This is a genomic window from Amycolatopsis sp. 505 (genome assembly GCF_031625235.1).
Lineage (GTDB): Bacteria > Actinomycetota > Actinomycetes > Mycobacteriales > Pseudonocardiaceae > Amycolatopsis.
In genome coordinates this window covers 422,194-479,043 of sequence record NZ_JACKQP010000005.1, presented here as the reverse complement: position 1 = coordinate 479,043, position 56,850 = coordinate 422,194, and the positions used below count along the sequence as shown (strand labels likewise).

Below are 56,850 nucleotides of genomic sequence, written 5' to 3'. Positions count from 1 at the left end.
CCGAGCCCAGGAACCGGACGATCGCCGCGATCTCCTCGGGCTCGGCGGGGCGGCGCAGCGGGACCTCGGCCGTCACGCGGCGGTAGCCCTCGTCGTGGCCGCCGGTGAAGCCCGCCGCCGCGGCGAACTGGGCCATCTCGCCGTCCGCCATCGGCGTGCGGACCCAGCCCGGGCACACCGCGTTCGCCCGCACCCCGCGCGGCCCGAAGTCGCGGGCGATCGAGCGGGTCAGGCCGATGAGCGCGTGCTTCGCCACCGTGTAGCCGGCGACGTTCGGCCCGGCGAACAGCCCGGCCAGCGACGACACCACGACCACCTGCCCGCCCGTCTCGACCAGCGACGGCAGCGCGGCCCGGCAGAACACGAACGCGCTGGAGAGGTTCGAGCGCAGAGCCAGCTCCCACTCGTCGTCGCCGGTGTCGACCACCGACGACAGGCCGTGGCCGCCGGCGTTGGCCACCACGACGTCCAGCCGCCCGTATTGGCCGACGATCTCGGCGACCGCGGCTTCGGCGTCCGCCCGCACGCTCGCGTCGCCGGTGACGACGTGCGCGCCGGTTTCCGCGGCCACCTTTTCGAGGGGCTCGCGACGCCGTCCCAGCACGACCACGCGCGCGCCTTCGCCCGCGTACCGGCGGGCCACCGCCGCGCCGATGCCGGTGCCACCGCCGGTGATCGCGACGACCTTGCCTGATGAGTCCACTGTGGATCCTTTCTCATGCGGGGAACGCGGAACGCGCCGACATCCCGAAGTCGGCCAGCAGGGCCTGGCCGTTGACCGGCCGCGAAGCCGGGGACGCGAGGAACAGCACCTGCCGGGCGACGTCTTCGGCCGCCTGCACCGGGAACGCCGGGTCGTCCAGGACGGCGCCGAGGTCGGCGCGCGCCATCGGGGTGTCCACCACCGACGGGCAGACGCAGTTGACCCGGATGCCCGGCACCTCGACGGCCAGCGCGCGGGTCATCGCGACCACCGCGCCCTTGGACGCGCAGTAGGGCACCATGCCCGGCGCCGCCGTGAACGCCGAGTCACTGCCGAGCAGGACCACCGCGCCGCCGTCGGCCAGCCACGGCAGCGCGTGCTTGACCAGCAGGAACTGCCCGGTGACGTTCACCGCGAGCACCCGGGCGACGTCGGCGGCCGTGGTCGCGGACAGCGGGGTACCGACCGGGCCGGAGATCCCGGCGCAGCCGACCACGGCGTCGAGGCCGCCGAAGCCACGGGCCACGGCGTCGACCGCGGCGGCCAGCGCGGGTTCGTCGGTGACGTCCGCCTGGACGATGTCGGGGCCGGGCTCGCGGTCGACGACGCCGACGCGCGCACCCTCGGCGCGGAACGCCCGGGCGCAGGCCAGCCCGATGCCGGACGCCCCGCCGGTCACCAGGACCGCCTTCCCGGCGAGATCTGTTCGCATGCGCCCATCCTCACCGCGGGCGCCCGCCGGGCGGTTGGCCGCGAGCGCAGCGTTGTTGTCCCGCGCCGCAAGGTCGATGGCGCGCGCGGCGACCGGGGCCGAGACTCATCGGGGTGAGCACGCCGCACCCCCTCGACCCGCTGACCGCCGCCGAGCTGTCCGCCGGCCGCGCGATCCTCGCCGCGGCCGGGCTGGCCGGCGCCACCATCCGGGTCCCGCAGGTCCTGCCCGTCGAACCCGCCAAGGCGGAGGTGCGCGCGGGCGGGGGTGACCGCCGGATCCGGTACACGCTCCTCGACACCACCACCGGCCGCGCCGGCGAGGCCGTCGTCTCGGTGACCGAGGGCGAGCTGGTGTCCTGGGACGACTGGGCCGAGGCCGACGGGCAGCCGTCGTACCTGTTCGAGGAGTACGCGCTGGCCGAGCAGCTGACGAAGGCGTCGGCGGAGTGGCAGGCCGCGATGGCCCGGCGCGGCCTCGCCGACCGGATCGGGCACGCCTTCTGCGCGCCGCTCGCGCCCGGCTACTTCGGGCGCGAGGACGAGGCCGGCCGCGTCATGCGGTCCCTGACCTTCCTGCGGGAAGACGCCGACGACAGCCCGTGGGCGCACCCGGTCGAAGGCCTGGTCGTGCACCTGAACCTCACCGAACAGCGCGTTCTGCGCGTCGAGGACGAGGGGGACGTCCCGGTGCCCGCCGAGAGCGGGCGGTACACCGGCGTCCCGGCGCGGACGACGCTCAAGCCGGTCGAGATCACCCAGCCCGCCGGGCCGAGCTTCACCGTCGAGGGCTCCGAGGTGCGCTGGGAGGGCTGGCGGCTGCGCGTCGGGTTCAACGCCCGCGAAGGGCTGACGCTGCACCAGGTGAGCTTCCAGGACCGGCCGGTCCTGTACCGGGCCTCCGTCCCGGAGATGGTGGTCCCGTACGGGGACGTCGCGCCCGGCCGGTTCTGGATCAGCTACTTCGACGCCGGCGAGTACCAGTTCGGCAAGAACGGCAACGACCTGCGCCTGGGCTGTGACTGCGTCGGCGTCATCCACTACTTCCCGGCCTGGGTGGCCGACGACCGCGGCGAGCCGGTCGAGATCCCGCGCGCGGTCTGCCTGCACGAGGAGGACGACGGGATCCTCTGGAAGCACACCGACCTGGCCGGGCGGCCCGAGGTCCGGCGGTCGCGGCGGCTGGTGGTGTCGTCGATCTCCACCATCGGCAACTACGACTACGGCCACTACTGGTACTTCCACCTCGACGGCTCGATCGAGTTCGAGGCGAAGGCGACCGGCATCGTCTTCTGCGGCGCCGGGACACCGGGTGCGGACCAGCCGCACGCCACCGAGCTGGCGCCCGGCCTGTTCGCGCCGGTCCACCAGCACCTGTTCTGCGCGCGCCTCGACGTCGAAGTCGACGGCGACCGCACCAGCCTGCACGAAGTCGACGTCGAAGGTGTGCCGACCGGCCCGCGCAACCCGTACGGCAACGCGTTCACCTGGAAGACCACGCCGCTGCGGACCGAACGCGAGGCGATGCGCCGGGCCGACCCGGCCCGCGCCCGCGTCTGGGAGGTCCGCAGCGCGACGCGGGTCAACCGGCTCGGCAAGCCGACCGCCTACCAGCTGGTGCCGCGGCCCTCGGCGACGCTGATGGCGCAGCCGGAGGCGACCGTGCACGCCCGCGCCACCTTCGCCACGCAGCACCTGTGGGCGACGCCGTACCGCGAGGACGAGCGGTTCCCGGCCGGCGACCGCCCCAACGCCCACCCCGGCGGCGCGGGGCTCCCGGCGTGGACGGCCGCCGACCGCGACCTCGTCGACACCGACCTCGTGCTGTGGCACGTGTTCGGCCCGACCCACGTGCCCCGCCCCGAGGACTGGCCGGTGATGCCGGTCGACCGCTCCGGGTTCCTGTTCCGGCCGTCCGGGTTCCTCGACCGCAACCCCGCGCTCGACCTGCCGGCCGGCGACCACTGCGCACATTGAGGACACGATGACGCTCTCCGACACCTCCACCTGGCTGCCGCTCGACGGCCTCGCCCCCGGCTTCGACGCCCACAAGGCGCCGGCCGTCGACGACCTGCACGGCCGCTCCTTCGTGCTGCGCGACGACGACGGACCGGTCTTCACCTGGCGCGGCACCGACGAGACGTTCCTCGTCGACGACGACCTCTACTACGTCCAGCACCACCCGTCGCCGGACGCGCGCGAGGCGGTGTCGCTCTTCCTGGACCTGCGGAACGGCCGCGCGCTGGTGGTCACCACGACGATCGGCGACCACGGCACCCCGCGCGTCACCCAGGAGTTCCGGCCCGCGACCATCGACGGCTTCGACGTCCGCGGTGAGCCGATGGCGCCGAGCACCGCCCTGATCGGGCGTCGGGTGCTGTGGGTGTACAGCCCCGAACACGCCTACGAGCACGTCTACCTCAGCCCGCATTGGTACACGTGGCAGTGCCTGGCCGGGCCCGAGCGCGGGCTCGCCGACACCGACGAGAACACCGTCTACCAGCTGCGGCCCGGCATCCACGTCTTCACCTGGCGCGAGAAGGTCATCCCGTGCGCGTCGGTCACCGTCGCGGATCACCGCAACGCCCGCGCCTTGCGCTCCCACGGTGTCCTCTTCGGACTCGACGCCACCGGGCAGCGGCCGACGCATTTCACCTTCGGCGCGCACGGGCACCTGCTGAGCGCCACCGTCCACCCGGCCGAGTTCGATCCCGCGGAGCGCTGACGATGGCCGCCGACCTGGTGCTGACGAACGCCGTCGTGTACACATTGGACACCGCGCGGCCCTGGGCGCCCTCGCTGGCCGTCACCGGCGGCAAGGTGGCCGACGACGGCATCGGCCCGGACACCGAGGTGCTCGACCTCGGCGGCGCGTTCGTCATGCCGGGGCTCGTCGACGTGCACAACCACCACGCGATGGCCGGACGGGCGGAGCTGTTCGAACTCACCTTCGGCGCGGACGCCGGGGTCGAGGACATCCTGGCCGCCGTCCGCGCGCGGGCCGCGTCCCTGGGACCGGACGAATGGCTCACCGGCGGTGCCTGGGCGTCCACTTTGGTCGCGGAGCTGTCGGTTCCGGCGGCCCGGCGGGCGCTGGACGAGGCCGCGGGCGGGCGCCCGGTGTCGCTGTCGGACGACAGCCGGCACAACCGCTGGGTGAGCAGCCGGGCCCTGGAGCTGGCCGGGATCACCGCGGCGACGCCGGACCCGCCCGGCGGGGTCGTCGTCCGCGACGGCGGCGAGCCCAGCGGGCTGCTGCTGGAGGCCGCCGGCGTGCTGGTCGAGCGCGTGATCGCCGGGCTGACCCCGCAGCAGCACCGGCGGGCGTCCCGGCGGGCGGTCGAGGTGCTGCACGGCTTCGGCGTCACCGCGTTCCAGGACGCCGGGGTCTCGACCGACATCCTGGGCGCGCTCCGTTCGCTGGACTCCGCCGGCGAGCTCGACGCCTGGGTGGTGTCGTCGTTGCTGGTCAACGACCCGATCTTCGGCTTCGACCCGGTCGGGGCGCCCCTGCTGGAGCTCGCCGGCGAGTACCGCACCGAGCACCACCGGCCGGACTTCGTGAAGATCTTCCTCGACGGCGTGCCGCCGACCCGCACGGCGGCGTTCCTGGAGCCGTACCTGCCCGACGACACCCACGGCAGCTGCTTCCACGGCGCCACGACGATGCCCCCGGCCGAACTGACCGAGTGGCTCCTCACGGCGGCAGCTGCGGGCTTCTCGGCGAAGGTCCACTGCACGGGCGACGCATCGGTGCGGCAGTTCCTGGACGCGGTCGAGAAGGTGCGCGCGGCCGGGTATGCCGACACGCGGTTCCAGGTGGCGCACGGGCAGTTCGTGCACCCGGACGACCTGCCGCGGTTCGCCGCGCTGGGCGTGGCGGCGGACATCTCGCCGTTCCTGTGGGTGCCGGGGGTCATCCCGGAGGCGATCGCGGAGGTGCTGCCGGCCGCCCGGGCGTCGCGGATGCAGCCGAACCGGACGTTGCTGGACACCGGTGCCCTGGTGGCGGGCGGCTCGGACTGGCCGGTGAGCGAGTCGCCGAACGCCTGGGAAGGCATCGCGGGCCTGGTGACGCGCGCGGACCCGCACGGACGGCGGCCCGGGGCGCTCTGGCCGGAGCAGGCGATCACCCTGGCCGAGGCGATCGAGGTGTTCACCCTGGGCGGCGCGCGGGCGTGTGGCCTGGACGACGTGACGGGCGCGCTGACACCCGGGCGGTCGGCGGACTTCGTGGTGTTGGACCGCAATCCCTTCCGGACGGCGGAGGTCGCGGAGACGCAGGTCGTGGAGACGTGGTTCGCGGGACGGCGCGTCTTCCGGCGCTGACCCCGGAGCTGTCCTCGCGCGCACTTTCTCCTACACTGGTAGAGAAACCAGTGCGGGAGGTGCCGGGTGCCCAAGATCATCGACCACGACCAGCGGCGCAGCGACATCGTCGACGTCACCTGGGACCTGATCGTGCGGGGCGGGATCGAAGCCGCCACCATGCGCGAGATCGCCGCCGCCGCCGGGTTCGCCAATGGGGCCCTCAAGCTCTACTTCCCCAGCAAGGAAGACATCATCGCGGCCACCTACGAGCGGGCCCTCGACATGATGCGCCAATACGTCGAGCTCGACGGTCTGCGGGGGCTCGCCGCGCTGCGCGAGATCTGCGTTTCGTCCATGCCGATCGACGAAGAGCGGATCACCGCCGGGCGGGTGCTGCTCATCTTCTGGCAGATGTCGCTGGGCAACCGGCGGATGCACGACAAGTACCTCGAGCACGTCCGCGAATGGCGCGGGCTGCTGCACCGCTTCGTCGCCGAGGGCCGCGAAGACGGCGACATCGTCACCGAGACCCCCGACGAGCAGATCGTCGACGAGATCGTCCTGCTCAACGCCGGCGCCAACGTGATGAGCCTGGTGGCGGGTGAGTTCTCCACGATCGACCTCCAGCACCGGCACCTGGAGTCCCTCCTGGACCGCCTCACCCGCCCCTGACCTCAGGTGAAGATCCCCCGCAGGTACGCGGCCACTTCCGCGTGCGACCGGGCGGACGCGGGCAAGCCGGTGTACAGCCCGTAGAAACCGTGGATCTGCCCGGCGTACCGGTGCAGGTCCACCGCGACCCCGGCCTCCGCCAGCCGGCGGGCGAACGCCTCCCCCTCGTCACGCAGGACGTCGTACTCCGCCGTCAGCACCAGCGCCGGTGGCAGGCCCGTGAGGTCACCGGCACGCGACGGCAGCACGTAGGGGTCGTCGAACGAAGGCGGGGCGTACTGGGCGAAGAAGAACCGCATCGCGTCGGCCGTCATGCCGTACCCCGTCGCGAAGTCCACATAGGACGCATGGCCGTCGTCGGGGTGGCCGAACACCGGGCAGATCAGCACCTGCGCCGCGATCGCCGGGCCACCCCGGTCCTTCGCCATAATCGAGACCACTGTGGACAGGTTGCCGCCGGCGCTCTCGCCGCCGACCGCGATCCGCGACGGCGAAACCGCCGGGCCCGCGCCGCCCGCCGCCAGCCATTCCAGCACCGCGTAACAGTCCGCGGGCGCCGCCGGGTACGGGTCCTCCGGGGCGAGGCGGTATTCGACGGCCGCGACCGCGACCGACGCCGCCGCGCACACCGCGCGGGAGGCGACTTCGTTCTCGTCGATCGAGCCGATCGTCCAGCCGCCGCCGTGGATCCACACGAACACCGGCACCGGGCCGGGCGCGTCCGGCAGGTACAGCCGGACGCGCAGGTCGCCGCCCGGGCCGGGCACCGGCACCTCGGTCACCGAAGCCACCGGCGCCACCGGGCCGGGCTCCGGCCGCGACGCCGCGAACGCCGCCCGCAGCTCGGCGGCCGTCATCGGGCGGGCAGGCGCGTCGGGGCTGCGGGCCAGCAGCTCCCGCACCGCGGGGTCGAGACCCATGGTCACACCGCCTCCGCGACGAGCACCCGCGGCGAACCCGGCAGCGCGAGCCGGTCCACCGGCCGCCACCCGGCCCCGGCCAGCCAGCCCCGGACGTCCCGCTCGGGGTACACGACCGTGCCGTCGATGACCAGGTACTCCCCCGCGTGCAGCGCGTCCAGCGCCCGCGGCGAGTCGTCCTCGTCCAGGAAGAAGTCCAGCAGCAGCAGCCGGGCGCCCGGTGCCGCCGCGGCCCGCGCGTGCCGCAGGATGGCCCGGTTCTCGTCGACGGAGAACCGGTGGACCACGTGGTTGACCATGACCAGGTCGAACTCGCCCTCGGGTTCGGCGTCCGGGGTCGCCGCGCCGACGACGGTCGTCCGGCCGGCGAACTCCGCGACGGCCGCGGTGACCGAGTCCACCGACCGCGGGTCGTAGACGAAGGTCGCCCGGAGGACGTCGTTGGCGCGGAGGGCCTGGAGCGCGAACTCGGCGGAAAGACCGCCCAGGTCCAGGAGGTTTTTGTACCCGCCGAAGTCAAAGTTCCGCGCCAGCATCCGCGCGTGTAGGGCGTTATACACCATGACCCCGCCGAGGAACGTCGTCCAGCGGTCGCCGGCGAGGTCGAGCTCGCCGGGCTCGCCGGTGTCGGTGGTGTGCGCGAACTGCAGCCAGTGCGCGTAGCTGATCGTCTCGAGGAAGGTCAGGAACGGCGCGAGGTCCAGACCTTCTCCGCCGAGGTACTCGGTGGTGTCGGGCGTGAGCGCGTAGCGACCGTCCACGCGGGACAGCAGGCCGTGCGCGGCGAGGGCGTCGCCGAGGATCCGGACGATCTTCTCCGGCTTGCCGGTGCGCTCGGCCAGTTCGGCCGGGCCGAGCGGGCCGGCCGCCAGCGCCGGGAACAGGCCGATCCGGTTGGCGGCGAACAGCTGCTGGGCGGCCATGTAGCCGATGGCGGTTTCCACGATCCGGTCGGGCGCGGCTGGGGTGGGCGTCACGTCGTCCTCCTTGTGTTCGACCCGGACACTCTACATGCGTAGATAAAAGAGTCCAGGGACGAATTTCTCCCGCGCAGCAACAAAAAGCCGTGATGTTTCAACTTCCTACACTCGTAGAATAAAACCATTGACACGGCCCCAGGCCAGTGTCAACATGCGTAGAACTACCCCTGCCGGTGCCCGGCAGTCCGGCCCGCCCGCTCGCGGCGGGCGCGAGGAAGGGGAATCCATGACGCTGCTCGAAATCCGGGAGCTCACCGTCGGCGTCGTCACCGACGACACCGAACGCGAACTCGTGCGGGAGCTCTCCCTGGACCTCGGGCAAGGGCGGACGCTCTGCGTGGTCGGCGAGTCCGGCAGCGGCAAGACCGTGACCGCCCTGTCGATCATCCGCCTGCTCGAATTCGTCGCCCCCGTGCGCACCCGCGGCGAAATCGCCTTCGACGGCGTGGACGTGACGAAACTGCCCGCCGACGCGATGCGTGCCTACCGCGGGCCGCGGATCGGCATGATCTTCCAGGAGGCCCTGGACTCACTGAACCCGAGCCGCCGCGTCGGCCACCAGCTGACCGAGGCCTACCGCGAACCCGGGTCGCTGCCCGGCCAGGCCGCCCGCCGCGGCAGCCCGCTGCGCAAGCGGGCCGAAGCCAAGGCGAAGCGGCTGCTGACCGAGGTCGGCCTCACCGACACCGACCGGATCCTGCGGCTGTACCCGCACCAGATGTCCGGCGGCATGCAGCAGCGCGTGATGATCGCGCTGGCCCTGATGGCCGACCCGGACCTGCTCATCGCCGACGAGCCGACCACCGCGCTCGACGTCACCACGCAGGCGGAGATCCTCACGCTCTTCGACCGCGTGCGCCGCGACCACGGCACCGCCTGCGTGTTCATCACCCACGACATGGGCGTCGCCGCGCAGGTCGCCGACCGGATCGCGGTGATGTACCGCGGCCGTCTGGTCGAAGCGGGCTCGCGCGACGAGGTCCTGATGCGGCCGAAGCACCCGTACACCCGGGCGCTGCTCGGGTGCGTGCCGCAGCTCGGCGTCGACCGCCGCGGCGGGTTCCCGGTCATCTCTTCCACGATGACCCTCGAGACGCCGGCCGCGCAACCCCAGCCGGACCACGTCCACCGGGGATCTCCGCTGACGATCAGCCGAGCGTCCAAAGTGTACGGACGAAGAGGACACCGGGTCGAAGCGGTGCGGGAGGTCTCCCTGGAAATCCCGCCCGGGGAGTTCTTCGGCCTGGTCGGCGAGTCCGGCTCCGGCAAGTCGACCCTCGGCCGGTTGGTGACGGCGCTCGAACCGCCGACTTCGGGAACCGTCACCTTCGGTTCCCATGGGATCGACTCCGCCGGGCTCACCGGGGGCGAACGGGCGTTCCGCCGCCGCGTCCAGCTCATCTTCCAGGACCCGCAGAGCTCGCTGGACCCCCGCCACACCGCCGCGCGGATCATCGCCGAGCCGCTGAAGGAACTGACCCCGCTGCGCGGCGCCGAGCTGGACCGCCGGGTCGCCGACCTGATCGACGAGGTCGGGCTGCCGAAGGACACCGCCGGGAAGCTGCCGTCGCAGCTGTCCGGCGGGCAACGGCAGCGCGTCTCCATCGCGCGGGCGATCGCCGCCGGGCCCGAGCTGATCGTCGCCGACGAGCCGACCTCGGCCCTGGACGTCTCGGTGCAGGGCCAGGTGATGAACCTGCTGCTGGACCTGCGCCGCACCCGCACGCTGAGCCTGCTGTTCATCACCCACAACCTCAGCCTCGTGCTGTCAGTGGCCGACCGCGTCGGCGTGATGTACCGCGGCGAGCTGATCGAAACCGGGACACCCGACGAAATCCGTCTCTCCCCCGAGCACGACTACACCCGTCGGCTGCTCGCCGCCAACCCCGACCTGCCCGCCCTCCCCCACACAGGATCGACGCGCCCATGAAGAGAACTCCCCTGCTCGCCGCCCTCGCCGCCGCGGCCACCCTGCTCGCCGGCTGCACGGGCAGCGCCGGAACGACCCCGGCCGCCGACGGGCCACCGGTCCGCGGCGGCAACCTCACCGTCGCCGTCCCCACCGATCCGCAGTCGCTCGACATGGTCGCCAACCCCGGCCAGGTGACCGCGCAGATCGGCAACATGATGTACGAGAAGCTGTTCGAGGTCGATCAGCACTTCGTCGCCCGGCCGATGCTCGTCGACACCTACACGATCAGCCCCGACCGCCTCGCCTACACCTTCAAGCTGCGCCAGGGTGTGACGTTCCAGGACGGCAACCCGCTGACCGCCAACGACGTCGTCGCGAGCCTGCAGCGCTGGCAGAAGAGCCACCGCACCGGGCAGCTGGTCACGCCGGACATCGCCGCCATCACCGCGCCCGACCAGGCGACGGTGGCCATCGACCTCAAGCGGCCGCGCTACCCGCTGATCGACGAGCTCGCCGGCGCGGGCACCGAGATCTACGAGGCGAAGAACCTCTCCGGCCTGCCCGCCACCGGGTTCGGCCAGGACAAGGCGATCGGCACCGGCCCGTACAAGCTGAAGAGCTGGGACATCGGCCAGCAGCTGGTGCTCCAGCGCTACGACGGCTACCGGTCGCGGTCCGAAGAGGACTGGGGCGGCCAGGCCGGCGCCAAGCACGCCTACCTCGACACCGTCACCTACAAGGTCGTCGGCGACCAGGACGCGCTGATCAACGGCCTGCAGACGGGCCAGTGGGACCACGCGATGCCGGCCAACGACCAGTACGAGCAGCTCAAGGCCAATCCGAACCTGGTGGTGCACAACCTGCCCGGCGGCAACGAGAACGTCGTCATCCCGAACTTCAACCCCGGTTCCAAGTTCGCCGACCCCCGGGCCCGCCAGGCACTGAACCTGCTGCTCGACAAGCCCGCCATCAACGCGGCGACCGGCGGCAGCAAGGACCTGACCATCGAGACGGGTGCGTTCGCCTCGCCGGACAACAAGGCGTCCTACTCGACCGCCGGTGAGTCCGTCTACCGGGAACACGACCCGGCCCGCGCGGAGCAGCTGCTCGCCGACGCCGGCGTCACCACCGGGGCGACGATCCACATCGTCACCACGAACTCCTACCCCGAGTTCGGCAAGTGGGCCGTGCTCATCCAGGACGCGCTCGGCAAGATCGGGCTGCAGACCAAGATCGACACCTTCGACTTCGCCACCATGCTCGGCACCCTCACCAAGGACCCGGGCGGCTGGGACATCACGACGCTGTTCTTCGACTCGTCGCTGACCTCGCCCGCCCAGATGCCCGCGCTGACCCTCGGCACGCTGAACGGCTCGTCGTCGCCGGAGCTCGACGGGCTGCTGGCCGAGTTCAACGCCTCGGCCACGCCCGAGCAGGCCAAGGCCGTGATCGACAAGCTCCAGGCGTTCACCTGGAAGCAGCTGTCGGTGATCACGCTGAGCCAGTCGAAGCTCTGGGCGGCCTACACTCCGCGGCTCAAGGGCTACGGCGACTTCTACCGGGTGTTCTGGAACTCCTGGCTGGCCGCATGACCGGGGTGCTGCTGCGCCGGCTGCGCGACCTGGTGATCATCCTGGTCATCGTCGGCACCATGATGTTCTTCGTCATCCGGCTGATCCCGGGCGACCCGGCCCAGGCCATCCTCGGCCCGACCGCGCGCCCGGCCGACGTTGCCGCGCTGCGCACGAGCCTGGGCCTCGACGGCTCGCTCTGGCAGCAGTACCTGAGCTGGGCCGGGCACGTGCTGCACGGCGACTTCGGCACGTCGATCACCTACCACCAGCCGGTCCTCGACGTCGTCGCCGCGCACATCGTGCCGACGCTGACATTGGCCGTGCTCTCGACGATCGTCAGCTTCGTCCTCTCGGTGGCGATCACGGCGTGGCAGGCGGTGTCGCCGCGCAACCCGGTGGCCCGCACGCTCGACCGGCTGTCCTCGCTCGGGATGGCGATGCCGGACTTCTGGATCTCGCTGGTGCTGGTGCTGGTGTTCTCGGTGACGCTGCGGTGGTTCCCGTCCAGCGGCTACCACGACCTGCTCACCGACCCGGTGGCCGCGGTGCCGGCCCTGGTGCTGCCGGTGACCGTGCTCGTCATCGGGCAGACGGCGCTGTTCGTGCTCACCCTGCGCGAGAGCGTGCTCGGCGAGCTGCCGCTCGCCTACCTGCGGACCGCCCGCGTCAAGGGCCTGCCGGAGCGGCGGGTCATGCTGAAGCACGTCCTGCCGAACGCGCTGATGCCGCTGGTGACGCAGCTGGGCAGCAACTTCGCCATGCTCGTCGGCGGCATCGTGATCATCGAGTCGATCTTCGTGGTGCCCGGCCTCGGGCACCTGCTGATGGGGGCGGTGTCCACCCGCGACTTCCCGCTCATCCAGGGCGTGACGTTGTTCGTCGCGGTGCTGTTCGTGGTGGTCAACCTGCTGGTCGACCTCTCGTACGCGCTGCTCGACCCGAAGGTGCGTGTCGCATGAGCCTCGCCGTCGCCGAACCGGCCACCTCGGTGGACGGTCCCCCGCCGGGGCGCGCGTCCCGGGCGTTCCGGCGCAACCGGACCCTCGTCGTGTGCTCGCTCCTGCTCGGCCTGATCGTGCTGGCCGTGGTCGTGCTGCCGTTCTTCCTGCCGAGTGTCAGCGCGACCGACCCGGTGCACCGCCTGCTGCCGCCTTCGGGCGCGCACCCGCTCGGCACCGACTCGTTCGGCCGGGACGTGCTGGCCCGGCTGGTGTCCGGCGGCCGCGCGTCGCTGGGGTTGTCGGCGCTGATCACGGTGTGCGCGGCCTTCTCGGGAATGCTGATCGGCCTGGTGAGCGGCTTCTACCGGGCCGCCGACGCGGTGCTGATGCGGCTGATGGACGCGTGGATGTCGTTCCCCGCGATCATCCTGGCGATGGCACTGGCCATCGCGCTGGGCGCGAGCATCTGGACCGAGCTGATCGCGCTGACGGTGATCTTCACGCCGTTCACCGCCCGGGTGATCCGCAGCCGCGTGCTCGGCATCGCCGGGCGGCAGTACATCGGCGCCGCCCGCGTGTCCGGGATGAGCCGCGGCAAGATCCTGCTGGTGCACGTGTTCCCCAACGTGCTGCCGCTGGCGCTGGTCCAGGTGGTGATCCTGGCGGCGGCCGCGATGCTCGTCGACGGCGCCATGAGCTTCCTCGGCCTCGGCATCGCCCCGCCCACGCCGACCTGGGGCAACATGATCGCCGAGGGCCGGTCGTACCTGGTCACCGCGCCGTGGCTGGTCGTCGTGCCCGGCGTGACGATCATGGCCTGCGTGCTGCTGCTCAACCTCGCCGGCTCCGCGCTGCGGATCGCCGTCGACACCCGTGCCCGGACGCTCGGCGAGCTGCAGCGCCTGCGCCGGGCTTCGTGAGAAAGGACCTCCTTGACGCTCACCTCCCTTGCCGTCCGCCGGTTCACCCCGGACGGGCCGGCCGCCGGGGCGCCGGTGCTGCTGCTGCACGGGTTCGCCTCCGACGGGCCCACCGACTGGATCAGCACGGGCTGGCCGTCGGCGCTCACCGCCGCGGGCCGTCCGGTGCTGGTGCCCGACCTGCCCGGCCACGGCTCCAGCCCGGCGCTCGCCGACGTAACGCCGAAGGCGATCGCCGGGGAACTCGCTCTCGTGGCCGGCGAAGTGTCCGAAGTGGACGTCGTCGGCTACTCGCTCGGCGCGCGGCTGGCGTGGGAGCTGCCCGCGGTGCTGCCGGTCCGGCGGCTGGTGCTGGGCGGGCTCAGCCCGCACGAGCCGTTCGGCGCGGTCGACGTCGAGGCCGCACTGGCCTTCGCCGGCGGCGGGCGGCTGCCGGCCGACCCGCTGACGGCGGCGATCGCCCGGATGATCACCGCGCCCGGCCGCGACCCGGCCGCCCTCGCCCGGTGCATCGAAGGCCTCCGGCGGGAGCCGTTCGCACCGCGGGCCGGCACGGTCACCGTGCCCACCCGGTTCGTCGCGGGCCGGGACGACCCGGTCAGCCAGGGCATCGAGACGCTGGTCCCGCTGGTGCCGGGCAGCGACCTCGTCCAGGTACCCGGCGACCACGGCGGCGCCCTGCGCGGCGCCCCCTTCCGCACCGCGGCCCTCACCTTCCTCACCACCTGATCGGCCTCAGGGGCGGCGCCTTCCGGGAAAGCGCCGCCCCTGAGCCGTCACCAGGAACCGTCGGGGGCGACCGCGTGGTCGAGGCGGAGGTGGTCGAGGGCCGCGCGGATCTCGGGCCCGTGCTCGCGGGCCAGGAGCAGCGCGCCGAGGTTGTCGGTCAGCTGTTCGGTGCGGGTCACTCCGAACAGGACGTTCGCCACCGGCTCGTACGCCAGGCAGAAGGCCAGCGCGAGCTGGGCGCGGGTGGCGCCGAAGTCCGCCGCGACGCGCCCGATTTCCGCCGACGCGGCCACGATGTCCGCCCGGATCCCGCCGACGTCCGCGCCGATCTTGCGGGCCGGTGTGGCGTTCCCCAGCAGGACACCGCCTTCGAAGACGTCGGACGCCTGCAGCGCCAGCCGCCCGCTCGCGAAGTGCTTGCGGTAGGGCTCGCCTTCGGCCATCGAGCGGCGCGCGATCGAGTACTTGAGCTGGGCGAATTCCGGCCCCGGGAGACCTTCGCGATCCGCGAACTCCAGTGCTGCGTCCAGGTCCGCGGCGAGCCAGTTGTTGACGCCCCAGCCGCCGATCCGCCCGGCCCGGATCTGCTCCGCGACCTCGGCGACGACCCGCGGGACGTCCAGCCGCTCCCGGTAGTCGCCCACCACGACCAGGTCCGCGTACTCCGTGCCGATCCGGCCCAGCGACGTCTCGAGCTGGCCGGCGAAGCCGCTGCGCGGGTAGTCCCAGAGCCAGAGTTTTCCGCACAGCACGTAGTCCTCACGCGCGATCCCGGCCTTCCGCACGACCTCGCCGAAGAGGATGTCCGTGCGCGAGTTCTCCGCGTGCGGGCCGAAGTCGTAGTGGGCGACGTCGAACAGCGTGACGCCGGCGTCGACGGCCGTCCGGAGCAGCCGGACGGCGTCGTCGAACGCCATCCGGTCCCAGGTGTTCCACGAGCCGAGGCCGAAGGCCGATCTTCCGAGCACGGGTTTTCCTTTCGCCGCAGCACATCTTTCATCTACGATTGTAGAATGAAAACACGGGTTGTGGTGGTCACGGGCGGCGCGAGCGGAATCGGCCGCGGGGTCGCCGAAGGATTTCTCGCCGCGGGCGACCGGGTGGTCCTGGCCGATGTGGACGCCCGGGCCGCGCACGACGCCGGTCGCGAAATCGGCGCCGAGCACGTCGAACTCGACATCGCGGATCCCGCGTCGGTCGAGGCGGCGGCCGCCCTGGTGGCGGACCGGTTCGGGCCGGTGGACGTGCTGGTCAACAACGCCGGGCTGGCCGGCGGCGGCGGTCCGCTGACCGGCCTGGACGTCGAGGTCTTCGACCGCTGCCTGCGGGTCAACTTCCGCGGCACGTTCCTGATGACCCGCGCGGTGGGCGCGCACATGGCCGCGGCCGGGACGCGCGGGGCGATCGTGAACATCTCCTCGATCGGTGCCCGGCAGCCGACGCCCGGGCTCGGCCACTACGAAGCCACCAAAGCCGCGGTCGACGCGCTGACCCGGTCCGCGGCGCTGGAACTGGCGCCGCACGGGATCCGCGTCAACGCGGTCGCGCCGGGACCGGTGCTGACGCCGATGACGGCGGGGTTCGCCGCAGACCCCGCCGCCCGCGCGGCTTGGGAGGCCCGGATCCCGCTGGGCCGCATCGCCGCCGTCGGCGACGTCGTCCCGGCCGTGGTGTTCCTGGCCTCGCCCGCCGCCGGGCACATCACCGGGGTGAGCCTGGCGGTGGACGGCGGCCAGCTGCTCACCTGACTATCCTTTGTGGACGATCCGGCCGCCGGTCACGGTGAGTTCGACGGCGACCGACGGCAGGTCCGCCAAGGCGACCGCCATCGGGTTCGCGGCCAGGACGCAGAAGTCGGCCACCTTGCCCGGCTCCAGGGATCCCTTCCACGCCGCGGATCCGTCCTGTGCCGCGGCTTCGCTCGTGTAGCAGCGAAGCAGCCGTTCGGTGAGCTCGGGCGTGGCACCTCGCGCACCCAGCAGCTCGCCCGCCGCCGCGAGGTGGACGCGCCAGTCGGGGGTGACGACCGGCGCGTCGCTGCTCAGCGTGAGCTGCACTCCGGCGTCGAGGACGTCCTGCAGCGGCCACGCCTTCGCGGCGACGTCCTCGCCGAGCGCCGTGGCGACCATCGGCCGCATCGCGGTGGCGATCGCGGGTTGCGTGGTCAGCCCGACACGATGGGCCGCCATCCGCCGCAGTTGCGCCGGGGTGACCAGGTCGCCGTGCACGAGGTGGTCACCGGCCCGCAGGTGCTCGAGAGCGGTCTCGATGCTGCGTTCGCCGGTGGCGTGGACGCCGACGACGAGCCCGGCTTCATGAGCCAGCGAGATCATCGCCGCCAGGTTGGCCGCGCGCCGGTCGTCGTCCGGGCCGTCGACGAGCAGGGTGCCGTGCGTGCCGTCGGCGTAGCAGTGGTGGGTCCAGGCCGTGCGCATCGGCGGGATGCCGTCCGCGAAGATCTTGACACCGGTGACGGCCAGCCACTCCGGATCCGCCGCCGGCACCGGGGTCACCAGGCCGCGCGCGAAGTCCGGCAGCGAACTGGCGCCGTCGAGGAGACCGAACAGGCGCAGCACGGTGACCCGGGCCCGCAGCCGGCCTTCGCGCTGCAGGACCGCGTACTCGTCGACGACTTCGGCCGAGAAGCAGCCGGTCTCGCCCGGACCGAGGCCGGGCTCGGTGTAGCTCGTGATGCCCAGCGCCGCGCAGACGTCGCCGGCCCGCAGGATCGCGGCCCGGCGGTCTTCCGCGGTGACCACCGGGGTTTCCTCGTGTGGCGCGCCGAGCAGCGGGTGTGGCCACCGGGCGCCGAGCCAGGTCGCGTGCAGATGGGCGTCGTTGATGCCGGGCAGCACCGTCCGGCCGGCGAGGTCCACGACTTCGGTGTCCGGTCCGATGTGGCCGGTCAGGTCGCCGCCGGCCGCGGCGATCCGGCCACCGCGCACCGCGAGACCGGTGACCGTGCCCGCGGAGCCGAAGGTGTGCACCACCCCGCCGCGGACCACCAGATCCGCCGGGTGGATCCGTTGTGCCGTCATGGTTTCCTCCCGAACCTGGACTTTTTCTTCCACGACTGTAGACTAAAAAGATGGCCCTGCCCACCACCACGGAGGCCGCCGTTCTCACCGGCCACCGCGCTCCCCTCGAACGGCGCGAGCTCCCGCTTCCCGGCGAACCGGAGCCGGGCGCCGCGCTCGTCCGGCTCACCTGCACCACGTTGTGCGGCACCGACGTCCACCTCTGGTCGGGGCGGATGAGCCTGCCCGGCATGCTCCCGATGGTGCTGGGCCACGAGATGGTCGGCGAAGTCGTCGCCACCGGCCCCGGCACCACCGACACCCTCGGCCGCGATATCCGGCCCGGCGACCGCATCGGCTGGTCGGAGTCGACGTGCGGGAAGTGCCACGGGTGCACGATCCTGCGCGAGCCGGTCGCCTGCGAGCACCGCGGCTACGGCTTCCTCCAGCGTGCCGACCGGTTCCCGTACGCTACCGGCGGCCTGGCGCGGTACTGCTACGTGACGCCCGGCGCGGCGAAGCTGCTGCTGCCGGACGACGTCCCGGATATGTGGGCGTCGATGTCGGGCTGCGCGGGCAAGACCGTGTTGCGCGCGGTCGCCCGGTCCGGCGGCATCCGTCCGAACGCGACAGTCGTCGTGCAGGGCGCGGGGGCGCTCGGCGTGTTCGCCACGGCGGTCGCCCGCCTGTGCGGTGCCGGGACGGTGATCACCGTCGGCGGTCCCGGCGAACGTCTGGCCGTGGCCGAACGGTTCGGGGCCACCGCGACCGTTGACGTCGAGTCCACTCCGGACGAACGCATCGAGCGGGTGCGCGAGCTGACCGGCGGCCGCGGCGCCGACCACGTGTTCGACTTCGCGGGCGGCCCGACGATCGGCGAGGAGGCCGTCGCCTTCGCCGCCCAGCGCGGGACGGTCGCGCTCGTCGGATCGACCGGCCCGGTGCCCGTCCCGGTACCGCTGGGCACGGTGATGGGCAAGGAACTGACGCTCGCCGGCTCCCTCAACGGCGACATCGCCGACTACCACCGCTCGGTCGGGTTCTTCCGCGCCTTCGCCGATCGGATGCCATGGGACGAGCTGTTCAGCCCGCCGGTCGGGCTGGCCGGCGCGTCCGCCGCCGTCGAGTCGATGTCCCGGCTCGGCGAGCTCAAAGCCGTCATCGACCCCCGACTTCCCTAGGAGCGTTCCCGTGCCCATCCCCCAGCGCCGCATCGGCCGCGACGGCCCGCGCACCGGCGTGCTGTCCCTCGGCTCGTGGCACACCTACGACCGGATGGACTTCCGCGAAGCGGTTTCGCTGCTGCGGACCGCCGTCGACGCCGGGATCACGCTCTTCGACGTCGGGGTGTACGGCCTGCCCGGCAGCCCGCCGGTCTTCACCGACGTCCTGTTCTCGGCCATGGTCCGGGCCGCGGGCCTGCGCCGGGACGACTACCTGCTCTCGGCCAAGCTGTGGCTGGAGGGCTACCCGGAGCACAGCCTGCGCGCCCAGCTGGAGAACGCGTTCTTCCGGGCCGGCGTTTCGCACGCCGACCTGGTGATCCTCGGCGACCTCCGGCGCGCCGACACCGACCTGCACGCCCTCGTCACCGACCTCGCCGAGTTGCACGACGCGGGGCTGATCGGGCGGTGGGGCGTCAACAACTGGTCGGCGTCGGCCATCGAGGCCGTCCACGGCTTCTCGGCCGCGGACGGCGTACCCGGTCCGGCGATCGCCCAGCTGAAGTACAGCGTGGCGCGGCGGTCCATTCCGGACGGCGAGCCGTTCGCTTCGGTCTTCGAGCTCGGAGTGTCGCTCCAGGCGTCCGACGTCTTCGAAGGCGGGGTCCTGCTCGGGAAAGGCGGCCGCCAGGTCGGCCGGGACCCCGGTGACGTCCGGCAGCGAATCGCGGACTCGGCGGCGGACCTCGCAAAGGTGGCCGAGAGCGTCGGGGCGACCCCGGCCCAGCTGTGCCTGGCGTTCACCTTCACGCACCCGGCGAACACGACGACGTTGTTCGGCGCCACGAGTGTGCGGCAGCTCGAGGACAACCTGAAGGCGGTCGCGCTGGCCGAGCGGGTGGGCGCGGCGGAACTGCGGGCGCTGGTGGAACCGTTCTGGGCGGACCGGGACGCCGTCGATCCGGAGGGGCCGTGAACCTCTCCGCCGAGACGCTCCCCGCGATCCGCGCGTCCTTCCGCAACCCCACGCCGGCGGAGGCCATCGGCGACCGGGACATCACCTGGTCGGACCACGCGCTGGACGGCGGGGTCGTGGTCACCGTGCTGCAGCCCCGGCACCCGCGGTCGGACGCCCCCGGCCTGTACAGCATCCACGGCGGCGGGATGGTGATGGACGACCGGTTCGCCGACCTGCCGCGGCTGGTGCCGTTGATCGAGGAGTTCGGGTTCGTCTGCGCCACGGTCGAGTACCGGCTCGCGCCCGAGCACCCGCACCCGGCGCCGCTCGAAGACTGCTACGCGGGCCTCGTGTGGTTCGCGTCGGCCTTCGGCTTCGAGCGGCTCGTCGTCGGGGGCGGCAGCGCCGGCGGCGGGCTCAGCGCCGGGGTGGCGCTGCTGGCCCGCGACCGCGGCGGCCCGGCACTGGCCGGGCAGCTGCTGCTGTGCCCGATGCTCGACGACCGGACGTCGGCCGACCTCCCGGACCTCGTGTGGACGAAGCAGGCCAACGACTTCGGCTGGCGCAGCCTGCTGAACGGGCAGATCTCGCCGTACGCGGCCCCCGCGCGGATGGCGGACTTGAGCGGCCTGCCGCCGGCGTTCGTCGAGGTCGGCGGGGCGGAGCTGTTCCGCGACGAGGACGTGGCCTACGCCCAGCGGCTGGCCCAAGCGGGGGTTCCCACCGAGCTGCACGTCTGGGCGGAGGCCCACCACGGCTTCGACCGGTTCGCCCCGGAGGCCGAGGTGACCCGCGCGGCGCTGGCCGCGCGGTCCTCGTGGCTGCGGCGCCTGCTCAGATCCCGATGAGGAACCGCGCGGCCTGCTCGCCGACCAGAACCGCCGGTGCGTTCGTGTTGCCCGTCGTCACGCGGGGCAACACCGACGCGTCGGCGACCACCAGGCCGTCCAGGCCGGGCACGGCCAGCCGCGGGTCCACGACCGCGTCCGGACCGGTGCCCATCCGGCAGGTGCCGACCTGGTGGTGGTACGTGATCGCCGTCCGGCGGACGTACTCGCGGACGTCGGTGCCCGGCGCCGGGTACCGCGGCCGGGCGCCCCATTCCCCCGCCAGCGCCGGCGCGCGGCCGACCTCGAGGCACTGCTCCACCGACGCCACCAGGCTCTCGAAGTCCGCCGGCGCGGACAGGGCGGCAAGATCGATCAGCACTTCGTCGTCGGGCGAAGGGCCGGACAGCTTCAGGCTTCCCCGGCTCTCCGGCGTGACCATGCCCGCCATCAGCGAGAACCCGGTCGGCGGCCCGGACATCCACGGCTCGTACATCGGCACGCTGAAGCAGATCGGCTGCGTGTCGGGCACCGCCAGGCCGTCCCGGCTGCGCCAGAACCAGTGCACCTGCGTCACCGGCCTGCCCGGCGCGGACGCGACCTCGCGGGAGGTCGAGAAGATGACCGGCGAGAGCAGGTGATCGTGCAGGTTGCGCCCCACGCCCGGCAGGTCCGCGACGACGTCGAGGCCGAGCGCGCGCAGCTCGTCCGCCGGGCCGACGCCGCTGCGGAGCAGGATCGCGGGCGAGGCCAGCGCCCCCGCGGCGAGCACCACCAGGTCCGCGGAAAGCTCCTGCAGCACGCCGTCGAGAGCAACCACCACACCGGTCACGCGCGAGCCGGAGAACCGGAGCCGGTGCACCAGCGCTCCCGTGTGGACAGTCATCCGGGCGGCCACCGGCGCCCCGTAGGCGTGCCAGGTGTTGAACCGCCGGCCACCGCGCAGGGTGATCCGCTCGACGGAAACGCCGTCCAGGTTCCCGCTGTTGTAGTCCGGGTTCAGCGCCAACCCGGCCGAGACGCAGGCGTCCATTATGGACTGCTGGACCGGGTGCAGCGGCTCGTTCGGGACGACCTCCAGGAGGTCCTTCTCGATCCGCGCGAACACCGGCTCGACGTCGGCCCAGGTCCAGCCGGGCAGGCCCCAGCCGTCGTAGTCGGCCGGGGCGCCGCGGACCCAGATCATCGCGTTGAGGGCGTGCGACCCGCCGAGCACCCGGCCGCGCGGCAGGTGCAGCCGCCGGCCGGCGGCGTGCTCCTGCGGCACCGTGTACAGGTCCCAGTCTTCGGGACCGTGCCACAGCTCCCCGGCCCGGGCGGGGTCGTGGATCGCCGGGTTGACGTCCTCGCCCCCGGCCTCCAGCAGCGTCACCGCCGCGCCCGCGTCCACCAGCCGCCGCGCCACCACCGAACCGGCCGAGCCGGCGCCCACCACGATCACGTCCATGCGGCCCAGCCTGACGCGCGGCCCGCACCCCGCACGGGATCCCTTCGCGGTCGGTCAACGGGCGTGCGGGAGCGGACAAGACCCGCGGCGGCCCGCCGCCCGATACTCGGTTCACCCCAGGCCGAGGAGGACACCGGGATGGCGACACGCCTCTGCATCGACGGACAGTGGACCGAAGCCGGTGGCGGCGCGCTCCCGACCCGCGACCCGGCCACCGGCCGGATCCTCGAAGAGGTCGGCACGGCTTCGCGGGCCGACGTCGACGCCGCCGTCGCGGCCGCGCGGCGAGCGCTTTCCGCGCCCGGGTGGGCCGGGCTGCTGCCGGTCCGGCGCGCCGCCCTGCTGTTTCGCCTCGCCGACCTCGTCGAGCAGCACCACGAAGAACTGGCCCGGCTGGAAACCCTGGACCAGGGGCAGCCGATCGCGGTGTCCCGGCAGGTGAGCGTGACCGGCGCGGCCGAGCACTTCCGGTACTTCGCGGGGTGGGTCACGAAGCTGCAGGGCACCACGAACCCGGTGTCCTTCCCGGACACGCTGCACTACACCCGCCGCGAGCCGGTCGGGGTGAACGCGCTGATCACGCCGTGGAACTTCCCGCTGATGATCCTCGCCTGGAAGCTCGCCCCCGCGCTGGCCACCGGCAACACCGTGGTGATCAAGCCCAGCGAGGTCACGCCGCTGACGAGCATCCGGCTGGTCGAGCTGGTGCACGAGGCCGGGATCCCCGCGGGCGTGGTCAACCTCGTCACCGGTGACGGCGCCGTCGGCGCTCTCCTGACCGGGCACCCGGACGTCGACCACGTCTCCTACACCGGTTCCACGGCGGTCGGGAAGCTGATCACGGCGGCGAGCGCGGCGTCCAACCTCAAGCGGCTCACCCTCGAACTCGGCGGGAAGGCCCCGAGCATCATCGCGGCCGACGCCGACATCGACGCCGCCGTCGCGGGCAACCTCGCCGGCGCGACGCTCAACACCGGCCAGGTCTGCGCCGCGTACACGCGCTTCTACGTGGACCGCAAGCGCGAGCAGGAGTTCGTCGACAAACTGGCCCGCGGCCTGGAAGGCCTGCGGCTCGGGCCCGGCACCGAGGAGACCACGCAGGTCGGGCCGCTCGTGTCCGAGAAGCACCGCGAACACGTCGACTTCCTGGTCAGCACCGGCCGCGACCAGGGAGCCGACCTGGTGACCGGCGGGAACCCGCTCGACGGCGACGGCTACTTCTACACCCCGACGCTGTTCGCCGGCGTCCGCGACGACATGGCGATCATGCGCGAGGAGATCTTCGGCCCGGTGCTGGCCGTGACGGCCTACGACGACGGCGACGAGCCCCTGGCCCGCGCCAACGACACCGAATACGGCCTGGCCGCCACGGTGTGGACCCGCGACATCCGCACGGCGCAACGCTACGCGGACGGCCTCCGGGCCGGCGCGGTGTTCGTCAACATGCCGCCGATCCCGGACATGGCGGCGCCGTGGGGCGGGTACAAGGCGTCCGGCTGGGGCCGCGAGATGGGCCCGTGGGCCCTCGACGCGTACACCGAGACCAAGTCCGTCTGGCTCCATTACGGCGGCTGAAGGGGGTTTCCCCGCGCCATAGATCGTATATTATTTGAGATACTTTCTTCCGAACCGGCAGGCAGGACCACCGATGACGCCTCTCCCGCAGCGGCCCGGCAAGATCATCGCGCTGCACCTCAACTACCGTTCCCGCGCCGCCCAGCGCGGCCGGGTACCGGAGCAGCCGTCGTACTTCCTCAAGCCCCCGACGTCCGTCGCGGCGAGCGGCACCGCCCTCGAACGGCCGGCCGGCACCGAGCTGCTGGGCTTCGAAGGCGAGATCGCGCTCGTCATCGGCCGCACGGCCCGCCGCGTCCCGCCCGACGAGGGCTGGTCGCACGTCGGCGGCGTCACCGCGGCCAACGACTTCGGCGTCTACGACCTGCGGTACGCCGACAAGGGCAGCAACCTGCGCGCCAAGGGCGGCGACGGCTTCACCCCGCTCGGGCCGGCGGTCCTGCCCGCGGCCGGCGTCGACCCGGCCGCCCTGCGGCTGCGGACCTGGCTCAACGGCGAACTCGTCCAGGAGGACACCACCGCCGACCTGCTCTTCGGCTTCGGACGGCTGGTCGCCGACCTTTCGCAGCTGATCACCCTCGAACCCGGCGACGTCGTCCTGACCGGGACGCCCGCGGGAGCGTCGGTCGCCGTGCCCGGCGACGTGGTCGAGGTGGAGGTCGACGGCGGCGGCCACACCACCGGCCGGCTCGTCACCCCGATCACCGAGGGGACCGTCCCGTTCGGGCCGTACGGTGCGCTCCCCCGCATCGACGAGCAGCAGCGCGCGGACGCGTACGGAACCGCCGAGCCGCAGTTCGAGCTGACGGCCTCCTTGAAGCAGCGGATCGAATCCGTCGGCACCGCCACGCTGTCGGCCCAGCTGCGCAAGCGCGGGTACGACGCCGTGTCGATCGACGGGCTCACCTCGACCAGGCCCGGCGCGCGGCTGACCGGTCGCGCGCGGACCCTGCGGTACCTGCCGTACCGCGAGGACCTGTTCAAAGCCCGTGGCGGCGGCTACAACGCGCAGAAGCAGGCGATCGACCGCCTCGGCCCGGGTGACGTCCTCGTCATGGAGGCCCGCGGCGAACGCGGCACCGGCACGGTCGGCGACATCCTCGCGCTGCGGGCCCAGGTCCGCGGCGCCGCCGGGATCGTCACCGACGGCGGGGTCCGCGACCTGGCCGCGGTGTCCGCTTTGGACATTCCCACCTACCACGCCGGGCCGCACCCGGCGGTGCTCGGTCGGCGGCACGTGCCGTGGGACGTCGACGTCGCCATCGCCTGCGGTGGCGCCGCGGTCCGCCCGGGCGACGTCATCGCCGGCGACGGTGACGGCGTCCTGGTCATCCCGCCGGACCTCGTCGAAGAAGTCGTCGACGCGGCGATCGAGCAGGAGCTGCAGGAGACGTTCATCGCCGAGCGGGTCGCCGACGGCGAGCGCGTCGAAGGCCTCTACCCGATGGACGAGCACTGGCGCGGGAGGTACGCGGCATGGCGCGCGAACCGGTGAACGGCACCACGATGAGCAAGTCGCGGATCGCCTACGAGTGGATCAAGGCCCGGATCGCCGACGGCACCTTCTCCCCCGGCTACCGCCTGGTCCTGGGCCAGCTCGCGCAGGAGCTCGGCGTCAGCGTGGTGCCGGTCCGCGAGGCGATCAGGCTGCTGGAGGCCGAGGGCCTGGTGACCTTCGAGCGCAACGTCGGCGCCCAGGTCGCGATGGTCGACGAAAGCGAGTACCAGCACACGATGCAGACCCTCGCCCTGGTGGAAGGCTACGCGGCCGCGCTCGCCGCACCTGTCCTCCTGCCAGACACGCTGGCGAAGGCCCGCGCGCTGAACGCCGAGCTGGCCGGCTGCCTCGGCGACTTCGAACCCGCGAAGTTCACCGGCCTCAACCGCGACTTCCACGCCGTGCTGTTCGAAGCCTGCCCCAACCCGCAGGTCCTCGACCTCGTCCGCCGCGGCTGGGACCGGCTCGGCCGGCTGCGCAGCTCGACCTTCAGCTTCGTGCCCGGCCGTGCCCGCGAGTCGGTCGCCGAGCACGAAACCATCCTCGGCCTGCTCGAACGCGGCGCGCCCGGCGCGGAGATCGAACAGGCTGTCCGCGCCCACCGGCTGGCCACCCTGGACGCCTACCTCGCCTACCGCCGCCACTGACGCACGAAGGGAAACCCATGCGATTCCGCTCCGACCCCCGGGCCATCCGCGGGTCGATCGCGCCCTTGATGACGCCGTTCACCGCCGACGGGGCCGTCGACCACGACGGCCTGAAGAACCTCGTGCGCTGGCAGCTCGCCTCGGGCACGCACGGCATCTCGATCGGCGGTTCCACCGGCGAGCCCGGCTCCCAGACGGTGGCCGAGCGCGCCGAGGCGATCCGGACGGTGGCCGCCGAGGTCGGCGACCGCGTCCCCTTCGTCCCCGGGACCGGTTCGGCGAAGCTCGACGAAACCCTGGAACTCACCGCGGCCGCGCGCGACGCCGGGATCGACGCCGCCCTGGTCATCACGCCGTACTACGCGCGGCCGACACAGGACGCCCTGTTCGTCTGGTACCGCACGGTCTGCCGCGAGTTCCCGGACCTGCCGATCATCGCGTACAACGTGCCGAGCCGGACCGCGGTCGACCTCGCACCGGAGACCGTCGCGCGGCTCTTCCGCTCGTGCGACAACTTCGCCGGGATCAAGGAGACGACGAAGGACTTCGAGCACTTCTCGCGCGTGCTGCACCTGTGCGGCCGGGACCTGGTCGTGTGGTCCGGGATCGAGCTGCTCTGCCTGCCGCTGCTGGCCCTCGGCGGCGCCGGGTTCGTCAGCGCGACGGCCAACATCGCCCCGGCCGCGTGCGCCGAGATGTACACGGCCTGGCAGGCCGGTGACCACGAGCGCGCCCGCGAACTCCACTACGGCCTGCACCCGCTGGTCGACCTGCTGTTCGTGGAAACCAATCCGGCGCCCGGGAAGTGGGTGCTCGAACAGCGCGGGCTGATCGCCTCCGGGCACGTCCGGCCGCCGCTCATCCCGCCCACCGAATCCGGCCTCGCCCGGATCACCGACCTCATGGCCGAAGGCGCGCAGTACCTCAGCCCGGTCGACGGCTTCTCTGTGGAAGGAAAGGCATGACCCACCACGTCCCGGACGGACTGCCGGGCGAGCTCAAGCACTACATCGGCGGCCGGCTCGTCGACAGCGTCTCGGGCAAGACGTTCGACGTCCTCGACCCGGTGTCGAACACCCCGTACGTGACCGCCGCGGCGGGCCAGGCCGAGGACGTCGACCGCGCGGTCGCGGCGGCCCGGGAGGCGTTCACCGGTGGGCCGTGGCCGCGGATGCTGCCGCGGGCGCGGGCGCGCGTGCTGAACAGGATCGCCGACGCCGTCGAAGCCCAGGACCGGCGGCTCGCCGAGCTGGAAACGTTCGACACCGGCCTGCCGATCACCCAGGCGCTCGGCCAGGCGCAGCGGGCGGCGGAGAACTTCCGGTTCTTCGCCGACCTCGTCGTCGCCCAGGCCGACGACACCTACCAGGTGCCCGGGCGGCAGGTGAACTACGTGCACCGCAAGCCGGTCGGCGTCGCCGGGCTGATCACGCCGTGGAACACGCCGTTCATGCTCGAGAGCTGGAAGCTCGCGCCGGCGCTGGCCTCGGGCTGCACGGTGGTGCTCAAGCCGGCCGAGTTCACGCCGCTCTCGGCGAGCCTGTGGGCGGGGATCTTCGCCGAGGCGGGGCTGCCGGACGGGGTGTTCAACCTCGTCAACGGCTTCGGCGAGGAAGCGGGTGACGCGCTGGTCAAGCACCCGGACGTGCCGCTGATCTCGTTCACCGGCGAGACCACGACCGGGCAGACGATCTACCGCAACTGCGCGGCGCACCTCAAGGGCATGTCGATGGAGCTGGGCGGCAAGTCCCCGGCGATCGTCTTCGCCGACGCCGACCTCGACGCCGCCCTCGACTCGACCCTCTTCGGCGTGTTCTCGCTGAACGGCGAACGCTGCACCGCGGGCAGCCGGATACTGGTCGAGCGGCCGATCTACGACGAGTTCTGCGCGCGGTACGCGGAACGGGCCGCGAACATCGTCGTGGGCGATCCGCACGACCCGGCCACCGAGGTCGGCGCGCTGGTGCACCCCGAGCACTACGACAAGGTGATGAGCTACGTCGAGCTGGGCAAGACCGAAGGCAGGCTGCTCGCCGGCGGCGGTCGTCCGTCCGGGTTGGACAGCGGCAACTACGTGGCACCGACGGTGTTCGCCGACGTGCCGCCGACCGCGCGGATCTTCCAGGAGGAGATCTTCGGCCCGGTCGTCGCCCTGACGCCGTTCGACACCGAGGCCGAAGCCCTCGCGCTCGCCAACGACGTCAAATACGGCCTGGCCGCGTACCTGTGGACGTCCGATCTCGCGCGGGCGCACACCTTCGCGCAGTCGGTCGAAGCCGGGATGGTCTGGCTGAACTCGCACAACGTCCGCGACCTGCGGACACCGTTCGGCGGGGTCAAGGCGTCCGGCCTCGGCCACGAAGGCGGCTACCGCTCCCTCGACTTCTACACCGATCAGCAGGCCATCCACGTCTCACTCGGGCCGGTGCACACGGCCCGGTTCGGCGCCGGGAAGGAAACCGCATGACCACCACCCCGCCGGACGTCATCCGCTGCGCGTACGCCGAACTCGTCGTCACCGACCTCGCCGCGTCGCGGGCGTTCTACGTCGACGTGCTCGGGCTCGTCGTCACCCACGAAGACGACTCCGCGTTGTACCTGAGGGCGTTCGAGGAGTACCTGCACCACTCGCTGGTGCTGCGCAAGGGCCCGGAACCCGCGCTGGGCGTGCTGGCCTACCGGGTGCGCACCCCGGCCGACCTCGAGCTGGCCGAGGCGTACTACCGCGAGCTCGGCTGCCCGGTCTCCCGGCGGCCGGCCGGCGCCACCCGCGGCATCGGCGAGGCGGTGCGCGTGCTCGACCCGCTCGGGTTCCCGGTCGAGTTCTTCCACGACGCCGAGCACGTCGAGCGGTTCACCCAGCGCTACGACGTCCACGGCGCCGGCGCCCTGTCGCGGCTGGACCACTTCAACCTCGACACCCCGGACGTCCCGGCGGCCCGGAAGTACTACGAGGGCCTGGGTTTCCGCGTCTCGGAGGACATCCAGGACGACGAGGGCACGGTGTACGCGGCCTGGATGTTCCGCAAGCCGACGGTCCACGACGTGGCCCTGACCGGCGGCGACGGCCCACGGCTGCACCACATCGCGTTCGCCTCCCACGAACGGCACCAGATCCTGCACATCTGCGACCACCTCGGCGCGCTCCGGAAGTCCGGCATGATCGAGCGCGGCCCGGGCCGCCACGGCGTGTCGAACGCGTTCTACCTCTACGTCCGCGACCCGGACGGGCACCGCATCGAGATCTACACGCACGACTACTACACCGGCGACCCGGACAACCCGGTGATCACCTGGGACGTCCACGACAACCAGCGCCGCGACTGGTGGGGCAACCCGGTGGTGCCGAGCTGGTACACCGACGCATCGCTCGTGCTCGACCTCGACGGGCGCGTCCAGCCGGTCGTCGAACGGGCCGAGCCCCGCGAAGCCGACGTCACCGTCGGCGCCGACGGGTTTTCCTTCACCGGCGGGGCGGAGTACAAGCTGGGCGAGCAGGTGTGAAACCCACCCACGGGTGCGGTGCAGGAGGTGGACGACGAACCTCAATTCGATCACCTGCTCGTGGTCGTGACGGCCGGCCGATCCCACGGCCGGGCACGGCGCGCCGGACCGTCCCGGCGGCAATCTCCGGGCGGCGGGGAGGCAGTCGCCGAAGCGTGTCGGGCGCCGATTCGGTCGCCAAGGCTGGGCGTCGAGGGCGCTGACGAAAGCGAGAGACAGGACGCATTTCCCCTGATCACGACCGCTCCGGCCTGATGCCCAGCTCGCTGGCACGTCAGCTCGTCACGGGGACCAGTGCCGCGAGCAGGGCGCGGACGCGGTGGCCGATCTGGTCGCGGATCGGGCGGACCTCGACCGGGAGGCCTGCGCGTTCGTCGAGCTGCCAGCCGAGGTGGCGCTGGCCGGGCTCCGACCCCGGCCAGCCGAGCGGCCGGCAACAGCCGCGGCGCGGTGTCCGGCGTCCGTCACCTCCTCGCCGGGCACTGGTACTCCTCTGGCGGTTGAGCGACGGCCGGCTCGCTGCGGGTGGCGACTCGGGCCCAGGCCACCACGTGATCGCCGAGAAGGGGCTCACCGGCCGGTGTTGCCGTTGCAGAGGTCCGGCAGGATCCTGGTGCGGGCGACGTCGGTGAGCATGTCGCAGAGTTGCCGGGTCGCCGTGCCGAGGTCGACGGGCCAGATGCGGAGGCCTCCGCTCGCGCTGGCCGAGGCCAACATGGTTCCCGTGTTGTTCCACGCGAGCGCGGTAACGCTCCCGGCCTCGGTCAGGGTAGCCCAGATTTGCCGGGTGGCGATGTCCCAGACAATCACCTTGCCGTCGTCGCTGCCGATGGCGAGGAAGCTCCCGGTGGGGCTGAACGACAGTGCGTGCACAGCCCCGACATGACCGCCGAAATTCACGATCTCCTGCTCACCGGTGAGGTCCCAGAGGCTGGCGTCGCCATCTGATCCAGAGACGGCGAGAAGATTTACATCGGAATTGTAGGCGAGGGCATTCGCCTTTACCTGGGAAACGTTGAAAGCTGTCTTCTGTTTGCCGGATGCAATGTCCCAGATCGTCACCGTGTGCCCGTTGGTGACGGCGATCTCCCGACCATCGGGGTTGAATGCCAGCTGGGCGGCGTTGGTGTTCAGGGTGGCGACGGTTCGGCCGGTGACGATGTCCCATACGGTCACCTGGCTGAGGTAGTAGGGACCGGTCCAGCCACTGTAGGCGACGGCAGCGAGCCGCCCGTCCGGGCTCAGTGTCAGGTTGCGACCCGGGCTGCCGGTCCGGCCGGTCAGCTCGCGTGGCGGCCCCCCGGGTGCGACATCGCTTACGACCAAATTGCCCGTGGGGAGAGCAGCGATCAGCTGCGTTCCGTCCCGGGTGAGCCGGTAGGCGGTCGCGTCGGGAGTCGCGGTGCCGACCTGCGTGCCGCCCGTGTGCGGGCTGCGGACTCGCCACCGTCGCGCCGGGGTCAGTCCGGCACCGGCACCGATGACGTCGGTGGACGAGGAATCGAACGCGACGTCGTCCAGTCTGGTGAATGCCAGGATCGGCAGCCTGGCGCTCTCCCAGATCATGGTCCCCGCCGGCCCGGCCGCGATGATCGTCCCCTCACCAGTGGCGAGTCCGGTCATCGCCTCGCCGACGAGCTTGTACGACCCCGACATGTCCTTGTTCCAGACGGTCAAGCCGTTGCTGCCGGCTACGAGGAGGTTGCCGCTCGTTCGCTCGAACGTGAGGCCGTCGACGACGCCGATGTCTTGTGCCGCGGTCACGCTACGCCGCGTGCGCATGTTCCAGAGCGCGACTCCGCCGGACGGGGCCGGGAGCGCGAGCAGTTCACCGTCAGAACTGAAGGCCAACGGCCTGGTGTGGAGCGGACTCGAGGGCAGCGTCAGCTGGACTGCGCCGCTGGCGACGTCTCGCACGACGACTTGGTCGTCGCTACCAGTGGACGCCAGTGTTCGGCCATCGGGGCCGAACGCCACCGAAGCACCCCCCTGCCCCGGGCCGGAGCCGGGGAACGTCGCCAGGAGACCGAACGTGGACTCGTCCCGGAGTTCCACTGTCCGGTTTTCGTCCACGGTCGCGATCCGGGAACCGTCGGGACTCAACGTCAAGGCGCGAATCTGTGTGCCTGTGTGCAGCGCAGTGAGGACCTTGCCGGGCGGCTCGGTGTCCCACCGGAGCAAGTAGTTGTCGGCGGTCGCAATGACCAGATACTTGCCGTCGCGGCTGAATGCGGCGGCAATCGTCGGCCCGTACCGAGGGGGCATGTTCTCCGTGGTGACCTGGAGGAAGGTGATGCGCTCGCGGCTCGGCACATCCCAAATGGCCAGAGTCTGATCGGGAGACCGCGCTACCAGCCACCGTCCATCGGGGCTGAGCGCGATCGGCGTCGCGGGGATGAGCCCGTCCGAGACCGGGTGCCCCGCCAGGTTCAGCAGGCTGTTCCGGACCTCCGCAGTCGGATAGGCCTCCATCCCCTGCAAGGCGGACCACATCGCGGCCCGCGCGTCATGAGTGGCCGCGGCGTCGGCTTGCGCGGCGAACTGGCGGGAGAGGGCGATCTGCTGTTGTTCGGTGGCGGTCTGCTGGCTGCGCCGGGCGTCCCAGGCCATCACAAGTGCGAAGACCAGCGCCACGGCGAGGCCTGCGGCGAGCCAGCGCAACTGGCGGGTCCGGCGCCCGGCCCGGCGTTGCGCGGCACGCTCGGCGTCGACACTGGCGTGCAGGAATTCCCGTTCCCGCGGCGTCATGGTGGCGTGGCGGGTTTCGGCCCATTCCCGGACGACGGCCAGCCGAGTCCCGCGGGCCAGGGCATCCGGTTCCCGGTTCGTCTCTTCCCACGCCGCGGCCGCGTCGGTGAGCTGCCGGTGGACCCGCAAGCTGTCGCGGTTCTCGGCCAGCCAGTCGCGCAGACGGGGCCATGCGTCGATCAGGGCTTCGTGCGTGAGTTCGACGGTGTCGGTGTCCAGGGTGATGAGCCGGGACGCAGACAGCCGGTTCAGGACGACCTCGACCCAGGGATCGTTGTGGTCGAGTTCGTCGCGTCGGAGCCGGCGTTTGGTGGCGCCGGTGTCCTCGCCGGGGTCGATCAGCCGCAGGAAGAGCTGCTGCGCGGTCGCCTGCTCGGCCTCGTCCAAGGACGAGTATTCGGTTTCGGCGGTGTTGGCCAACGCGCCACTGATGCCACCGGTGGCGTGGTAGCCGGACAACGCCAGTGTCGTTCCGCGGCGCCGGCGCCAGGTTTCCAGCAGCGCGTGCGACAGCAGCGGGAGGACGCCGGGCTGGGCGTGGGCCTCGGTGACCAGCTCGGTGACCAGGGCGCCTTCGACGCTGAGCCCGGCGCGGGTCGCGGGCTTGACGATGGCGTCCCGTAGTTCGGTGGCGGTCATCGGACCGAGCAGAAGCTGCGCGTCGGCGACGGCGTCGGCCAGCCCGCGGTGCTCGGCGCAGCGGGGGTAGAAATCGGCACGGACCCCGAGCACGACCTCGGTCGTGCCCGACGCGGCGGCGAGCAGGGCGTCGAGGAAGGCGGTGCGTTCGGCCGGCTCGGTGCACAGGGTGAACAGCTCCTCGAACTGGTCGACCACGACCGTGGTGCCGTCGGGCCCGGCCTGGCGCAGGAGCAGCCGGAGAGTGTCCGGTGCCGATCTCAGCTCGTCGAAGACCTGCGCTGCGGTGGTCCCGAGTAGCGGGGCGAGCTGCAGGGCGCATTCTTCCAACGGATGGCGGCCGGGGCTGAACAACACTACTGCGGAATTCGCACGACGGGACACAAAACCGGCCCGCAATAGCGAGGACTTACCGGCCCCCGACGGGCCGAACACCGCGAGGAACCGATGGTGGGCGAGTTTGCCGTCCAGCTCGTCGAGCACCCGCTCGCGGCCGAAGAACCGGTCAGCGTCCTCGACCCGGAACGCACCCAACCCGACATACGGCACGTCATCGGTCGATTCCTGCTCGCCGGGTTCGGTGTTTTCGGCGGCCAGCTCCGCGGCCAGGGCGTGCCAGGCCCTCTCCCACTCCGCGACGTCGCCATCGCAGGCCCGCACGTAGGCGAGTGTCACGGCCAGTGTCGGCAGCTTGCGGCCGCCCGCAGCATCGGACAACGTCCCCGCCGCATAGTGCGCGCGCCGCGCCAGCTCCCGGTACGTCGGACTGCCTGACTTCCGCCGTAGGTCGCGTAGACCCTGCGCGAACTGCGACAACACGTCGCCGTCCGGATCCAGTGGCTGCTCCCGTCTGGGCATACAGCTCCCCCTCCCCACCCACTACCCATTGTTCGGGCGATGGTGTTCTGAGTCCAGAGTCCGACACAGAACAACCTCACCGGGTTAGACATGGGACCGGCGACTCCACTCAGCGTAAGCAGAAGCCGCCGAACGCGTTCGTCAAGAGGCGACGCGTACTAGAGAGGCCGGCCGCAGCGCCGACAACACCGGCCCGCCTCTCCGGTAAGGAACCAACATTCGACTGGACCGACATCTGGAGGTGTACATCGTGAGTCCGCGAAATATTCGCGCCGCCTACACACGCATGATTCGACGATCGTCCATTTTACTGTTGACCGCGGCAGTCATCTTGGTCAGCACGCTGACCGGCACCGCGAGCGCAAATGCTCTCTGGGCGAGCGTCACCAACTCGCAGGGTTTGTTCTACGGATTCCCCTACTACTGCGACCACGATTGGTGGATCAGCAACCTTATCCCGCCGGATGGCCGCAATTTCGCAGCCTGCGTCAACGGCCAGTCGTTCGCCGAGATAAACTGGGCCACCGGCGCCACCGAGTACGTCATGGTCCAACGCGATCACAAGATCGTTCGCGCACAAGACGGCCGCGTCGGCTGGTCCCAACTGAAGAACGGAGTCGCCAACAGCAACACCGGCGCCGGAATTCGCGTCATTGCCCGCTCGGTTGCGTCGAACGGGCTGGTCACCGCCATCACCCTCAAGGTGTACGGCACCGACGGCATGTACTGCATCCGCGGCGATGGGCACAGCTGGAGCAACTTCTACCGCTGTTAGCGAACAGCGGTTCCTGGCGATGACCGGCTGTTCAACCGTCTCCCGCGGCGGCAGCAGCCGGTCACGTCGCCGGCACAGCGAAGACGAAATGGCTGTGAACCCGGCTCCCGTGGTAGTTATAGTGGATGTTCCAGACCGCCAGGGCTGCGGTGCTGTGGGCTTCGCTGGTCCAGTCGCGGGCATAAAGGAACTACCCGGTGACGATGCGGTCATAGCGCTCGACCTTGCTGTTGTGGCGCGGGGCGTGAGGCGTGATCCGCTGATGCCGTGCTCCGCGAAGATTTTATGCGTTGGTCTGGAGGGAGTCGTCGGACCAACGCGGGTGCCACCGTTGACCAGAAGCCGCTCGCGCCCGATCCGCCGCGCTGATCGGGCGAACGAATTCGAACACGCCGTCATGAGGCGGCAGCCCCGGCATCGGTCCAGCGTGCATCCGCATCAATCACGCGCCGCCCAGCTCCCTCCAGCGGACGAGGTCGTGGACTTACTCGCCCAGTGGATGAGTAGAAGACCCCAGACCGGCCCAGCGTCCACAAACGTTGAGATCAACAGCCTGCTGGCAAGGGCTGCGACACGAGCGATGACCATGGCCGCGAGATCCGTGGGTTAATACTGTGTCCGACGGGTGATCTCGTTCGGCTACGCCGCCCCGCTGAGCCGGTTCACTTCCGGGGCAGGCCCTGCGGATTGACCTCCGAGGCCGGCAGCGCCTCCGAAGTGAGGTTCCAGCGCTTGAGGACCTCCGCGTACCGGCCGTTCTTGATCACCGTGTCCAGGGCCTGCTGCAGGGCCTTGACCAGGCCGTCGTCCTTCTTGGTCATCGCCGCGATGTCCGCCGGGATCGTGCCGCCGCCGGAGACCGTGCCGACGATCTTGGTCTTCCCGTCGACGGCGACGTGGTAGGCCGAGGTCGGGTTCGGGCCGACGTAGGCGTCGATGCGGCCGGACTGCAGCGCCAGGTAGTAGTCCGAGGTCGCCTGGTAGTACTGGAACTTCACCGGCGCCAAGCGGGCCGCCTTGTTCTGCTGGTCCCAGCGCAGCAGGATCTGCTCCTGGTTCGTCCCGGCGCTCACGCCCACGGTGAGCCCGGCGATGTCCTTCGGCTCCTTCACCGAGACGTTCTTCTCGCTCTTCACCTCGAACGCGATGGTGTCCTTGCGGTAGGTCGCGAAATCGTACTTGTCCTTGCGCTCCTCGGTCACCGTGATGTTCGAGAACCCCGCGTCGAACTGCCGGTTCTCCACCGACAGGAACAGGTTCTCCCACGACGAGGCCTGCAGGTCGAGCTTGAGGCCGAGGACGTCGGCGACCAGCTGCGCGAGGTCGGGCTCGACCCCGATGACCGTCTTGTCGTCGTCCGCGCGGAACGACAGCGGCGGGGTGCCGTTACCCGTGGTCCCGACGACCAGGGTGCCGCGGTTGCGGATGTCGGCGGGAACGAGCGCGGCGATCGCGTCGGCCTTCTGCGCCCGGACGCGGTTCTGGTTCGCGGTGATGTTGACCCCACCGGGCTGATCGGCGACGGGCGCGGTCGCGGCCTCGGGGTTGCCGCACGCGGCGAGCACGAACACCGAAGCGAGCAAAAGTGTTCTCGACTTCATGACTCTCCTCAAAGGACTTTGTCGACGAAGGCCCGGGTGCGGGCGTGACGGGGGTTGTCGAGGACGTCGGCGGGCGGGCCCTGTTCGACCACGCGGCCTTCGTCGAGGAACACGACGGTGTCGGCGACTTCGCGCGCGAAGCCCAGTTCGTGGGTCACGACGACCATGGTCGTTCCGGTCCGCGCCAGGTCGCGGATGACCGCGAGGACCTCCCCGACCAGCTCGGGGTCGAGGGCCGAGGTGGGTTCGTCGAACAGCAGGACGTCCGGTTCGAGGGCCAGCGCCCGCACGATCGCGACCCGCTGCTGCTGTCCGCCCGACAGCCGCCGGGGGTACTGGTCCGCCTTGTCCGCGAGCCCGACCCGGTCCAGCAGCTCGCGCGCCTCGGCCTCGGCTTCGGCGCGCGGACGGCGTTGCGCGGAAACCGGCGCCTCGACGACGTTCTCCAGCACGGTCAGGTGCCCGAACAGGTTGAAGTTCTGGAACACGAACCCGATCTTCGTGCGCTGCTTGAGGATCTCGCGTTCCTTGAGCTCGTGCAGCCGGTTCCCGGACCGGCGGTAGCCCATCAGCTCGCCGCCGACGCTGATGAAGCCGCGATCGGCGCGTTCGAGGTGGTTGATCAACCGCAGCAGCGTGGACTTGCCGGACCCCGACGGGCCCAAGAGGACGGTCACCTCCCCTTGGCGCACCTGGAGGTCGACCCCGTCGAGGACGGTCAGGTCGCCGAAGCTTTTGTGAACGCCCCGAACGTCCACCATGTAGTCCGTGCTCACGCCCGCCTCCAAGCCGCGCGCAGGCGCTGCAGCGGCGTCGGCGGCAGCGTCCGCTGGGTGCCGCGGCCGAAGTGGCGTTCGACGGAGAACTGCGCGACCGACAGGACGGTGGTCAGCGCGAGGTACCACGCGGTGGCCACGAGCAGCAGCGGGATCACGCGGCCACTCCGCGTGTAGATCACCTGGACCTGGTAGAACAACTCCGGCAAGGCCATCACATAGACCTGCGACGTCGCCTTCAGCAGGCCGATGATCTCGTTGGCCGCGGTCGGCACGATGGTGCGCATCGCCTGTGGCAGCACGATCCGGCGGAACTGCCGCCCGGCCGGGATACCCAGGGCCGCGGCCGCCTCCCGCTGCCCCGCGTCCACCGACAGGAAGCCGGCGCGCACGATCTCCGCGGCATAGGCGCCCTGGTGCAACGCGAGTCCGAGGCCGGCGGCGAGGAACGGCGGGATCAGGCTCATCGTCCCCACCGAAACGAAGGAGGGGCCGAACGGGATGCCGAACGAGACCTCGTTGTAGAGGATGGCGAGGTTGTACCAGAACAGCAGCTGCAGGATGAGCGGGACCGATCGGAAGATCCACGTGTAGGTCCAGCTGACCGCCCGCAGCAGTGGATTGCGGGAGATGCGCATCAACGCCAGCACGGTCCCGAGGAGGAATCCGGCCACGACACCGAACAGCGTCAGTTCCAGGGTCAGCGCGACGGCTTCCAGGATCGACTTCTGGAAGACGAACCGGGTGAACGTCGGCCAGTCGAACGCCTTGTTGGTGATCAGCGCATGACCGGCCATCGCGACGAGAACCGCCACGACGGCGGCGGCGATCCAGGTCAGCGGATGGCGTGCGGGAACGATCCTGAGCGTTTCTTCCGGTGCCGCGGCGGAGGCAGGTCGCGTTCGGAGATCGCTGGTCATCTCGCCCCCACCGCGGTGGGAAGCGCTTTCGAGAACGCCAACCGCGTCACCGGGACGGCGTCGACGTCGAAGTGCGGGGTGTAGCCGGTGGCCAGGTAGAGCCCACGCGCCTCGGGCTGGTTCGGACCGGTGGTCAGGAAGATCCGGGTGTACCCGCGGCGGCCGGCTTCGGCCTCCAGCTCGGCGACGACGCGGCGGCCGAGGCCGTGACCGCGGTGCGCGCGATGGGTCCAGATCCGCTTGAGTTCAGCGGTTTCCTCGTCGTAGCGCTGAAACGCCCCGCCTGCGACGGTGACTTCGCCTGCCAGGAGCAGCAACAGTCCACCGTGTGGCGGAGCGAACCGCTCGGGTGGGTACTCACGGAGTTCGAAGTGGACGTCGTTGAGCACGCGGTGGTAGCGCGCGGAATACTCGCGGGCCAGGTCGGCGAGTAACGGCCGGACCCGCGGATCAGACTGGGCGACCCAGACGGATTCGGGCATGGGGGTACCTGTTCCGGAAAAGGAAAGGGAAGAAAAGCGCGGGCGCTTTCCGCTTGCTCCCACGAACCTTAGGAAGCACGCCGAGCCCGGTCAACGAGCCGTCCGCGGATTCCAGATCCTGGACGACGGGCCCCGACGATTCGCCGGCGGCGCTGCCTCAGCGCAGCTGCCGCCAGGCTTCGCGACGGCGGCGCTGGGCTTCCGGGTCGGCGACCGGTGCCGCCGACAGCAACCGCCGCGTGTACGGGTGCGCCGGCGCGGTCAGGACGTCCTTGGCCGGGCCCTGCTCGACCACGTGCCCGCGGTGCATCACCGCGACCCGGTCGGCGAGCTGCTCGATCACCGCGAGGTCGTGGCTGATGAACAGGCACGCGAAGCCGAACTCGTGCCGGAGGTCGCGCAAGAGGTCGAGGATGCGGGCCTGGATGGTCACGTCGAGCCCGCGCTGCAGGAGATCCCGGTCACAGCGTGGCTTGCTCGATGTCCGCGGCCGCATCGACGGCCGTGCGGCCGTGCACCGCCGGGCGGCCACCGTACGGGTCGGCGTCCGTCCACAGTGCCGTCGGCGCCGCCGCGCGGACGACCGGCACGACCTCCGAGGCGAACCGTTCGAGCATGTCCAGCTGCTGCTCGTGCGGGATCATGGTGGGCAGGCTGAACGACTGCAGGTCGTGTCCGTAGGCTTCGTGCCACCACAGGATCTTCTCGGCGATCTGCTGCGGACTGCCGACCAGGACCGGCCCGCGCTCGATGGCGTCCTCGACGGTCGGGAACTCCATCGGGTTCCCCGGTGTGTGGTTTCCCGGCTGGTTGAAGTACTCGACGATCTTCTCATAGGTCGGGCCGAAGGCTTCCCGGGCTTCTTGCGTGGTGTCCGCCAGGTAGAGGAAACCGGCACCCGCACCGACGAACGCGAACCGCGGGTCGTGGCCGTGCTCGGCGTAGTGCTTGCGGTAGTGCTCGATCAGCACCGTGTACCTCTCCCGCGGCTGGAGGGCGTTGGCCGAGAACAGCGGGTCGCCCCACTTCGCCGCCAGTTCCGCCGACGTCACGGTGGTCGCCGACCCGTGCCACACCCGCGGCGCGCCGGCGAACGGCCGCGGCAGGCTGGTCACGGCGTCCAGCGGGCCGCGGAACCGCCCCGACCAGGTGACGTCCTCCTCGCGCCAGAGCCGGCGCAGCAGCTCGTACTTCTCGGCGAGCGCGTCCCACTGGTCACCGTTCCCGATGCCGAACATCGGCAGCTGACGCAGCTCGTTGCCCTTGCCGATCACCAGCTCCAGCCGCCCGCGGGACAACTGGTCGACCGTCGCGTAGTCCTCGGCCACCCGCAACGGGTCGTGGATCGACAGCACCGAAACCCCGGTCTGGATCCGCACCCGGCTCGTCGTCGCCGCGATGGCGCCCAGCAGCACGGTGACGCCGCTGCTCAGGAAGTGCCCCGCGTGCCGTTCGCCGAGCGCGACCGCGTCGAACCCGAACTCCTCCGCGTAACGCGCCGACGTCACCGCCTGGGCGAAGCGCTCGTCGACGCGGACCCGGCGACCGGTCACCGGATTCGTCAGGTGGGGCAGGATGTCCAGGACCTGGAATCTCATCACGCGGCTCCGTCCGCTCCGGGCAAACACCGTCATCGTGCCGCCGGCGATCCGTGGGCCGTCAAGTCGTTCCACCCGCCGGGCGTCCTTCCCGCCGCGGCAGCCGCGGCCCACAATCGCCCCCATGACGACCCAGCCCGCACCCCGCGCGAACTCCGAGGTGGTCCACCTGGACATCCGGATCGACCTCACCGGGCGAGCCGCCGACGCCGCTCTCGTCGCCACCCGGCTGACCACCGCGTTCGACGGACTGGCGAGCGTCGACGTCACCACCGCCCGTCCTCGGCGCGCCGCCCACCTCACCCTGGTCTCGGACCCGCTGCTGCGCATCGAGACCGAGTCCCGCCGCGCGGTCCTGCTGGGGAGCCCGCTCACCCTGACCCGGCTGGAATTCGATCTCCTGCGGTTCCTCCGCGCACACCCCGACCGGGTCTTCACCCGCGCCGCGTTGAAATCCGCGCTCTGGCCCCAGCCGCACGGCGGCGACCGGACGGTCGACGTCCACGTCCGCAAGCTCCGGGCCAAACTGGAACCCCACCTGGATCCGATCACCACGATCCGCGGCGTCGGCTACCGCTTCGAAGGGTCAGCCCCGGTAGCCCTGCTCTGAGCCGCTGTCGAACAGGAGAACGCTCGTGGCTGACGTCCCTTGTCAGTGGCCAGTGCAGGCACTCCACGGGAGCGATCGGACAGGGCCCGGCGTCAGTCACCGAAAGCCGCCCGGTGGGCCGACGCGCAGCCGGACGGCAGCTCGGCCGGGACGACGACGCTGCCGGTGATCGTCGTGCGGGGCGCGAGCGGGATCGCGCGCACGCGGGTCGAGCGGAGCTCCGCCACCTGGTCGGCCGTCAGCACCGTCCAGCTGCGCGGGTCGGAGCCGACCTCGACGATCGTGCCGGCGACCGTGGCCGCCCGGACCGGGGTGCCGGTCTCCTGAAGCGCGGCGATCACGGAGGGGTCGTGTTCCCGGGACGTCCGAAAGGGACCGTCGGCCAGTTCCGCCACGCCGACGGCCGCGCGACCTGCGGCGGCGTGCCGCGCGGACACGATCGCGAACAGCGACTCGGTCCACGTCGGCAGCACCTGCAGGCCGGGTGCCGCCCGCACCCCCCGCGCGAGCGCCAGGTCGAGCTCTCCCTGCCGGAGGGCGTTCAAGCGCGTGGGCAGCGGCAGGTCGACGAGCACGACGTCGAACGCCGGGGCCTGCTCGCGCAACGCGTCGATCCCGCGTTCCAGGCGGGCGGTGAACTGGCCGGTGCCGGTGCCGATACGCATCACCCCCGCCTGCGGGCTCGCCGCGCCCCGGACCCGGTCGGCGGCGGCCAGCGCCTCGCGCGCCGCACCGAGCACCCGCAAGCCGGCCGCCGTGAGCCGGACCCGGCGCGGTGAGCGGTCGAAGAGCCGAACCCCCAGCTCGCGTTCGAGCTGGGCGATCTGCCTGCTGACCGCGGGCTGGGCGATGTGCAGCCGGTCGGCGGCCCGGCCGAAGTGCAGCTCGTCGGCGACCGTGACGAAGTAGCGCAATGCCCGTAGTTCCACCGGTCCTCCCTGCGACGATGCCGCCAGGTTATCGCTGCACGGCCGCTTCGGTGCTGGTTCGCCGTGGGCCGTCGTGCTGGAGTCAGGGCATGAACCTTGATCTCGGCCTGCTCGGCGCCCACCTGCGCGAGCACGAAGTCACTCCGGGAAGCGCGGCGGAAATCGAACGGGCCGGCTACGGCACGCTCTGGCTGGACGCCTCACCGCCGGCCGACCTCGCCCTCGCCGAGCAGCTGCTCGATGCGACCACCCGGCTGGCCGTCGGAACGAGCGTGGTGAACGTCTGGACGGCGGACGCGGACACCGTCGCCGCCTCCTACCACCGGATCGAAGCCAGGCACCCCGGCCGGTTCCTGCTCGGCGTCGGGATCGGGCACCGCGAAGTCCACACCGAATGGGCCTCACCGTACGACACGCTGGTGTCCTATGTCGACCGGCTCGACCAGGCGGGCATCCCGGCCGACCGGGTCGTGGTGGCCGCGCTCGGGCCGAGGATGCTGCGTCTGGCCCGCGACCGCACCGCCGGCACCATCCCCTGCATGACGACGCCCGAGCACACCCGGCGGGCGCGTTCCCTCATCGGCGCGGGCAAATTGCTGCTGCCCGGGCAGTTCGCGCTGATCGAGCCGGACGCCGAGCGGGCGCGCGCGATCGCCCGCTCCGCGCCACCCGGGACCGCGCTGGGGGTCGCCAACTACGCGAACAACCTCCGGCGGCTCGGATACAGCGATGACGATCTCGCCGACGCGGGCAGCGATCGCCTCATCGACGCGCTCGTCGCCCACGGCGACCCCGCCGCCGTCGCGACCAGCCTCCTGGCCCACCGCGAAGCCGGCGCCGACCAGGTCGGCGTCTACCCGCTCGGCAACGACCCGGTCGCCACCCTGCTCGCGGTCGCCGAGGCGGTGCGGGCCGTCGAATCCCGCTGACGTGCCGGAGGATCAGTTCGACGCATCCGGTCGCGGTCACGGCGGATCGGGCCGCCGCACGGCCCTGCACGGGAGCCCGAGGTCACGCGAGGATGGACCGGCCCAATCCGGTCAGCACGGTGTCGTCTTGGAGGTGTGGACGCGGCTGCACGGCACGTCGCGGTAGTGCCGCTGCAGCGGGTCGGCCCGCGTCAACCCGGGATTGCCGGCGAGCGCGACGGCCTGTTCCACGGCCTCGACGAGCAAGCGCGTCGCGAGCACCTTCCCCACCCCGGCGTGCGCCGCCGCGGCCGGGTCGCCCTCGCCGGCCCGGCGGGCGAGCCCGAACCGGATCTCCTCCACTCCAGTGATCCGCGCGGCAATCGCCCCGGCCCCGGTCTGGAACCTCGGCAGGGTGGCCAGCGGCTTCTGGCGCGCTGCTCATCCGCGTCGAGGAGGTGGCCGCTGCCGGCCCGCGGCCAGGTCGGCGGAGGACCGCGACTGCTTGGTGGAAGATGCATCGCCGCTGGAGAAACCGGACGTGATCAATCACCACGTGCTCCGCGGCCGGACCGGCCATCGTCCCGCCCGAATCGGTCAGCTCGTCAGGCTTCGGTGACGTTGAGCGGCCGGTTGTTCCGTCGCAGCAGGAACGCGGTCAGGACGCCGGCGATGGCAGACGCGATACCGAGGACGGCGAGGGCGCCTTGGAGTCCGCCGGTGGCGGTGCCGATCGCGGCGAGCGCGATCGGGGAGGCGAACTCGCCGAGGAACAACGTGCTGGTCCACAGGCCGGTGCCGCGGCCTCGCCGGTCGAAGGTGAGCCGGTTGACCGCCCAGCTCAGCAGGGTGGGCAGCAGCATGCCGGTGCCGAAGCCGGTGAAGACCGAGCCGACGGTGATGACGACCGGCGAGGCGGTGGCGAACACGATGAGGAGGCCCACCGCGGAGAGGCCGAACTCGACGGGCAGCAGGGCCCGGGGCGTCTTGCCGGACAGACGGCCGAACGTGATCGCGCCGGCGGCGGTCGCCAGGGACATGATCGCGGAGATCGCGCCGATGGTTCCGGTGGCGGTCACGCCCACGCCGGCGAGCACAAAGGACAGTTCGACGATCAGCGCGTAGAACACGACGCCGCCGAACAGGGTGACGAGGCAGGGCGCGGCCAGCTGCCGCCAGGGCAGCTTCGCCAGGTGCCTGCTCGGCTCGCCGTGCGGCGCCGGCTGCCACAGTTTGAGCGCCATGGGGATCGCCAGCGGGGCGGCGACGGCGTACAGCCAGAACGGCGTGCGCCAGCCCGACGCGCCGAGCACCCCGCCGAGAGCCAGGAACACGGTGGCCGATAAGGTGGCGACCAGGGTCTGCAGGCTCAGGTACCGCGCCCGGCGCGCGCCGGACCAGTAGTCGCCGATGAGGGTGGTGCAGCAGGTCATGATCGCGCCCTCGCACAGCCCGACGAGCACCCGGCTGGCGAGGATCGCGCCGAGCGAGTCCAGGTAGAGCGGAGCTGTCCCGAACCCGGCGTAGGCGAGCATGGCCAGCAGCAGCAACCGTTTCCGGTCGATCCGGTCGGCGACGATGCCGGCGAACGGCGCGGTCAGCCCGATCAGCAACGCCGGTGCGGTCAGCACGATCGGGACGAGGACGTCCGCGCCGGGCGTGCCCGCGAACGCCCGGGACAGCTGCGGCAGGACGGGCGCGATGAGGACGGCGCCGAGAACCGACAGGCAGCTGCCCGCGAGCAGCAGGAGAAGCTGGACTCCCCCGGCGGTCGGTCCTCGGCCGGTGACAGAGGCGGCTGGTGACCGGTTCACGGCTGGGCTTTCGGGCATTTCGGCACCTGAGTTCCGTCGTTGGTTCAGGGAAGGTGCCGAAAGCATGAATTCCGCGGCGGGGAAGCGGAAATCACTTCTGGCGAACCGCGGTATCAGCCCGGTGGATGCTCGGTGACGCCGGCGGCGATCCGCGTCAGCAGTTCGCGGAGGTACTGGTGTTCCGGATCGTGTTCGTACATCGGGTGCCACCAGGCCGCCTCGACCAGCGGACCGGCTTCGAACGGACAGGCCACGGCTCGCACGTTCGCGTCGGCCGGGATGCGCTCGGCGAGCCGCCGCTGCAGCAGCGCCACGCGGCCGGTCCCGGCGACGAGGCCCGGGACGGTCAGGAAGTTCTCCGTGACCACCCGGACGTGCGGTTCGATGCCGAGCATCCGCATCTGCCGCACGACCGGGGTCGACGCGGTCGGGCTGTGGTAGGTGACCACCCACGGCATGGTCCGCAGCTGTTCCACCGTCAGCCCGCCCGCCACCGCGGGGTGCCCGGCGTCGACCAGGCAGACCCAGTCGTCGCGGTGGAGGTCCTGGTGCGGCAGGCCCTCGAGGAAGCCGTGTGGCAGGACCAGCAGGTCGATGCCGGTGAGGACTTGGCGGGCGTTGTCGACGACGGCCGGGGTGTTGGCGACGAACCGCACGCGGGCGCCGGGTGCCTCCTGGGCCAGGGCGGCGGCCAGCGGGGAGCCGAGGACCGCGACGCCGTAGTCGGTCATGGCGAGGGAGAACTCCCGGGCGGTCGTCGCCGGGTCGAAGTCCGGCTCGGCGGCGAAGACGCGCTCGACGCCGTTCACCGCCGTTTGCACGCGGCCGCGCAGCTGGACGGCCAGCGGGGTGAGGCGGAACTGATTGCCGTGGCGGGCCAGCAGGTCGTCGCCGAAGTGCCGGCGCAGTCTCGCCAGCTGCGCGGAGACCGCGGGCTGGCTGAGCCCGACCTGCTGGGCGGCCCGGCTCACGCTGCGGTGTTCGAGCAACGCGTCGAGCGTCACCAGCAGATTCAAGTCCAGGCTCGCGAGGTTCACGACCTGAGGTTATCCATCAGATCGATACTCCGCATTAGCTATTTCGTCTTCCCTGATGCGGTGGCGTGCCACACCGTGAACGGCATGGACCGCACCGATCCCGAAGCCGCGATCGCCGCCGCCGCGAAGCGCTGTTCGAACTGGGGCCGTTGGGGCGCCGACGATGTCCTCGGCACCCTGAACTTCCTCGACGAAGCCAAGCGCCGCGAAGGTGCGGCCCTGGTCCGGCGGGGCGCGAGCTTCTCCCTGTCGCAGCGGTTCGAGGCGGATGGCCCGCAGAAGGGCTGGCGGCGCCGGACCAACCCGGTGCACACCATGCTGGACACCGGCCTGGAGGCCGAGCGCGGCACCCAGGGCTTTCCGCACGGCATCGGCGGCGCCGACGACGTGGTGTTCATGCCGCTGCAGGCGTCGACGCAGTGGGACGGGCTCGGGCACATCTTCGACCACGGCGTGGCGTGGAACGGCCGCCGGGCCGGGGACGTCGTGACCAGCGAAGGGGACCGCGTCACCGGGATCGAGACCGTGTCGGGCCGGATCGCCGGGCGCGGCGTCCTGCTCGACGTCGGCCGCGCGCTGGGCACGGACGGCGAACTGCCGGACGGGTTCGCGATCACCGTCGAGCACCTCGAAGAAACGATGGCCGCGCACGGGGAAACCGCGCGCGTCGGCCGGGGCGATCTGCTCCTGGTGCGGACCGGGCGGCTCGCCCGCGCGCGGCGTGCAGGCTGGGGCGACTACGCGGGCGGGCCCGCGCCCGGGCTGTCGTTCACCACCGCGGCGTGGCTCCACGACACCGAAATCGCCGCGATCGCGACCGACACGTGGGGGTTCGAGGTCCGGCCCAACGAGTTCGACGACGCGTTCCAGCCGCTGCACCAGGTCGCCATTCCGCACATCGGGCTCTTCCTCGGCGAGATGTGGGACCTCGACGCCCTGGCCGCGGACTGCGCCGCCGACGGCCGGTACGAGTTCTGGCTGACCGCCGACCCGCTGCCGGTGACCGGGGCGGTCGGCGCGCCGGTCGCGCCCGTCGCCGTCAAGTAACCGCCGGACCGACGAAGGAGTCCCATGCCCGCCGCGCACACCGTCCTCGTCGTCGGCAGTGGCCTCGCCGGCACCGCCGCCGCGATCCACCTCGCCGATCACGGCGTCGCGGTCGACCTCGTCGAGATCATGCCGGACGCAACGTCAGTAGGCTCCGGCATCACCTTGCAGGGCAACGCCTTGCGCGAGCTGCGCAAGCTCGGCGTCTGGGAGGCCGTGCGGGAGCGGGGGTACGGCTTCGACAGCCTCGGGCTGCGCGCTCCGGACGGTACCCTGCTCGCGGAATTCCCCGACGCGCGCACCGGCGGTCCGGACCTCCCGGCCACGGTCGGGATGTCGCGGCCGGACTTGGCCCGGATCCTGCACGAGCGCGCCGTCGCCGCGGGGGTGAAGGTGCGCTTCGGCCGCACGGTCACCGCACTCGACCGGGACGGCGGCGTCACGTTCTCCGACGGCACCACCGCGAGCTACGACCTCGTGGTGGGCGCGGACGGGATCCGCTCGGCGGTCCGCCGGCTGCTGGGCATCGCGCTGGAGACCCGGCCGACCGGCATGGGCATCTGGCGCGCGTTCGGCCCCCGGCCGGCGTCGGTCACCCGGACGGACCTCTACTACGGCGGGGAGTCCTACATCGCCGGGTACTGCCCGACCGGCGAGGACACCTTGTACGCCTACGTCGTCGAAGACGCCCAGGACCGCAGCGGCCTGTCGCCGTCGGAGCGGCTCGCGACCATGCGAAAGCTCGCGGCCGCCTACCACGGCCCGTGGGATGACATCCGGGCCACGCTGACCGACCCGGCCCGGGTGAACTACACGTGGTTCGAGACCCACGTTCTGCCGGCGCCGTGGCACCGCGGTCGTGTGGTGCTCATCGGCGACGCCGCGCACTCCTGCCCGCCGACCCTCGCCCAGGGCGGCGCCCAGGCCCTCGAAGACGCGGCCGTGCTGACCGAGCTGCTGCTCGCCGCGGACACCCTCGACGACACCGTCTGGACCGCGTTCACCGCCCGCCGCCACGCCCGCGCGGCAGCGGTCGTCGAGGCGTCCGTCCAGCTCGGACAGTGGCTGCTGGATCGCGAGCAAGGGGACGTCCCGGGCTTGATGGCTCGAATCGCCACCCTCGTCACCCAGCCCGCCTGAACCCCCGGAGGAGAACGAGATGATCACCCACCTGCGGCACGTCGACCTCGCCGTGCCGGACCTGGCCCGCCAGCAGGACTTCTACACCGGCGCCTGGGGCCTGAAGACCGAGCACACCGACACCGGCGTCGCGTTCCTCGCCGCGGAAGGCTCGCCCGAGCAGTACGTGGTGCGGCTGCGCCAGGCCGGCGACAAGCGGATCGACCTGATCGCCTTCGGCGTCGCCACACCGTCCGATGTGGACACGCTCGCCGCCCGCCTGGCCACCACGGGCGTGACCCTGGTCCACGAGCCCCGGACACTGCACACCCCGGGCGGCGGCTACGGGTTCCGGTTCTTCGACAACGAGGGCCGCACCATCGAGATCAGCGCCGACGTCGCCGTCCGGGACCACCGGCGGATCGAGGCGGGCGAGTCGGTCCCGGTCCGCCTGTCCCACGTCGTGATCAACTCGACGAACCCGGAGGCCACCCGGGCGTTCTACGAGAAGCACCTCGGGTTCCGGCTCTCGGACATCCTCATGCACCCGCGCATGGGCGAGATGATGTGGTTCCTGCGGGTGAACTCCTGGCACCACAGCATGGCCATCGCCCGCTGCCCGCACCCGTCGCTGCACCACGTGTCGTTCGAGATGCGCGGGCTGGACGAGTACATGCGCGGCACCGGACGGCTCCTGCGCGCGGGCGTCGAGAAGATCTGGGGCCCCGGACGGCACCTGGCCGGCAACAACACCTTCAGCTACTTCCTCGACCCGCACGGCAACACGGTGGAATACACCACCGAGCTGGAGCTGGTCGACGAGGACACCTGGCACCCGCACCTCTACGACTTCAGCGACCCCGAGGTGTCCGACCAGTGGGGCACGGCGAACGCGATGAACGAGTTCGTCGCCCAGCGGTCCTTCAACGACCCCGACAAGGGCCTGTTCGTCGCCCCGCCGCTGTGAAAGGGATCCGATGAAGTTCGCGACCGTCGAGGAACCCGGCGGCGCCGTCCGCTGCGGCGTCGTCGAAGGCGACAGGCTGCTGCGCCTGCCGGCCGGGACAACCGCGCTGGACCTGATCCGCTCCGGCGCGCTCCACGAGGCAGGCGCGCAGGCCCGCGCCACGGGTGACGCGGTGCCGCTGGCCGGACGGCGGCTCCTCCCACCGCTGGAGCCGCCGTCCGTGCGGGACTTCGTGGCGTTCGAGGAGCACGTCGAAGGCATGGTCGCGCCGGGTTCCGTGCCGCCGGAGTGGTACGAAGCGCCGACGTTCTACTTCACGAACCCGGGTGCGCTCGTCGGCGCGCACGACGACGTGCCCATCCCGCCCGGGTCGCGGCTGTTCGACTTCGAACTGGAGGTCGCCGCCGTGCTGGGCCCCGACGGGATCTGCGGCTACACGATCCTCAACGACTGGTCCGCCCGCGACCTCCAGCGCCGCGAGATGAAGGTCAACCTCGGCCCGGCCAAGGGCAAGGACTCGGCCACGACACTCGGCCCCTGGCTCGTCACGGCCGACGAGCTCGAGCCGTACCGCGACGCGGACGGCTTCCTGGCGCTGGACATGCGAGTGGCGGTCAACGGCGTCGAAGTGGGCCAGGACCTCTTGTCCAACATGGGCTGGCCGTTCGAGGAACTGGCCGCCTACGCGGGCCGGGGCACGCGGCTGCGGGCGGGTGACGTCCTGGGCTCGGGAACCTGCGGCAACGGCGGCTGCCTGGCGGAGCTGTGGGGCCGCGGTGGCCCGCAGGAGCCCCTGCGGGCGGGTGACGTCGTGGAGATGACGGTCGAAGGCATCGGGACGATCCGCAACACCGTCGTGGCCGGCGTCGACCTGCCGCCGGTCCGCCCGGCCCGGCCCCGGCCGAGGAAGCGGTCGCGGTGACCGGCCAGGTCGTGGTCGTCACCGGGGCGGCACAGGGCATCGGCGCGGCGACCGCCCGGCTGCTGGCCGCGGCTGGAGCCAGGGTGATCGGGGTCGACCGCGCCGAAGACCCCGGCTTGCCCGGCGTCGAGCACCACCGGTTCGACGTCACCGACGACGCCGGCTGGGCCGGGCTCGCCGCGGGCCTGGAGCGGGTCGACGGGCTCGTCGCGGCGGCCGGTGTCACCTGGCGGGCCCGGCTCGGCGAGCTGGACCCCGTCGACCTGGCGCACGTCAACGACGTCAACGTCGGGGGCGTCCTGCGGGCCGTGCAGGCGGTGGCGCCGCTGATGCCGCTCGGCGGATCGATCGTCGTGACCGGCTCGGCCGCGGCGCTGACCGGGCACTACCCGCTGGCCTACACCGCGAGCAAGTGGGCGTTGCGCGGCTTCGTCAAGGCCGCCTGCCTCGAACTGGGGAGCCGGGGCATCCGCGTCAACGCCGTGCACCCCGGGTACGTCGAAACCCCGATGACCGCCTCCGCGCCGCGCGGGTTCCGGGCCGCGAACCTCGCCGAAACCCCGCTCGGCCGCACCGGGACCGCCGAGGAGGTCGCCGCGCTCGTCGCGTTCCTGATCAGTGACGCGGCCTCTTACATCTCCGGCGCCGAGATCCCCGTCGACGGCGGCCTGACCGCGCACGGCGGCGTCAAGTCGATCAGCGAAGCCGCCCGAACCTGAGAGGACCCCCGTGTTCGAATACTTCCCCGGCAACTACGTGTGGAACCTCGGCGTGGTCGCCGCGCTCAACAGCGGCGGCCTGATCGACGAGGTCGACCGCGCCTGCCGGCCCATCCGCGAAGCCGCCGCCCAGGGCTCGGACGCCGGCACGCCGGACTTCCTGCGAGCCTGGACCGCGCTCACCGACCAGCTCGTCACCCAAGCCGAACAGGCCGAAAAAACCGGACACACCCGCACCGCGGGCGACCTGTACTTCCGCGCCACCAACTACCTCTGCCAGGCCGAGCGCATGCTCGCCCACTCCGATCCGAACCGGCTGCCCACCTACCGGCGAGTCCTCGAACTCGCGCAGAAGTCCTTCGACCTGCGCGACCGGCGGATCTCCCGGGTGACGATCCCGTACGAAGACACGACCCTGCCGGCCTACCTCTCCCTCGCCCCGGCCACCGATGCCGGGCCGGCGCCGGTGATCGTCCTGGTCAACGGCCTGGACTCGACGAAGGAGCACATGTACACCTCCGCGCACTGGCGGGAGCTGGCCGATCGCGGGATCTCGTGCCTCATGCTCGACCAGCCCGGCACCGGGGAAGCCCTGCGCCTGCAGGGACTCACCGCCCGCATCGACGCCGAAGCCTGGGCGGCCGCGGCCGTGGACTGGCTCGAAACACGGTCCGAAGTGGACAAGAACCGGATCGGGATCGCCGGCTGGTCCCTCGGCGGCTACTACGCACCCCGGGCGGCGGCGTTCGAGAAGCGGTTCGCGCTCTGCGTCGCCTGGGGCGCCAACCACAACTGGGGCGCGGTCCAGCGCCGCCGCCTCGAACGCGAAGGCGAACGGCCGGTCCCGCACTACTGGGAGCACGTGCTGTGGGTGTGGGGCTTCGACGACCTCGACACGTTCATCCCCTTCACCGACGACGTGCACCTCGACGGCGTCGTCGAGAAGATCACCGTCCCGTTCCTGATCGCCCACGGCCGGAACGACCGCCAGATCCCGCTCGAATATGCCCACCGCTCCTACGACCAGGCCGTCAACTCGCCCCGGCGGGAACTGCGGGTGTTCACCCCCGAGGAAGGCGCCACCGAGCACATCGGACTCGACCACCTGCCCCACGTCAGCACCTTCATCGCGGACTGGGTGGCGGACACGTTCCGCGAACGGTCCTGACCGGCCGGATTGTCGGGGCGCTCAGCGCGGCTCAGGCCGGCTCACCGCCGGTGGACGGCACGAATCCCGGGAAGCTCTGCTCCCGCTTGCTCAGCCAGTGCGAAATGCGCGCCGGGGCGTGGGCGTACGGATCGGGCACGCCCAGTTTCCGCGCGGCGTCCAGGGGCCAGTTCGGGTTGTAGAGCAACTCGCGGCCGAGCGCGACCAGGTCCGCCCGGCCGTGCTCGATGATGGACTGGGCTTGGGCGGCACGGACGATGTGCCCCACGGCCATCGTCCTGCTCCCCGTCCGCTCGCGGATCTGCTGCGCGTACGGCACCTGGTAGCCGTAGCCGGTTTTCAAGCCCGGGTACGGCAGCCCGGTGATCCCTCCGGAGCTGCAGTCGATGACGTCGACGCCGCGAGCCTTCAACTCGACGGCCAGCTCGACGGTCCGGTCGATCGTCCACTCGACATCGACGCACGAAAGACGGACGAACAGCGCCTTGCGGTCCGGCCAGACCGTCCGGATGCGGTCGACGATCTCCACGAGGAACCGGAACCGGTTCTCCGTCGACCCGCCGTAGTGGTCGGTGCGCCGGTTGGCCAGCGGCGAGAGGAAGCTGTGGATCAGGTAGCCGTGGGCCGCCTGCAGTTCGAGCACCTCGTACCCCGCGTCGTCCGCCCGTCGAGCGGCGTCCGCGAATGCCGTCACCGTGTCTTCGATGTCGCGCAGCGTCATTTCGACCGGAGTGTCGGAGCCCTCCGGTCCCATGGGGACCGCGCTGGGCGCGAGCAGTGGCCAGGCCGCGGACGGCGGTGGCGTGCCGGGGATCCACGGCGGGTTCCGGCGCCCCTTGCGGCCGGCGTGGATCAGCTGGATGCCCGGCACCGCGCCACCGGCTTTGACGACCTCCACGAGCTGCGCGTAGAGCGGAACCACGTCGTCCTCCCACAGACCGAGGTCGCCCACGGTGCCGCGGCCACGCCGGTCCACGGTCGTGCCCTCCTGGATGACCAGCCCCGCTCCGCCTTCGGCCAGCCGTCCATAGTGGACGATGTGCGTCGACGTCGGACGGCCGTCCACTCCGGAGTACTGCCACATGGGCGACACGACCACCCGGTTCGGCAGGCGCACCCCGCGGATCTCGAGCGGGCTGAAGAGATTCGGCGGCATCCCGCTGCTCCTTCCCTCGGCGATTGACATGGCCCTACGGCGCACTTACCGTCATGCTACTCAACGATACGCCGTATCGCATAGTGGCACGAGGAGCAGGCATGGTGACGACCCGGGTGACGGAAAGCCGCGAAGTCCACCGACCCGACGACACGTCCATCCGGTACTCGATCAGCGGACCGGACGAGGGCCCCACGGTCGTCTTCGTCCACGGCTGGGCGTGCGACCGGACGGACTTCGACGCGCTGACCCGGTTCTTGCCGGACGAGTTCCGCGTGCTCGCGGTCGACCTCGCCGAGCACGGCGAATCGCGCTCGGCGCGCGCCACCTGGACGATCGAGGAGTTCGCGCGCGACGTCGCCGCGGTCCTCGATGCCGAAGAGGTGACCGACGGCGTCGTCGCCGGGCACTCACTCGGCGGCGCGGTGGCGGTCGAGACCGGCCGGCTGCGTCCCGAGCGGGTCCGGCACATCGTCGCGCTCGACGCCCTGCACTACCTCTTCCTCTTCGGCGCCATGAGCGACGAAGAGGCCGAAGGGTTGCTGCGACCGCTGCGGGACGACTTCGCCGGGCTGGTCCGCGCCATGGTCGAGGCCGGTTCGCCGCCGGGGACCGACCCGGCGCTCAAGGACGCGCACTTCGCCAAGATGGCCGCGGTGCGGCAGCCGGCGGGGACCCGGGCGTTCGAGGGTCTCGTCGCCTGGGACATGGAGGCGGCGCTCGCCGGTGCCCAGCAGCCGGTCACCGTGTTCGGCGTGCGCGACCTGGTCACCCCGGAAGCCCGCGACCGGCTGGCGGGCCGGGCCGACGTGGTGCTCGTCGACCTCGGCAGTCACCACTTCCCGGTGGAGGCACCGGAGGGGACGGCCGCACTCATCGCCGGCGTCGTGCGCGCGCGGGCCGTCACGGGGACGCCAGCAGGCGGCTGATCTCGTCCGCGGCCGCGACGACCTTCTTCGCCAGCTGCTCTTCCTGTGCGGGCTGGTACCGCATTTCCGGGATGCTCAGCGTGACCGCCGCGATGGGTCGTCCGGCCGCGTTGGTGACCGCCGCGCCGAGGGAAGCGACGTGCGGGCGGTACCACGACGACATGTTCACGGCGTAGCCACGCGCGGCGGTCCGCGCGATCTCCTCCCGCAGCTCGTCGGGACCGAGCAGCGGCGCGCCCTCGAACTCCCGGGGCTCGGCCCGCAGGAGTTCGCCGACCTCGCCGGGTTCGAGGCGGGCGAGGATCGCGACGCCGCCCGAGCTCGCCCCGAGGGGCACCCGCGTGCCGATCTCCATGAAGACGCGAACGAGCTGCGTGCTGTCCTCGCGCGCGACGATCAGGTATTCGGCGCCGTCGCGCAGGCCGAGGAGCACCGTCTCGCCGGTCTCGGCGGCCAATCCCTTGATGACCGGCGTCGCCACTTCGCGCAGGTCCTGCTCGCCCGCGCTGCGCAGTCCCAGCACGAGCGCCTTCATCGTGACGCCCCACCGCGCGTGCTCCCGGTCCACGATCCGGAGCCAGCGGGCCTGTTCGAGGGTGACCAGGCAGCGCTGGACCGAGCTTTTCGGGATGCCCGTCACCCGGGCCAGTTCCGAGACGCCGATCGGCTGCCGCACCGCGACTTCTTCGAAGACGCGAAGGGTGCTCAGCACGCTGTTCATCGACCGGATGCTGCTGTTCGGCTTGTCCGGTTCGCCGCCGTCGCCTGGGGTGCCCATGAGGCTACGACCGTACCACTGGACGCACTGCCGTACCTCATCCCGGCACAGCGCTTTCTTTACAATCCCGCCGACATCGGTCTACTGTGCGGCACAGCGTGCCACAATACGGAACGGAGTTCGCATGGATCTGACTGTGGTGGGTGATGTCGTCGTCTCGGGGTGGCCGCGCCGCTCCGGTGGCGCGGACGCCGGCGCTTCGGCGTTCGGGCTGCTGCGCGGCGGCGACCTGACGATCGGCAACCTCGAAGTCCCGCTCACCGGGCGAGGACAGCGCGCGGAAAAGCTGGTCGCCATGCGGGCCCCGACGTCGGGCGCCGCGGAACTGGCGGCCCTGGGGTTCGACCTGGTGTCCCTGGCGATGAACCACGCGCTGGACTACGGCGCCGACGGGATGCGCGACACCGTCCGCGCGCTGGACGCCGCGGGAGTCGGCCACGCCGGTTTCGGCGAGACGCGTGCCGAAGCGTCGCGCGCCCGGGTCGTCTCAGCCGGCGGCGAAAGCCTGGCGTTCTTCAGCTTCTGCTGCGCGCTACCGCGGGGCTTCGACGCGACCACGGACCGCGCCGGCATCGGCGCCATCCGGGTGCGTCAGTCCTTCGAGTACGACAGCGGCTTCCTGGACGAGACACCGGGCACGCCGCCCTTCGTCCATTCCGACGCCCACGAGCCCGACGTGCGCACGGCCGAAGCCTTGGTCCGGGAAGCGAAGCGGCACAACGACTTCGTCGTCGTCGCGCTCCACTGGGGTGTCCCCCATTGTTACCTGCCTGCGGCACAGGGTCCGCTCGCCGAGTACCAGCAGCCCCTGGCCCGGCGGCTGGTCGACGCGGGCGTCGACCTCGTCATCGGGCACCACCCGCACTGCCTGCACCCCGTGGAGTTCTACCGGAACGGGCTGATCCTGTACTCCACCGGCAACTTCGTCTTCGACTGGTGCGACGGCTGGAACGCCGAAGCGATGGTGCCGAAGCAAGACGCCCACCCGGCGGCGCCCTACCAGCCCGCCCTGGTGCGCGGCCCGTGGTTCGAGAGCGCCGTGTTCCGCGTCGGGCTGGGTGTCCCCGGCGGGCCCACCCTCCGCCTCGACCCGATCGAACTCGACCCGGACAGCCAGCCGGTCCTCCCCCGGCCGGACGTCGCCGCGTCGATCCTCGCGCAGGTCGCCGAGGCGTCCAGGGCCCTGGACCCGGCGATCGTCGTGGACGACGACGGCACCGTCCGGCGCGCTGCCACCGCCTAACCGCCACCGACCACCAAGGAGCGTCTCGATGTACAGCCCCGCCGCGAAACCCGACGACTACGAATCCTTCCCCTACCTCCGGCGCGGAACCGATTTCCCCGCCGTCGAACTGGCCGATCCGGGCGCCCGCCGGAGCCGCTTCACCGCCGGCTCGGACGACGGCCGGATCGACCGCCTGCTCGCCGACAACGTCACCATCAGCTTCCACGACCACCCCCAGCTGCTCCCGGCGGACTTCGCGGACGCGCCCGGCTTCCTGCGCGCCAAGCACGAGTTCACCGCGTTCACCGAGCTGCGCCGGTCCGGTTTGACCGCGGTCTTCGACAACTGGTTCGGCGTCATCGGCAGCACCCGCCGGGCGGGCTGGAAGTGGGACGACCTGATCACGACGCTCGGCCTGCGCCTGGCCGACCTCGCCCACCAGGACGGCGTCGTCGTCGCCCGCACCGTCGGCGACATCCTCGGCGCCCAGCGCGACGGGCACGTCGCCTTCGTCATGGGCACCGAGTCCGCCGGGATGATCGAAAACGAGCTGGACCGCATCGACGTCCTCTACGGACTGGGCATCCGGCAGATGGGCCTGGTCTACGCGGAGGCCAACACGCTCGGCAGCGGCCAGAAGGAACAGCGCGACGGCGGCCTGACCGCCTTCGGCAGGCGCGCGGTCGAGCGCATGAACGCCGTGGGCATGCTCATCGACGTCTCCCACGCGAGCGACCGGACCAGCCTGGACGCGATCGAAGCGTCGGCCAAGCCCATCGCGATCACGCACGCCGGCGCGCGGGCGGTGTGGCCCATCGCCCGGATGAAACCGGACGAAGTCCTCAAGGCGTGCGCGGAACGCGGTGGCGTCCTGGGCATCGAGGCGGCGCCGCACACGACCGTGTCCTACGACCACCGGGCGCAGTCCATCGAGTCGGTGATGGACCACTTCACGCACGCCGTCGAGCTGATGGGCATCGAGCACGTCGCGTTCGGCCCGGACACGCTCTACGGCGACCACGCCGCCTTCCAGAAGGCCATCTCCGACGTGATCGGCTCGTCCGCCGTGTTCGACGCGGGCGATCTCGAGTGGGAGCGGGTCAGCCACGTCGACGGGCTCGAGAACCCGACCGAGAACTTCCGCAACATCGCCGGCTGGCTCGTCGAGCACGGGTACCGCGACGACGAGATCACCGCCGTGCTCGGCGGAAACATCCTGCGGCTGCTGGGCGAGGTGTGGCGATGACCGGCATCGAAAACGCCTTCGCGCAGCACCTCGACGACGTCTTGGCGCTGTCGCACACGATCAACGCCGATCCGGAGCTCGCCTTCGAGGAGCACCGGACCTCGGCCGCCGTCACCGACGTCCTGGCTCAGCACGGATTCACCGTCGAGAAGGGTGTCGCCGACCTGCCCACGGCGTTCGTGGCCTCGGTGGGCACGGGTGACCTGGTGTTCGGCATCTGCGCCGAACTGGACGCGCTCCCCGGGATCGGGCACGGCTGCGGGCACAACACGATCGCGGCGGCGGCCGTGGGCGCGGCCCTGGCGCTGGCACCGTTCGCCGACGAGCTGGGGCTGACGCTCAAGGTGTTCGGCACGCCGGCGGAGGAACGCGGCACCGGCAAGGAGATCATGGTCAACCGCGGTGTCTTCACCGGGACGCACGCGGCCATGATGGTGCACCCGTCGCTGAAGGACGTCGTCAGTCCCCGGTTCCGGGCCTCGCGGTCGTGGCGGATCGAGTACACCGGCCGGGGCGGCCACGCGTCGCGCCCGTGGAACGCGCTGAACGCCGCCGACGCGGTGGTGGTCGCGCAAACCGCCATCGGACTGCTGCGGCAGCAACTGCGCGACGGCGTCCGGGTCCACTGCGTCGTGCAGGAGGCCGGTTCGGCCGTGAACGTCATCCCCGATCGGGTCGTGGCCGAGTGCATGATCCGCTGCGACACCATCGCCGAAGTCGACGAAGTCTGGGCGCGGGTCCGCCGGTGCTTCGAGGCCGGCGCGCTCGCGGCCGGGACCGCAGTGGACTTCACCACCCAGCCGTCGCTGTACCGCGAGTTCCGGCACGACCCGGATCTGGCCGCGCTGTTCGAGGCCCACGCGAAGACCT

51 protein-coding genes and 2 pseudogenes (2 of these 53 cut by a window edge) are annotated in these 56,850 nt (G+C 71.6%); 32 read left to right on the top strand and 21 right to left on the bottom strand.

What is annotated here, in order from left to right:
• Together H5965_RS21495 and H5965_RS21490 are read right to left on the bottom strand one after the other, a co-directional pair.
• Positions 1–703, bottom strand: partial view of an SDR family oxidoreductase gene (locus tag H5965_RS21495; RefSeq protein WP_310971829.1) — the 5' portion only. The gene continues 98 nt to the left of window position 1, outside the view; only the first 703 of its 801 coding nucleotides appear in the window; it begins with the start codon at positions 701–703; the stop codon falls past the left edge of the window.
• 13 nt (positions 704–716) lie between these two features.
• Positions 717–1,415 carry an SDR family oxidoreductase gene (locus tag H5965_RS21490; protein ID WP_310971828.1) on the bottom strand — a complete coding sequence of 233 codons (699 nt, stop codon included), beginning with the start codon at positions 1,413–1,415 and terminating at the stop codon, positions 717–719.
• Positions 1,416–1,528: 113 nt separating this feature from the next.
• Here H5965_RS21490 and H5965_RS21485 point away from each other — a divergent pair, with 113 nt between their 5' ends.
• The 4 genes from H5965_RS21485 to H5965_RS21470 all read left to right on the top strand — a co-directional run bounded on the left by H5965_RS21485 (position 1,529) and on the right by H5965_RS21470 (position 6,397).
• Positions 1,529–3,391, top strand: a complete 1,863-nt coding sequence (locus tag H5965_RS21485; protein ID WP_310971827.1) for a primary-amine oxidase — start codon at positions 1,529–1,531, stop codon at positions 3,389–3,391.
• A 7-nt stretch (positions 3,392–3,398) separates the two neighbouring features.
• Positions 3,399–4,139: a MoaF C-terminal domain-containing protein gene (locus H5965_RS21480; RefSeq protein ID WP_310971826.1), complete on the top strand. Its 741-nt coding sequence runs from the start codon at positions 3,399–3,401 to the stop codon at positions 4,137–4,139.
• A 2-nt stretch (positions 4,140–4,141) separates the two neighbouring features.
• Positions 4,142–5,743, top strand: a complete 1,602-nt coding sequence (locus tag H5965_RS21475; protein ID WP_310971825.1) for an amidohydrolase — start codon at positions 4,142–4,144, stop codon at positions 5,741–5,743.
• A 66-nt stretch (positions 5,744–5,809) separates the two neighbouring features.
• The gene (locus H5965_RS21470) at positions 5,810–6,397 is read left to right on the top strand and encodes a TetR/AcrR family transcriptional regulator (RefSeq protein ID WP_310971824.1); all 588 of its coding nucleotides are present in this window, start codon (positions 5,810–5,812) and stop codon (positions 6,395–6,397) included.
• Positions 6,398–6,399: 2 nt separating this feature from the next.
• Here H5965_RS21470 and H5965_RS21465 read toward each other — a convergent pair whose 3' ends face one another.
• Both H5965_RS21465 and H5965_RS21460 read right to left on the bottom strand, forming a co-directional pair.
• Positions 6,400–7,323, bottom strand: coding sequence for an alpha/beta hydrolase (locus H5965_RS21465; RefSeq protein ID WP_396136920.1), 924 nt, complete (start codon positions 7,321–7,323; stop codon positions 6,400–6,402).
• The gene (locus tag H5965_RS21460; protein WP_310971822.1) at positions 7,320–8,294 is read right to left on the bottom strand and encodes a methyltransferase domain-containing protein; all 975 of its coding nucleotides are present in this window, start codon (positions 8,292–8,294) and stop codon (positions 7,320–7,322) included. The genes H5965_RS21465 and H5965_RS21460 overlap by 4 nt, the downstream gene beginning before the upstream one ends.
• Before the next feature lie 229 nt (positions 8,295–8,523).
• Between H5965_RS21460 and H5965_RS21455 the strand changes: the two genes are divergently transcribed.
• The 5 genes from H5965_RS21455 (at position 8,524) to H5965_RS21435 (ending at position 14,373) form a co-directional block, all read left to right on the top strand.
• Positions 8,524–10,227 carry an ABC transporter ATP-binding protein gene (locus tag H5965_RS21455; protein WP_310971821.1) on the top strand — a complete coding sequence of 568 codons (1,704 nt, stop codon included), beginning with the start codon at positions 8,524–8,526 and terminating at the stop codon, positions 10,225–10,227.
• Positions 10,224–11,801: an ABC transporter substrate-binding protein gene (locus H5965_RS21450; RefSeq protein ID WP_310971820.1), complete on the top strand. Its 1,578-nt coding sequence runs from the start codon at positions 10,224–10,226 to the stop codon at positions 11,799–11,801. The genes H5965_RS21455 and H5965_RS21450 overlap by 4 nt, the downstream gene beginning before the upstream one ends.
• Complete coding sequence (locus H5965_RS21445) at positions 11,798–12,742, top strand: ABC transporter permease (RefSeq protein WP_310971819.1); 945 nt, start codon at positions 11,798–11,800, stop codon at positions 12,740–12,742. Before H5965_RS21450 ends, H5965_RS21445 begins: the two co-directional genes overlap by 4 nt.
• Positions 12,739–13,644, top strand: coding sequence for an ABC transporter permease (locus H5965_RS21440; RefSeq protein WP_310971818.1), 906 nt, complete (start codon positions 12,739–12,741; stop codon positions 13,642–13,644). The genes H5965_RS21445 and H5965_RS21440 overlap by 4 nt, the downstream gene beginning before the upstream one ends.
• A gap of 75 nt (positions 13,645–13,719) precedes the next feature.
• The gene (locus tag H5965_RS21435; RefSeq protein ID WP_310972032.1) at positions 13,720–14,373 is read left to right on the top strand and encodes an alpha/beta fold hydrolase; all 654 of its coding nucleotides are present in this window, start codon (positions 13,720–13,722) and stop codon (positions 14,371–14,373) included.
• A 47-nt stretch (positions 14,374–14,420) separates the two neighbouring features.
• On the opposite strand, the gene H5965_RS21430 is transcribed toward H5965_RS21435, so the two are convergent.
• On the bottom strand, positions 14,421–15,341 hold the full coding sequence (locus H5965_RS21430) for an aldo/keto reductase (protein WP_310971817.1): 921 nt from the start codon (positions 15,339–15,341) through the stop codon (positions 14,421–14,423).
• A 45-nt stretch (positions 15,342–15,386) separates the two neighbouring features.
• On the opposite strand from H5965_RS21430, the gene H5965_RS21425 reads away from it, so the two are divergent.
• Positions 15,387–16,121 carry an SDR family NAD(P)-dependent oxidoreductase gene (locus H5965_RS21425; RefSeq protein WP_310971816.1) on the top strand — a complete coding sequence of 245 codons (735 nt, stop codon included), beginning with the start codon at positions 15,387–15,389 and terminating at the stop codon, positions 16,119–16,121.
• Here H5965_RS21425 and H5965_RS21420 read toward each other — a convergent pair whose 3' ends face one another.
• Positions 16,122–17,411: an amidohydrolase family protein gene (locus H5965_RS21420; protein ID WP_310971815.1), complete on the bottom strand. Its 1,290-nt coding sequence runs from the start codon at positions 17,409–17,411 to the stop codon at positions 16,122–16,124.
• Between the two features lie 56 nt (positions 17,412–17,467).
• Between H5965_RS21420 and H5965_RS21415 the strand changes: the two genes are divergently transcribed.
• Genes H5965_RS21415 through H5965_RS21405 form a run of 3 tightly spaced genes read left to right on the top strand, consistent with a single transcriptional unit; the run spans position 17,468 to position 20,359 of the window.
• Positions 17,468–18,571 (top strand): zinc-binding dehydrogenase, encoded by a 1,104-nt coding sequence (locus H5965_RS21415; protein ID WP_310972030.1) that lies wholly within the window; start codon positions 17,468–17,470, stop codon positions 18,569–18,571.
• Positions 18,572–18,581: 10 nt separating this feature from the next.
• Complete coding sequence (locus H5965_RS21410; RefSeq protein WP_310971814.1) at positions 18,582–19,529, top strand: aldo/keto reductase; 948 nt, start codon at positions 18,582–18,584, stop codon at positions 19,527–19,529.
• Positions 19,526–20,359, top strand: coding sequence for an alpha/beta hydrolase fold domain-containing protein (locus H5965_RS21405; RefSeq protein WP_310971813.1), 834 nt, complete (start codon positions 19,526–19,528; stop codon positions 20,357–20,359). The genes H5965_RS21410 and H5965_RS21405 overlap by 4 nt, the downstream gene beginning before the upstream one ends.
• On the opposite strand, the gene H5965_RS21400 is transcribed toward H5965_RS21405, so the two are convergent.
• Positions 20,346–21,785, bottom strand: coding sequence for a GMC family oxidoreductase (locus H5965_RS21400; protein WP_310971812.1), 1,440 nt, complete (start codon positions 21,783–21,785; stop codon positions 20,346–20,348). The two genes, H5965_RS21405 and H5965_RS21400, sit on opposite strands and share 14 nt — an antisense overlap.
• A gap of 138 nt (positions 21,786–21,923) precedes the next feature.
• On the opposite strand from H5965_RS21400, the gene H5965_RS21395 reads away from it, so the two are divergent.
• From H5965_RS21395 to hpaD, 6 genes are all read left to right on the top strand, one after another.
• Positions 21,924–23,360 carry an aldehyde dehydrogenase family protein gene (locus H5965_RS21395; RefSeq protein WP_310971811.1) on the top strand — a complete coding sequence of 479 codons (1,437 nt, stop codon included), beginning with the start codon at positions 21,924–21,926 and terminating at the stop codon, positions 23,358–23,360.
• Between the two features lie 73 nt (positions 23,361–23,433).
• Positions 23,434–24,855: a fumarylacetoacetate hydrolase family protein gene (locus H5965_RS21390; RefSeq protein ID WP_310971810.1), complete on the top strand. Its 1,422-nt coding sequence runs from the start codon at positions 23,434–23,436 to the stop codon at positions 24,853–24,855.
• Entirely contained in the window at positions 24,837–25,505 is a 669-nt protein-coding gene (locus H5965_RS21385; protein ID WP_310971809.1) for a GntR family transcriptional regulator, read from the top strand. Before H5965_RS21390 ends, H5965_RS21385 begins: the two co-directional genes overlap by 19 nt.
• 17 nt (positions 25,506–25,522) lie before the next feature.
• Positions 25,523–26,470 carry a 4-hydroxy-tetrahydrodipicolinate synthase gene (dapA, locus tag H5965_RS21380; protein ID WP_310971808.1) on the top strand — a complete coding sequence of 316 codons (948 nt, stop codon included), beginning with the start codon at positions 25,523–25,525 and terminating at the stop codon, positions 26,468–26,470.
• Positions 26,467–27,972, top strand: coding sequence for a 5-carboxymethyl-2-hydroxymuconate semialdehyde dehydrogenase (hpaE, locus tag H5965_RS21375; protein WP_310971807.1), 1,506 nt, complete (start codon positions 26,467–26,469; stop codon positions 27,970–27,972). Before dapA ends, hpaE begins: the two co-directional genes overlap by 4 nt.
• The gene (gene hpaD / locus H5965_RS21370) at positions 27,969–29,009 is read left to right on the top strand and encodes a 3,4-dihydroxyphenylacetate 2,3-dioxygenase (RefSeq protein ID WP_310971806.1); all 1,041 of its coding nucleotides are present in this window, start codon (positions 27,969–27,971) and stop codon (positions 29,007–29,009) included. The genes hpaE and hpaD overlap by 4 nt, the downstream gene beginning before the upstream one ends.
• A gap of 570 nt (positions 29,010–29,579) precedes the next feature.
• On the opposite strand, the gene H5965_RS21360 is transcribed toward hpaD, so the two are convergent.
• Positions 29,580–33,254 (bottom strand): hypothetical protein, encoded by a 3,675-nt coding sequence (locus H5965_RS21360; protein WP_310971805.1) that lies wholly within the window; start codon positions 33,252–33,254, stop codon positions 29,580–29,582.
• Between the two features lie 313 nt (positions 33,255–33,567).
• Here H5965_RS21360 and H5965_RS21355 point away from each other — a divergent pair, with 313 nt between their 5' ends.
• Positions 33,568–34,029 (top strand): hypothetical protein, encoded by a 462-nt coding sequence (locus H5965_RS21355; protein ID WP_310971804.1) that lies wholly within the window; start codon positions 33,568–33,570, stop codon positions 34,027–34,029.
• Positions 34,030–34,090: 61 nt separating this feature from the next.
• Here H5965_RS21355 and H5965_RS21350 read toward each other — a convergent pair.
• From H5965_RS21350 to H5965_RS21320, 7 genes and pseudogenes are all read right to left on the bottom strand, one after another.
• Positions 34,091–34,309: pseudogene (locus tag H5965_RS21350) on the bottom strand (integrase core domain-containing protein); the annotation flags it as partial.
• A 382-nt stretch (positions 34,310–34,691) separates the two neighbouring features.
• On the bottom strand, positions 34,692–35,630 hold the full coding sequence (locus tag H5965_RS21345) for an ABC transporter substrate-binding protein (RefSeq protein WP_310971803.1): 939 nt from the start codon (positions 35,628–35,630) through the stop codon (positions 34,692–34,694).
• Positions 35,631–35,638: 8 nt separating this feature from the next.
• On the bottom strand, positions 35,639–36,391 hold the full coding sequence (locus H5965_RS21340; RefSeq protein WP_310972029.1) for an amino acid ABC transporter ATP-binding protein: 753 nt from the start codon (positions 36,389–36,391) through the stop codon (positions 35,639–35,641).
• An 11-nt stretch (positions 36,392–36,402) separates the two neighbouring features.
• Positions 36,403–37,326: an amino acid ABC transporter permease gene (locus tag H5965_RS21335; protein ID WP_310971802.1), complete on the bottom strand. Its 924-nt coding sequence runs from the start codon at positions 37,324–37,326 to the stop codon at positions 36,403–36,405.
• On the bottom strand, positions 37,323–37,808 hold the full coding sequence (locus tag H5965_RS21330) for a GNAT family N-acetyltransferase (RefSeq protein WP_310971801.1): 486 nt from the start codon (positions 37,806–37,808) through the stop codon (positions 37,323–37,325). The genes H5965_RS21335 and H5965_RS21330 overlap by 4 nt, the downstream gene beginning before the upstream one ends.
• A 157-nt stretch (positions 37,809–37,965) precedes the next feature.
• Positions 37,966–38,247 (bottom strand): annotated as a pseudogene (locus H5965_RS21325) (glutathione ABC transporter ATP-binding protein); the annotation flags it as partial.
• 22 nt (positions 38,248–38,269) lie between these two features.
• A complete protein-coding gene (locus H5965_RS21320; protein WP_310971800.1) occupies positions 38,270–39,406 on the bottom strand; it encodes an LLM class flavin-dependent oxidoreductase in 1,137 nt (378 codons plus the stop codon).
• Positions 39,407–39,530: 124 nt separating this feature from the next.
• Between H5965_RS21320 and H5965_RS21315 the strand changes: the two genes are divergently transcribed.
• Positions 39,531–40,016 (top strand): winged helix-turn-helix domain-containing protein, encoded by a 486-nt coding sequence (locus H5965_RS21315; protein WP_310971799.1) that lies wholly within the window; start codon positions 39,531–39,533, stop codon positions 40,014–40,016.
• Between the two features lie 92 nt (positions 40,017–40,108).
• Here the strand turns inward: H5965_RS21315 and H5965_RS21310 are convergent, their stop codons facing one another.
• Positions 40,109–40,945 carry a LysR family transcriptional regulator gene (locus H5965_RS21310; protein WP_310971798.1) on the bottom strand — a complete coding sequence of 279 codons (837 nt, stop codon included), beginning with the start codon at positions 40,943–40,945 and terminating at the stop codon, positions 40,109–40,111.
• Between the two features lie 89 nt (positions 40,946–41,034).
• On the opposite strand from H5965_RS21310, the gene H5965_RS21305 reads away from it, so the two are divergent.
• Positions 41,035–41,874 carry a TIGR03620 family F420-dependent LLM class oxidoreductase gene (locus H5965_RS21305; RefSeq protein ID WP_310971797.1) on the top strand — a complete coding sequence of 280 codons (840 nt, stop codon included), beginning with the start codon at positions 41,035–41,037 and terminating at the stop codon, positions 41,872–41,874.
• Positions 41,875–41,985: 111 nt separating this feature from the next.
• On the opposite strand, the gene H5965_RS21300 is transcribed toward H5965_RS21305, so the two are convergent.
• The 3 genes from H5965_RS21300 to H5965_RS21290 form a co-directional block, all read right to left on the bottom strand.
• Positions 41,986–42,276 (bottom strand): acyl-CoA dehydrogenase family protein, encoded by a 291-nt coding sequence (locus H5965_RS21300; RefSeq protein ID WP_310972027.1) that lies wholly within the window; start codon positions 42,274–42,276, stop codon positions 41,986–41,988.
• Positions 42,277–42,458: 182 nt separating this feature from the next.
• Positions 42,459–43,685: an MFS transporter gene (locus H5965_RS21295; RefSeq protein WP_310971796.1), complete on the bottom strand. Its 1,227-nt coding sequence runs from the start codon at positions 43,683–43,685 to the stop codon at positions 42,459–42,461.
• A gap of 95 nt (positions 43,686–43,780) precedes the next feature.
• Complete coding sequence (locus H5965_RS21290; protein ID WP_310971795.1) at positions 43,781–44,704, bottom strand: LysR family transcriptional regulator; 924 nt, start codon at positions 44,702–44,704, stop codon at positions 43,781–43,783.
• A gap of 84 nt (positions 44,705–44,788) precedes the next feature.
• Here H5965_RS21290 and H5965_RS21285 point away from each other — a divergent pair, with 84 nt between their 5' ends.
• Genes H5965_RS21285 through H5965_RS21260 form a run of 6 tightly spaced genes read left to right on the top strand, consistent with a single transcriptional unit; the run spans position 44,789 to position 50,646 of the window.
• Positions 44,789–45,751 carry a cyclase family protein gene (locus tag H5965_RS21285; RefSeq protein ID WP_310971794.1) on the top strand — a complete coding sequence of 321 codons (963 nt, stop codon included), beginning with the start codon at positions 44,789–44,791 and terminating at the stop codon, positions 45,749–45,751.
• A gap of 24 nt (positions 45,752–45,775) precedes the next feature.
• On the top strand, positions 45,776–46,891 hold the full coding sequence (locus H5965_RS21280; RefSeq protein ID WP_310971793.1) for an FAD-dependent oxidoreductase: 1,116 nt from the start codon (positions 45,776–45,778) through the stop codon (positions 46,889–46,891).
• 19 nt (positions 46,892–46,910) lie between these two features.
• Complete coding sequence (locus tag H5965_RS21275) at positions 46,911–47,837, top strand: VOC family protein (protein WP_310971792.1); 927 nt, start codon at positions 46,911–46,913, stop codon at positions 47,835–47,837.
• Positions 47,838–47,847: 10 nt separating this feature from the next.
• Positions 47,848–48,759, top strand: coding sequence for a fumarylacetoacetate hydrolase family protein (locus H5965_RS21270; protein WP_310971791.1), 912 nt, complete (start codon positions 47,848–47,850; stop codon positions 48,757–48,759).
• Positions 48,756–49,478 (top strand): SDR family oxidoreductase, encoded by a 723-nt coding sequence (locus H5965_RS21265; RefSeq protein WP_310971790.1) that lies wholly within the window; start codon positions 48,756–48,758, stop codon positions 49,476–49,478. Before H5965_RS21270 ends, H5965_RS21265 begins: the two co-directional genes overlap by 4 nt.
• Positions 49,479–49,488: 10 nt before the next feature.
• Entirely contained in the window at positions 49,489–50,646 is a 1,158-nt protein-coding gene (locus H5965_RS21260) for an alpha/beta fold hydrolase (protein WP_310971789.1), read from the top strand.
• A gap of 31 nt (positions 50,647–50,677) precedes the next feature.
• Here H5965_RS21260 and H5965_RS21255 read toward each other — a convergent pair whose 3' ends face one another.
• Positions 50,678–51,802 carry a hypothetical protein gene (locus H5965_RS21255; protein ID WP_310971788.1) on the bottom strand — a complete coding sequence of 375 codons (1,125 nt, stop codon included), beginning with the start codon at positions 51,800–51,802 and terminating at the stop codon, positions 50,678–50,680.
• Between the two features lie 101 nt (positions 51,803–51,903).
• On the opposite strand from H5965_RS21255, the gene H5965_RS21250 reads away from it, so the two are divergent.
• Entirely contained in the window at positions 51,904–52,731 is an 828-nt protein-coding gene (locus H5965_RS21250) for an alpha/beta hydrolase (RefSeq protein WP_310971787.1), read from the top strand.
• On the opposite strand, the gene H5965_RS21245 is transcribed toward H5965_RS21250, so the two are convergent.
• Positions 52,706–53,509, bottom strand: a complete 804-nt coding sequence (locus H5965_RS21245) for an IclR family transcriptional regulator (RefSeq protein ID WP_310971786.1) — start codon at positions 53,507–53,509, stop codon at positions 52,706–52,708. The two genes, H5965_RS21250 and H5965_RS21245, sit on opposite strands and share 26 nt — an antisense overlap.
• 124 nt (positions 53,510–53,633) lie before the next feature.
• Between H5965_RS21245 and H5965_RS21240 the strand changes: the two genes are divergently transcribed.
• The 3 genes in view from H5965_RS21240 to H5965_RS21230 are tightly spaced (at most 28 nt apart) and all read left to right on the top strand, a layout consistent with a single transcriptional unit that may run on beyond the window.
• Positions 53,634–54,752, top strand: a complete 1,119-nt coding sequence (locus tag H5965_RS21240) for a CapA family protein (protein ID WP_310971785.1) — start codon at positions 53,634–53,636, stop codon at positions 54,750–54,752.
• 28 nt (positions 54,753–54,780) lie between these two features.
• A complete protein-coding gene (locus H5965_RS21235; protein WP_310971784.1) occupies positions 54,781–55,980 on the top strand; it encodes a membrane dipeptidase in 1,200 nt (399 codons plus the stop codon).
• A protein-coding gene (locus tag H5965_RS21230; RefSeq protein ID WP_310971783.1) for a M20 family metallopeptidase crosses the window boundary here: on the top strand, positions 55,977–56,850 show its 5' portion. 269 nt of this gene lie beyond the right edge of the window; 874 of the gene's 1,143 nt are visible here — the first part of the coding sequence; its start codon is at positions 55,977–55,979; its stop codon lies off the right edge, out of view. The genes H5965_RS21235 and H5965_RS21230 overlap by 4 nt, the downstream gene beginning before the upstream one ends.

Excerpts from the sequence above, each read along its gene's own strand:
- H5965_RS21490 (WP_310971828.1), bottom strand. The coding sequence starts at position 1,415 with ATGCGAACAGATCTCGCCGGGAAGGCGGTCCTGGTGACCGGCGGGGCG.
- H5965_RS21480 (WP_310971826.1), top strand. The coding sequence starts at position 3,399 with ATGACGCTCTCCGACACCTCCACCTGGCTGCCGCTCGACGGCCTCGCC.
- H5965_RS21475 (WP_310971825.1), top strand. The coding sequence starts at position 4,142 with ATGGCCGCCGACCTGGTGCTGACGAACGCCGTCGTGTACACATTGGAC.
- H5965_RS21455 (WP_310971821.1), top strand. The coding sequence starts at position 8,524 with ATGACGCTGCTCGAAATCCGGGAGCTCACCGTCGGCGTCGTCACCGAC.
- H5965_RS21450 (WP_310971820.1), top strand. The coding sequence starts at position 10,224 with ATGAAGAGAACTCCCCTGCTCGCCGCCCTCGCCGCCGCGGCCACCCTG.
- H5965_RS21445 (WP_310971819.1), top strand. The coding sequence starts at position 11,798 with ATGACCGGGGTGCTGCTGCGCCGGCTGCGCGACCTGGTGATCATCCTG.
- H5965_RS21440 (WP_310971818.1), top strand. The coding sequence starts at position 12,739 with ATGAGCCTCGCCGTCGCCGAACCGGCCACCTCGGTGGACGGTCCCCCG.
- H5965_RS21425 (WP_310971816.1), top strand. The coding sequence starts at position 15,387 with ATGAAAACACGGGTTGTGGTGGTCACGGGCGGCGCGAGCGGAATCGGC.
- H5965_RS21420 (WP_310971815.1), bottom strand. The coding sequence starts at position 17,411 with ATGACGGCACAACGGATCCACCCGGCGGATCTGGTGGTCCGCGGCGGG.
- H5965_RS21400 (WP_310971812.1), bottom strand. The coding sequence starts at position 21,785 with ATGGACGTGATCGTGGTGGGCGCCGGCTCGGCCGGTTCGGTGGTGGCG.
- H5965_RS21395 (WP_310971811.1), top strand. The coding sequence starts at position 21,924 with ATGGCGACACGCCTCTGCATCGACGGACAGTGGACCGAAGCCGGTGGC.
- H5965_RS21390 (WP_310971810.1), top strand. The coding sequence starts at position 23,434 with ATGACGCCTCTCCCGCAGCGGCCCGGCAAGATCATCGCGCTGCACCTC.
- H5965_RS21385 (WP_310971809.1), top strand. The coding sequence starts at position 24,837 with ATGGCGCGCGAACCGGTGAACGGCACCACGATGAGCAAGTCGCGGATC.
- dapA (WP_310971808.1), top strand. The coding sequence starts at position 25,523 with ATGCGATTCCGCTCCGACCCCCGGGCCATCCGCGGGTCGATCGCGCCC.
- hpaE (WP_310971807.1), top strand. The coding sequence starts at position 26,467 with ATGACCCACCACGTCCCGGACGGACTGCCGGGCGAGCTCAAGCACTAC.
- hpaD (WP_310971806.1), top strand. The coding sequence starts at position 27,969 with ATGACCACCACCCCGCCGGACGTCATCCGCTGCGCGTACGCCGAACTC.
- H5965_RS21360 (WP_310971805.1), bottom strand. The coding sequence starts at position 33,254 with ATGCCCAGACGGGAGCAGCCACTGGATCCGGACGGCGACGTGTTGTCG.
- H5965_RS21345 (WP_310971803.1), bottom strand. The coding sequence starts at position 35,630 with ATGAAGTCGAGAACACTTTTGCTCGCTTCGGTGTTCGTGCTCGCCGCG.
- H5965_RS21340 (WP_310972029.1), bottom strand. The coding sequence starts at position 36,391 with ATGGTGGACGTTCGGGGCGTTCACAAAAGCTTCGGCGACCTGACCGTC.
- H5965_RS21335 (WP_310971802.1), bottom strand. The coding sequence starts at position 37,326 with ATGACCAGCGATCTCCGAACGCGACCTGCCTCCGCCGCGGCACCGGAA.
- H5965_RS21330 (WP_310971801.1), bottom strand. The coding sequence starts at position 37,808 with ATGCCCGAATCCGTCTGGGTCGCCCAGTCTGATCCGCGGGTCCGGCCG.
- H5965_RS21320 (WP_310971800.1), bottom strand. The coding sequence starts at position 39,406 with ATGAGATTCCAGGTCCTGGACATCCTGCCCCACCTGACGAATCCGGTG.
- H5965_RS21315 (WP_310971799.1), top strand. The coding sequence starts at position 39,531 with ATGACGACCCAGCCCGCACCCCGCGCGAACTCCGAGGTGGTCCACCTG.
- H5965_RS21305 (WP_310971797.1), top strand. The coding sequence starts at position 41,035 with ATGAACCTTGATCTCGGCCTGCTCGGCGCCCACCTGCGCGAGCACGAA.
- H5965_RS21295 (WP_310971796.1), bottom strand. The coding sequence starts at position 43,685 with ATGCCCGAAAGCCCAGCCGTGAACCGGTCACCAGCCGCCTCTGTCACC.
- H5965_RS21285 (WP_310971794.1), top strand. The coding sequence starts at position 44,789 with ATGGACCGCACCGATCCCGAAGCCGCGATCGCCGCCGCCGCGAAGCGC.
- H5965_RS21280 (WP_310971793.1), top strand. The coding sequence starts at position 45,776 with ATGCCCGCCGCGCACACCGTCCTCGTCGTCGGCAGTGGCCTCGCCGGC.
- H5965_RS21275 (WP_310971792.1), top strand. The coding sequence starts at position 46,911 with ATGATCACCCACCTGCGGCACGTCGACCTCGCCGTGCCGGACCTGGCC.
- H5965_RS21270 (WP_310971791.1), top strand. The coding sequence starts at position 47,848 with ATGAAGTTCGCGACCGTCGAGGAACCCGGCGGCGCCGTCCGCTGCGGC.
- H5965_RS21255 (WP_310971788.1), bottom strand. The coding sequence starts at position 51,802 with ATGCCGCCGAATCTCTTCAGCCCGCTCGAGATCCGCGGGGTGCGCCTG.
- H5965_RS21250 (WP_310971787.1), top strand. The coding sequence starts at position 51,904 with ATGGTGACGACCCGGGTGACGGAAAGCCGCGAAGTCCACCGACCCGAC.
- H5965_RS21245 (WP_310971786.1), bottom strand. The coding sequence starts at position 53,509 with ATGGGCACCCCAGGCGACGGCGGCGAACCGGACAAGCCGAACAGCAGC.
- H5965_RS21240 (WP_310971785.1), top strand. The coding sequence starts at position 53,634 with ATGGATCTGACTGTGGTGGGTGATGTCGTCGTCTCGGGGTGGCCGCGC.
- H5965_RS21235 (WP_310971784.1), top strand. The coding sequence starts at position 54,781 with ATGTACAGCCCCGCCGCGAAACCCGACGACTACGAATCCTTCCCCTAC.